The sequence below is a fragment of the Pseudonocardia xishanensis genome, from assembly GCF_039541715.1.
Lineage (GTDB): Bacteria > Actinomycetota > Actinomycetes > Mycobacteriales > Pseudonocardiaceae > Pseudonocardia > Pseudonocardia xishanensis.
Map to the genome: position 1 here is coordinate 1 of NZ_BAABGT010000102.1, position 55,101 is coordinate 55,101.

At 73.3% G+C, this 55,101-nt stretch carries 58 protein-coding genes and 1 tRNA gene (1 of these 59 only partly in view); 26 read left to right on the top strand and 33 right to left on the bottom strand.

Going from position 1 to position 55,101, the window contains the following annotated elements; genetic code table 11:
- Window positions 1–457: 457 nt before the first annotated feature.
- From ABD993_RS31180 to ABD993_RS31200, 5 genes are all read left to right on the top strand, one after another.
- Entirely contained in the window at window positions 458–844 is a 387-nt protein-coding gene (locus ABD993_RS31180) for an STAS domain-containing protein (protein WP_345426386.1), read from the top strand.
- 136 nt (window positions 845–980) lie between these two features.
- Window positions 981–1,193: a hypothetical protein gene (locus tag ABD993_RS31185; RefSeq protein WP_345426388.1), complete on the top strand. Its 213-nt coding sequence runs from the start codon at window positions 981–983 to the stop codon at window positions 1,191–1,193.
- Complete coding sequence (locus ABD993_RS31190; protein WP_345426389.1) at window positions 1,186–1,803, top strand: hypothetical protein; 618 nt, start codon at window positions 1,186–1,188, stop codon at window positions 1,801–1,803. The genes ABD993_RS31185 and ABD993_RS31190 overlap by 8 nt, the downstream gene beginning before the upstream one ends.
- A 64-nt stretch (window positions 1,804–1,867) precedes the next feature.
- Window positions 1,868–2,866 (top strand): ParA family protein, encoded by a 999-nt coding sequence (locus ABD993_RS31195; RefSeq protein WP_345426390.1) that lies wholly within the window; start codon window positions 1,868–1,870, stop codon window positions 2,864–2,866.
- On the top strand, window positions 2,863–3,516 hold the full coding sequence (locus ABD993_RS31200; RefSeq protein ID WP_345426391.1) for a PadR family transcriptional regulator: 654 nt from the start codon (window positions 2,863–2,865) through the stop codon (window positions 3,514–3,516). The genes ABD993_RS31195 and ABD993_RS31200 overlap by 4 nt, the downstream gene beginning before the upstream one ends.
- 65 nt (window positions 3,517–3,581) lie before the next feature.
- Here the strand turns inward: ABD993_RS31200 and ABD993_RS31205 are convergent, their stop codons facing one another.
- Window positions 3,582–3,893 carry a hypothetical protein gene (locus ABD993_RS31205; protein ID WP_345426392.1) on the bottom strand — a complete coding sequence of 104 codons (312 nt, stop codon included), beginning with the start codon at window positions 3,891–3,893 and terminating at the stop codon, window positions 3,582–3,584.
- A 111-nt stretch (window positions 3,894–4,004) separates the two neighbouring features.
- Window positions 4,005–4,940 (bottom strand): ATP-grasp fold amidoligase family protein, encoded by a 936-nt coding sequence (locus tag ABD993_RS31210; RefSeq protein WP_345426394.1) that lies wholly within the window; start codon window positions 4,938–4,940, stop codon window positions 4,005–4,007.
- 122 nt (window positions 4,941–5,062) lie between these two features.
- Between ABD993_RS31210 and ABD993_RS31215 the strand changes: the two genes are divergently transcribed.
- Window positions 5,063–5,308, top strand: a complete 246-nt coding sequence (locus tag ABD993_RS31215) for a hypothetical protein (RefSeq protein WP_345426396.1) — start codon at window positions 5,063–5,065, stop codon at window positions 5,306–5,308.
- An 81-nt stretch (window positions 5,309–5,389) separates the two neighbouring features.
- Here ABD993_RS31215 and ABD993_RS31220 read toward each other — a convergent pair whose 3' ends face one another.
- Window positions 5,390–5,758 (bottom strand): DUF1330 domain-containing protein, encoded by a 369-nt coding sequence (locus ABD993_RS31220; protein ID WP_345426398.1) that lies wholly within the window; start codon window positions 5,756–5,758, stop codon window positions 5,390–5,392.
- A gap of 166 nt (window positions 5,759–5,924) precedes the next feature.
- Between ABD993_RS31220 and ABD993_RS31225 the strand changes: the two genes are divergently transcribed.
- Window positions 5,925–7,262 (top strand): hypothetical protein, encoded by a 1,338-nt coding sequence (locus ABD993_RS31225; RefSeq protein ID WP_345426400.1) that lies wholly within the window; start codon window positions 5,925–5,927, stop codon window positions 7,260–7,262.
- Here ABD993_RS31225 and ABD993_RS31230 read toward each other — a convergent pair.
- Window positions 7,234–7,659, bottom strand: coding sequence for a hypothetical protein (locus tag ABD993_RS31230; RefSeq protein WP_345426402.1), 426 nt, complete (start codon window positions 7,657–7,659; stop codon window positions 7,234–7,236). The genes ABD993_RS31225 and ABD993_RS31230 overlap by 29 nt on opposite strands.
- Window positions 7,660–7,670: 11 nt before the next feature.
- Window positions 7,671–8,858 (bottom strand): molybdopterin-dependent oxidoreductase, encoded by a 1,188-nt coding sequence (locus ABD993_RS31235; protein WP_345426404.1) that lies wholly within the window; start codon window positions 8,856–8,858, stop codon window positions 7,671–7,673.
- Between the two features lie 131 nt (window positions 8,859–8,989).
- On the opposite strand from ABD993_RS31235, the gene ABD993_RS31240 reads away from it, so the two are divergent.
- Together ABD993_RS31240 and ABD993_RS31245 are read left to right on the top strand one after the other, a co-directional pair.
- A complete protein-coding gene (locus ABD993_RS31240) occupies window positions 8,990–9,670 on the top strand; it encodes a response regulator transcription factor (RefSeq protein ID WP_345426406.1) in 681 nt (226 codons plus the stop codon).
- A 3-nt stretch (window positions 9,671–9,673) separates the two neighbouring features.
- The gene (locus ABD993_RS31245) at window positions 9,674–10,717 is read left to right on the top strand and encodes a sensor histidine kinase (protein ID WP_345426407.1); all 1,044 of its coding nucleotides are present in this window, start codon (window positions 9,674–9,676) and stop codon (window positions 10,715–10,717) included.
- Window positions 10,718–10,792: 75 nt separating this feature from the next.
- Here the strand turns inward: ABD993_RS31245 and ABD993_RS31250 are convergent, their stop codons facing one another.
- From ABD993_RS31250 to ABD993_RS31265, 4 genes are all read right to left on the bottom strand, one after another.
- Window positions 10,793–11,449: a class I SAM-dependent methyltransferase gene (locus ABD993_RS31250; RefSeq protein ID WP_345426408.1), complete on the bottom strand. Its 657-nt coding sequence runs from the start codon at window positions 11,447–11,449 to the stop codon at window positions 10,793–10,795.
- On the bottom strand, window positions 11,446–12,123 hold the full coding sequence (locus ABD993_RS31255) for a TIGR04282 family arsenosugar biosynthesis glycosyltransferase (RefSeq protein ID WP_345426409.1): 678 nt from the start codon (window positions 12,121–12,123) through the stop codon (window positions 11,446–11,448). Before ABD993_RS31255 ends, ABD993_RS31250 begins: the two co-directional genes overlap by 4 nt.
- A complete protein-coding gene (locus ABD993_RS31260; RefSeq protein WP_345426410.1) occupies window positions 12,120–12,767 on the bottom strand; it encodes a glycosyltransferase family 2 protein in 648 nt (215 codons plus the stop codon). Before ABD993_RS31260 ends, ABD993_RS31255 begins: the two co-directional genes overlap by 4 nt.
- A 63-nt stretch (window positions 12,768–12,830) precedes the next feature.
- The gene (locus ABD993_RS31265) at window positions 12,831–13,880 is read right to left on the bottom strand and encodes an NAD-dependent epimerase/dehydratase family protein (RefSeq protein WP_345426411.1); all 1,050 of its coding nucleotides are present in this window, start codon (window positions 13,878–13,880) and stop codon (window positions 12,831–12,833) included.
- A 137-nt stretch (window positions 13,881–14,017) separates the two neighbouring features.
- Between ABD993_RS31265 and ABD993_RS31270 the strand changes: the two genes are divergently transcribed.
- Window positions 14,018–14,482 (top strand): MarR family winged helix-turn-helix transcriptional regulator, encoded by a 465-nt coding sequence (locus tag ABD993_RS31270; protein WP_345426412.1) that lies wholly within the window; start codon window positions 14,018–14,020, stop codon window positions 14,480–14,482.
- Entirely contained in the window at window positions 14,479–16,074 is a 1,596-nt protein-coding gene (locus ABD993_RS31275) for a chloride channel protein (RefSeq protein ID WP_345426413.1), read from the top strand. Before ABD993_RS31270 ends, ABD993_RS31275 begins: the two co-directional genes overlap by 4 nt.
- A gap of 174 nt (window positions 16,075–16,248) precedes the next feature.
- Here ABD993_RS31275 and ABD993_RS31280 read toward each other — a convergent pair.
- From ABD993_RS31280 to ABD993_RS31305, 6 genes are all read right to left on the bottom strand, one after another.
- Window positions 16,249–16,323 (bottom strand) — tRNA-Ile (locus ABD993_RS31280).
- Window positions 16,324–16,480: 157 nt separating this feature from the next.
- Complete coding sequence (locus tag ABD993_RS31285) at window positions 16,481–16,927, bottom strand: SRPBCC family protein (RefSeq protein ID WP_345426414.1); 447 nt, start codon at window positions 16,925–16,927, stop codon at window positions 16,481–16,483.
- 1 nt (window position 16,928) lies between these two features.
- Complete coding sequence (locus ABD993_RS31290) at window positions 16,929–17,762, bottom strand: phosphoenolpyruvate hydrolase family protein (RefSeq protein WP_345426415.1); 834 nt, start codon at window positions 17,760–17,762, stop codon at window positions 16,929–16,931.
- Window positions 17,759–18,898, bottom strand: coding sequence for a Tm-1-like ATP-binding domain-containing protein (locus ABD993_RS31295; protein WP_345426416.1), 1,140 nt, complete (start codon window positions 18,896–18,898; stop codon window positions 17,759–17,761). The genes ABD993_RS31290 and ABD993_RS31295 overlap by 4 nt, the downstream gene beginning before the upstream one ends.
- A gap of 21 nt (window positions 18,899–18,919) precedes the next feature.
- Window positions 18,920–19,174, bottom strand: coding sequence for a hypothetical protein (locus tag ABD993_RS31300; protein ID WP_345426417.1), 255 nt, complete (start codon window positions 19,172–19,174; stop codon window positions 18,920–18,922).
- A 110-nt stretch (window positions 19,175–19,284) separates the two neighbouring features.
- Entirely contained in the window at window positions 19,285–20,601 is a 1,317-nt protein-coding gene (locus ABD993_RS31305) for a DoxX family membrane protein (RefSeq protein WP_345426486.1), read from the bottom strand.
- Between the two features lie 6 nt (window positions 20,602–20,607).
- Here ABD993_RS31305 and ABD993_RS31310 point away from each other — a divergent pair, with 6 nt between their 5' ends.
- The 3 genes from ABD993_RS31310 to ABD993_RS31320 are packed head-to-tail and all read left to right on the top strand — an operon-like array spanning window position 20,608 to window position 23,729.
- Window positions 20,608–21,552, top strand: a complete 945-nt coding sequence (locus ABD993_RS31310) for an ROK family protein (protein WP_345426418.1) — start codon at window positions 20,608–20,610, stop codon at window positions 21,550–21,552.
- Window positions 21,553–21,561: 9 nt separating this feature from the next.
- Window positions 21,562–23,190 carry an alkaline phosphatase D family protein gene (locus ABD993_RS31315; protein ID WP_345426420.1) on the top strand — a complete coding sequence of 543 codons (1,629 nt, stop codon included), beginning with the start codon at window positions 21,562–21,564 and terminating at the stop codon, window positions 23,188–23,190.
- Window positions 23,187–23,729, top strand: a complete 543-nt coding sequence (locus ABD993_RS31320; RefSeq protein ID WP_345426422.1) for a GNAT family N-acetyltransferase — start codon at window positions 23,187–23,189, stop codon at window positions 23,727–23,729. Before ABD993_RS31315 ends, ABD993_RS31320 begins: the two co-directional genes overlap by 4 nt.
- On the opposite strand, the gene ABD993_RS31325 is transcribed toward ABD993_RS31320, so the two are convergent.
- Both ABD993_RS31325 and ABD993_RS31330 read right to left on the bottom strand, forming a co-directional pair.
- Window positions 23,706–24,374 (bottom strand): TetR/AcrR family transcriptional regulator, encoded by a 669-nt coding sequence (locus tag ABD993_RS31325; RefSeq protein WP_345426424.1) that lies wholly within the window; start codon window positions 24,372–24,374, stop codon window positions 23,706–23,708. The genes ABD993_RS31320 and ABD993_RS31325 overlap by 24 nt on opposite strands.
- A 40-nt stretch (window positions 24,375–24,414) precedes the next feature.
- Complete coding sequence (locus ABD993_RS31330) at window positions 24,415–25,170, bottom strand: maleylpyruvate isomerase family mycothiol-dependent enzyme (RefSeq protein WP_345426426.1); 756 nt, start codon at window positions 25,168–25,170, stop codon at window positions 24,415–24,417.
- Window positions 25,171–25,221: 51 nt separating this feature from the next.
- On the opposite strand from ABD993_RS31330, the gene ABD993_RS31335 reads away from it, so the two are divergent.
- Entirely contained in the window at window positions 25,222–25,506 is a 285-nt protein-coding gene (locus tag ABD993_RS31335; RefSeq protein WP_345426427.1) for a hypothetical protein, read from the top strand.
- Between the two features lie 249 nt (window positions 25,507–25,755).
- The gene (locus ABD993_RS31340) at window positions 25,756–26,697 is read left to right on the top strand and encodes a serine/threonine-protein kinase (RefSeq protein WP_345426428.1); all 942 of its coding nucleotides are present in this window, start codon (window positions 25,756–25,758) and stop codon (window positions 26,695–26,697) included.
- A 130-nt stretch (window positions 26,698–26,827) separates the two neighbouring features.
- Here ABD993_RS31340 and ABD993_RS31345 read toward each other — a convergent pair whose 3' ends face one another.
- Window positions 26,828–28,054 (bottom strand): MFS transporter, encoded by a 1,227-nt coding sequence (locus ABD993_RS31345; RefSeq protein ID WP_345426430.1) that lies wholly within the window; start codon window positions 28,052–28,054, stop codon window positions 26,828–26,830.
- A 91-nt stretch (window positions 28,055–28,145) separates the two neighbouring features.
- Here ABD993_RS31345 and ABD993_RS31350 point away from each other — a divergent pair, with 91 nt between their 5' ends.
- The 3 genes from ABD993_RS31350 to ABD993_RS31360 are packed head-to-tail and all read left to right on the top strand — an operon-like array spanning window position 28,146 to window position 31,163.
- Window positions 28,146–29,060 (top strand): LysR family transcriptional regulator, encoded by a 915-nt coding sequence (locus ABD993_RS31350; protein WP_345426431.1) that lies wholly within the window; start codon window positions 28,146–28,148, stop codon window positions 29,058–29,060.
- A gap of 13 nt (window positions 29,061–29,073) precedes the next feature.
- Complete coding sequence (locus ABD993_RS31355; protein WP_345426433.1) at window positions 29,074–29,844, top strand: helical backbone metal receptor; 771 nt, start codon at window positions 29,074–29,076, stop codon at window positions 29,842–29,844.
- A 23-nt stretch (window positions 29,845–29,867) separates the two neighbouring features.
- Complete coding sequence (locus tag ABD993_RS31360; protein WP_345426434.1) at window positions 29,868–31,163, top strand: patatin-like phospholipase family protein; 1,296 nt, start codon at window positions 29,868–29,870, stop codon at window positions 31,161–31,163.
- A gap of 65 nt (window positions 31,164–31,228) precedes the next feature.
- Here ABD993_RS31360 and ABD993_RS31365 read toward each other — a convergent pair whose 3' ends face one another.
- From ABD993_RS31365 to ABD993_RS31380, 4 genes are read right to left on the bottom strand one after another with little or no spacing between them, the layout of a single operon-like run.
- Complete coding sequence (locus tag ABD993_RS31365) at window positions 31,229–31,909, bottom strand: GOLPH3/VPS74 family protein (RefSeq protein ID WP_345426435.1); 681 nt, start codon at window positions 31,907–31,909, stop codon at window positions 31,229–31,231.
- Between the two features lie 10 nt (window positions 31,910–31,919).
- Window positions 31,920–33,479: a GMC family oxidoreductase gene (locus ABD993_RS31370; RefSeq protein ID WP_345426436.1), complete on the bottom strand. Its 1,560-nt coding sequence runs from the start codon at window positions 33,477–33,479 to the stop codon at window positions 31,920–31,922.
- The gene (locus ABD993_RS31375; RefSeq protein ID WP_345426437.1) at window positions 33,480–35,018 is read right to left on the bottom strand and encodes an APC family permease; all 1,539 of its coding nucleotides are present in this window, start codon (window positions 35,016–35,018) and stop codon (window positions 33,480–33,482) included.
- Between the two features lie 57 nt (window positions 35,019–35,075).
- Window positions 35,076–36,542: an aldehyde dehydrogenase family protein gene (locus tag ABD993_RS31380; protein ID WP_345426438.1), complete on the bottom strand. Its 1,467-nt coding sequence runs from the start codon at window positions 36,540–36,542 to the stop codon at window positions 35,076–35,078.
- Between the two features lie 71 nt (window positions 36,543–36,613).
- Between ABD993_RS31380 and ABD993_RS31385 the strand changes: the two genes are divergently transcribed.
- Window positions 36,614–37,393: an IclR family transcriptional regulator gene (locus ABD993_RS31385; protein ID WP_345426439.1), complete on the top strand. Its 780-nt coding sequence runs from the start codon at window positions 36,614–36,616 to the stop codon at window positions 37,391–37,393.
- Between the two features lie 59 nt (window positions 37,394–37,452).
- Entirely contained in the window at window positions 37,453–38,397 is a 945-nt protein-coding gene (locus tag ABD993_RS31390; protein WP_345426440.1) for a DUF808 domain-containing protein, read from the top strand.
- Between the two features lie 60 nt (window positions 38,398–38,457).
- Here ABD993_RS31390 and ABD993_RS31395 read toward each other — a convergent pair whose 3' ends face one another.
- The 4 genes from ABD993_RS31395 to ABD993_RS31410 form a co-directional block, all read right to left on the bottom strand.
- Window positions 38,458–39,588 (bottom strand): aromatic ring-hydroxylating oxygenase subunit alpha, encoded by a 1,131-nt coding sequence (locus ABD993_RS31395; RefSeq protein ID WP_345426441.1) that lies wholly within the window; start codon window positions 39,586–39,588, stop codon window positions 38,458–38,460.
- Between the two features lie 34 nt (window positions 39,589–39,622).
- Window positions 39,623–42,040: a GcvT family protein gene (locus tag ABD993_RS31400; protein ID WP_345426443.1), complete on the bottom strand. Its 2,418-nt coding sequence runs from the start codon at window positions 42,038–42,040 to the stop codon at window positions 39,623–39,625.
- Complete coding sequence (locus ABD993_RS31405; RefSeq protein WP_345426444.1) at window positions 42,037–42,396, bottom strand: bifunctional 3-phenylpropionate/cinnamic acid dioxygenase ferredoxin subunit; 360 nt, start codon at window positions 42,394–42,396, stop codon at window positions 42,037–42,039. The genes ABD993_RS31400 and ABD993_RS31405 overlap by 4 nt, the downstream gene beginning before the upstream one ends.
- Window positions 42,397–42,587: 191 nt before the next feature.
- Window positions 42,588–43,022: an SRPBCC family protein gene (locus ABD993_RS31410; protein ID WP_345426446.1), complete on the bottom strand. Its 435-nt coding sequence runs from the start codon at window positions 43,020–43,022 to the stop codon at window positions 42,588–42,590.
- Window positions 43,023–43,434: 412 nt separating this feature from the next.
- On the opposite strand from ABD993_RS31410, the gene ABD993_RS31415 reads away from it, so the two are divergent.
- Window positions 43,435–43,929: an NADPH-dependent FMN reductase gene (locus ABD993_RS31415; protein ID WP_345426447.1), complete on the top strand. Its 495-nt coding sequence runs from the start codon at window positions 43,435–43,437 to the stop codon at window positions 43,927–43,929.
- An 11-nt stretch (window positions 43,930–43,940) separates the two neighbouring features.
- Complete coding sequence (locus tag ABD993_RS31420) at window positions 43,941–44,276, top strand: hypothetical protein (protein WP_345426449.1); 336 nt, start codon at window positions 43,941–43,943, stop codon at window positions 44,274–44,276.
- Here ABD993_RS31420 and ABD993_RS31425 read toward each other — a convergent pair.
- From ABD993_RS31425 to ABD993_RS31445, 5 genes are all read right to left on the bottom strand, one after another.
- On the bottom strand, window positions 44,273–44,941 hold the full coding sequence (locus tag ABD993_RS31425) for a pentapeptide repeat-containing protein (protein ID WP_345426451.1): 669 nt from the start codon (window positions 44,939–44,941) through the stop codon (window positions 44,273–44,275). The genes ABD993_RS31420 and ABD993_RS31425 overlap by 4 nt on opposite strands.
- A 117-nt stretch (window positions 44,942–45,058) precedes the next feature.
- On the bottom strand, window positions 45,059–47,236 hold the full coding sequence (locus ABD993_RS31430; protein WP_345426453.1) for a glutamine synthetase III family protein: 2,178 nt from the start codon (window positions 47,234–47,236) through the stop codon (window positions 45,059–45,061).
- A gap of 164 nt (window positions 47,237–47,400) precedes the next feature.
- Entirely contained in the window at window positions 47,401–47,628 is a 228-nt protein-coding gene (locus tag ABD993_RS31435) for a hypothetical protein (protein WP_345426455.1), read from the bottom strand.
- A 116-nt stretch (window positions 47,629–47,744) separates the two neighbouring features.
- A complete protein-coding gene (locus ABD993_RS31440; RefSeq protein ID WP_345426457.1) occupies window positions 47,745–49,016 on the bottom strand; it encodes a D-arabinono-1,4-lactone oxidase in 1,272 nt (423 codons plus the stop codon).
- Window positions 49,013–50,623: a peptide chain release factor 3 gene (locus tag ABD993_RS31445; protein ID WP_345426459.1), complete on the bottom strand. Its 1,611-nt coding sequence runs from the start codon at window positions 50,621–50,623 to the stop codon at window positions 49,013–49,015. Before ABD993_RS31445 ends, ABD993_RS31440 begins: the two co-directional genes overlap by 4 nt.
- 261 nt (window positions 50,624–50,884) lie before the next feature.
- On the opposite strand from ABD993_RS31445, the gene ABD993_RS31450 reads away from it, so the two are divergent.
- The 3 genes from ABD993_RS31450 (at window position 50,885) to ABD993_RS31460 (ending at window position 54,694) form a co-directional block, all read left to right on the top strand.
- On the top strand, window positions 50,885–52,903 hold the full coding sequence (locus ABD993_RS31450) for a GAF domain-containing SpoIIE family protein phosphatase (protein WP_345426460.1): 2,019 nt from the start codon (window positions 50,885–50,887) through the stop codon (window positions 52,901–52,903).
- A 62-nt stretch (window positions 52,904–52,965) separates the two neighbouring features.
- A complete protein-coding gene (locus ABD993_RS31455; RefSeq protein ID WP_345426462.1) occupies window positions 52,966–53,106 on the top strand; it encodes a hypothetical protein in 141 nt (46 codons plus the stop codon).
- 454 nt (window positions 53,107–53,560) lie between these two features.
- The gene (locus ABD993_RS31460) at window positions 53,561–54,694 is read left to right on the top strand and encodes a tyrosine-type recombinase/integrase (protein ID WP_345426464.1); all 1,134 of its coding nucleotides are present in this window, start codon (window positions 53,561–53,563) and stop codon (window positions 54,692–54,694) included.
- Window positions 54,695–54,955: 261 nt separating this feature from the next.
- On the opposite strand, the gene ABD993_RS31465 is transcribed toward ABD993_RS31460, so the two are convergent.
- Both ABD993_RS31465 and ABD993_RS31470 read right to left on the bottom strand, forming a co-directional pair.
- Complete coding sequence (locus ABD993_RS31465) at window positions 54,956–55,087, bottom strand: Rv3235 family protein (protein ID WP_345426466.1); 132 nt, start codon at window positions 55,085–55,087, stop codon at window positions 54,956–54,958.
- Window positions 55,074–55,101 carry the 3' end of a hypothetical protein gene (locus tag ABD993_RS31470; protein WP_345426468.1) on the bottom strand. Its footprint extends 362 nt past the window's final position, so only the last 28 of its 390 coding nucleotides appear in the window; its start codon lies beyond the right edge, outside the window — the gene reads right to left on this strand; it ends in the stop codon at window positions 55,074–55,076. The genes ABD993_RS31465 and ABD993_RS31470 overlap by 14 nt, the downstream gene beginning before the upstream one ends.

Sequence of the window (55,101 nt, forward strand, 5' to 3'; positions counted from 1 at the left end):
CTGACCATGCACCGATCATGGAGCTACACGCCGCCGATGTTTGGGAGACACGCTCTAGTCGGTATCGGGGGGAGATGCGCCCGGGTGACGCAGTGGAGGACGCGACCGGACCTGTCGACTCCGCCGGTCGGGGGTGCCTGCGTTCCCTCGCACCCACCGACCGGCCACGACGACGGCCGCGCCCCGACCTCTCCGGCGGCGCGGGCTGTAACGCCGGGCGTGGAGCCGTCGATAGACACGCCGCTGCGCCCCAGTCGGTGGCGAGGGTGACCGGAGAGCCCCTCAGGGCCGTCGGTCCGGACCGCGCCACGAGTCGTCGCCACCTCGGTGAGCGACCCCGGCGGCCCGAGTCCGCTCCGCAGGCGGCGCACCGACGGTCGGCGCTCCACGTCCCGGCCGCACTCCAGCGCACACCCCACGACGCACCGGTCCGCGCCGCGGACGAAGGGAGCTGCCCATGACCCGCCCCGAGAGACAGGGGCCCGCCGACGCCGAGCCCGCCGCCGATTTCGACGCAGATTTCGACGCCCTCGTCGAGCGACACCCGCACGCGACCGTCGTGCGCGTCCGCGGCGAGATCGACTCGCTCACCGTGGACCGCCTGAATGCGGCCGTGCGAGCAGCGCCCGCCGCGAGCCCGCTGGTCCTCGACCTCACGCGGGTCCGTTTCCTGGGCTCGGTCGGCATCGCCGCGTTGATCGTCGCGCGGAACCGCGCGCAGGACGCCGGGACCGAGACCCGGCTGGTGGTCGGCGGGAACAGGACCGTGCTGCGCCCGTTGGAGGCGTCGGGGCTCCGCACGGAGTTCTCGCTGTTCCCCGACGTCGAACTGGCCCTGGGATGACACCGGGGACGAGCCGGACGGCGGTACCTGCCGAGCGAATGGTCCAACCTGGCTCCGGAGGGTTTGCGTGCCGGGTCCGTGAGGGCATCCGCGTCCGACCAGCCGACCCGGCTGGACGCGGGCGACGATGCCGAGCGTGACGAAGAGGGAGACCATGGACGGACGGCCGCTCGGACGCGGGATCGCGGTCGGAGCCCCGGTGGGCGGAGCGGGCAGGCCGCCGGCCTCGGCGCGCCACCCCGCACCCGCCTGGCTGCCCGGCGTCGCGGCGACCACCGCCGCGGTCCTGGGCGCCGTCGCCGCCGCCCGCACGACGGGACGGCCCGAGGAGGAACGCGATCATGAATGACCGCACCACACCCACCGATCTGGCCGACATCACCGGCTACATCATGCTGGGCACCAAGAAGCTGACCCTGCACATCACCGTCGAGGAGACCGGCGAGGCCCACGTCGACGCGGGCGTGGAGGAGAGCGAAGACGTCGCCCAGGCGGACGAGGACGGCCCCCGTGACGAGGACGCCGACGCCGTGGAGGCCGACACCGACGTCGACGACGAGTCGGAGGAGGACGCCGACGAGGGTGACGAAACCGACGACGACTTCGACGACGACGGCGAGGACGACGGCGACGACGACCTCGAGGACGCTGAGGACGACCTCGACGACGAGCCCGACGAGGAGGAGGAGGAGCCGGAGGAGCTCGACGACGAGGACGAACCGGAGGAGCTCGAGGACGACGACGAGGACGAGGACGAGGAGCCGGAGGACGAGCCCGCCGGCCGGGCCGCGCCCCCCGAGGAGGACCTCGGCGACCTCCTCGAGAAGCGCTCCGCTCCGGCACGGACGGCCAGGCGACGCACGTCGACCACGCGCCGGGCGCCCGCCGCCGACTCTCCCGCACCCCCCGCCCGCCGTGGCGACGGCGGCAAGCGGCGCGGTCGCCGGACCACGACCTGACCGGCTGCGTGGGGAGGGTGTCGGTGGCGGCACGGCGGGTACCGAGTGAAGGAGCCCCGGTCGGGTGAGCGGACCCGCCCACCGCCGAGGAGCGGAGGTCATCGTGGCGAAACGCGCGAAGCCCGGAGCACGGGAGACTGCGCTGGACCGCGTCGTCGCCGTCGTGAACGACAAGGGCGGTGTCGGGAAGACCTCGCTCGCGGCGAACCTCGGCGGCCAGTTCGCCGGGGCGGGCTACCGATGTCTCCTCATCGATCTCAACCGTCAGGCGAACCTGGCCGACGATCTCGGCTACCGCGGACAGGACATCGACGACGAGGGTGCCGGACTGCTCGCCTCCATCCTCACCGGTGCCCCTCTGCGCCCGGCCCAGGACGTACGGCCCCAGCTCGACGTCGTCTGCGGCGGGTCCCGGCTGGAGGACCTGACCCCGGTCATGGTGTCGCGCCTGCAGCACCACGGCCGCGGGGCGTTCCGGGCCCTCGGTGACGTGCTGGCCCCGGTGGCCGGGGACTACGAGGTCATCTTCATCGACTGCCCGCCCGAGTCCACGATCCTCACCGACCTGGCCCTGGCCTCGGCGCGATGGGTCCTGATGCCGACCAAGTCCGACCTGGGCGGGCTGCTGGGCATGACCCTGGTCGCCGAGCGCTTCGCTCTCGCCCGCGAGATCAACCCCGGGCTGCGGCTCCTCGGCGTCGTGCTGTTCGCCACCGGCACCGGCGCTCGCGCGATCCAGGGCGAGGCCCTGGCCGCCATCGACGACGCCTTCGGCGGCACGTCACCCCGCTTCGAGACGACCATCCGGCACGCGGAGCGGACGGCCCAGGACGCCCGGCGGCTGGGCAAGCTCGCCCACGAGCTGGAGGTCGAGGCGGCCGCACAGCCGGCCTGGTGGGAGGAGCTGCGATCCGGGAGCCGGACGAAGCGGATCTCGGCGACGGCGGCCAGCGTCGCGGGTGACTACCGCGCGCTCGGCGTCGAGGTGCTCTCCGCGCTCCAGGCCGCGGAGAACGCCGAGAAGCCCCGTCGTCGCGCACGTCGACCACGGACGACACCGTGAACCGCCGCATCGGCGACCTGTCCGCGACGTTCGGGACGGCGGCGGCGGACCTGTCGCCCGCGACCCATCGCCGACGGAACGGGGCGGTGCCCCCTCCCCCGCCCCCCGACGTACCACCGGCAGGAACCGACCTCATGGACAACGACTCGCCCCCGCCGAAGAGGCGCGCCACCGAACGCCGACGGCCCGATCCCCCGACGAGGACCGGCACGACGGACGGCGGCGAGCCGACCCGGGAGCGCCGCCCGGCACCGGATGTCCGCCGCCGTCGCGCAAGCGCCGCCCGCGATGCCGACACCGGGCGGGAACGTTCCCCCCACCGCTCCGCGCCGCTGCGGGTCGCCGATCCCCGCCACCTCGATCTCCTCGTGCTGGCGGCCGTCGCACGGCGGCCGGTGCGGGGCCACGACCTCGGCGACATGCTGCGCAGACAGAGCGACGGCGCGTTCGCTCCGACCGTCCAGAGCATCTATCGGCGCCTGCGCCGTCTGACCGCCAACCGCCTGACGGCCTTCGACACCGCGAACCGCCGATACTCGATCACGCCCACCGGCGAGCGGGTCCTGGCGTCCTGGACCCGGCAGTGGGCCGACTACGCGCACGGGATCGACGAGGTCCTGGGCCGCGGAGGCGACGGCGACCCGCGGTAGGCGCCGACTCGATCTCCGAGGGCGAGGAGGCGGCTCACCGCCGCCGTCTCCGCGTACCCCGCGCCTCAGCGGTCCTCGGGAGCCGGTTGCTCCGGGGCCACGTCGTCGTCGGCGACCGTGTCGCCCGCCGCCTGAGCCTCGGAGTCGACGTAGACGACTCCGTGGGAGTGGGCCACCGTACCCGCGTCACGGTGCGGGACGCCGCCGTCGATCGCGTCCTCCGACACGTAGGCGGCGTCCTTCTCGCGAGGCTTCCAGTGCGTGCCGTCGTCCGCCACCAGAGGCGCGGGGAGCTCGACACGCTGGGCATCGGTGGCGCCGGGTGTCGGGGAGTGCGGATCTCCGCCCCCCTTGGGGTCGAGCTCCGATTCGCGCACAGCGTGCCTCCTGGTCCCTCGACGTCCGGCCCCGTCGTCCGGCGTCGACGTGGTACCCCGACCGCCCCCGACCGAACCTCTCCGGCGGGGGTGCACCCGGGGCGTCGTGGATCACCGGTAGCGCCGCGGCACGGTCCACGGGCGGCCGAACTCCTCGTCGAAGGACGAGGGATCGAAGGGGCTGTCGCCCCCGGCGGGAAAGCTGGTCAGCTCACCGAAGACCACCCTCCCGTCGACGTCGTAGAGATCGACGCGCACGAAGTCGGTGTCGGCGCCGAGCCGCTCGGCCACCTCGATCATCTCGGTCAGGCACGCGGGCTTCGCCGGTGCGGGCTCCGCCCAGGCCGGTCCCCCGCGCAGCGGCAGGTGCTGCCAGTCGGGCCGGAAGAAGTCCCGGGTCCGCCGACCGAAGCGTCCGTCGTCGACCTGCACGAAGGCGCACCGGCCGTGGAAGACGAAGAACTTGTAGTCGCGCGGGAGCGCACCGTCCACGCCGACGAGCAGTTCCTCGACGAGGATCCGGCGCGGCATCCGCCCGTACACCCACTCGTGGTTGGGCCCCCGGCCGTAGAGCTGGGCCGTCCAGCCCCGCGCGATGCGCACGACCTCGTCCGGCGGGGCGAACTCCGGACGGACGTGCCGGTACACCCAGCTGCCCGGTTCCGTCGGCAGGCGGGCGTCGGCGGGTGCACGATCGGAGACGACGATCGCGGTCCCGCTGCCGTGCGTCGGCTTCACCACGTACGCCTCGGGCAGCACCACGTCGTACAGAGCCGCGGGATCGTCGACGATCGCGTACACGTGCGGCAGGTAGCGCTCCCCGACCACCGCGGCCACATGGCCCCGCACCGCCGCCTTGTCGGCCCAGGTCACGACGAGCTCGCGATGGTCGCGCAGCATCTTGAAGCGGACCTTCTCCCGGAACGTGCGCGGGTTGCGGGTGCGCCAGAGCCGGGCCGCCCGCACGAGCCGGCTCCGCTCCCGCCACCGAACGCCCGTCTCGCCGTCGGAGGGTCGACCGGAGGAGCGCCGCGGAACCGGGATCACGCGGTCACGCTACGGCCGGCGAACGGCGCCGCCACCTCCGGCCGCGGTGTCAGGGCGGACGACCAGGCGTAGTGGTCTCGCGGCGGGGGTAGCCCGGGGGACGCGATCGACGAGGAGGCGCGATGTCCGCCGAGACCGAGCACGACGCAGCCGCGAGCAGGCCCCACCCCCGCGAGATGATGATCCGGTTCCTGCTGGACAAGGTCCGAGCCGATCCCTACCCGAGTGGGCGGCAGCTCGACATGATCGAGGAGTCCCTCACCCCGGACCTCGTGCCCGAGTACGTGGAGGTGCTCATCGAGAAGTCACGGGAGAGCGAGTTCCCGAGCAACGACCTCCTCGCCCGCCTGCAGCGGATGGCGGGCTGAGCAGATCGCGTCAGGCTCACCGCCGCGGCACGCGCACGGCCCGGCGGTAGGCGGGATGGCCGGGCCGGGGGCGGGGTGCGGTCACTCCGCGGCGACCTCGCTGGTCGGCTGCAGGACGGCCTCGACCAGCGCCTCGGACCGAAGGTGTGTGCCCTTCTGGTACTCGGGGTCACGGACCATCTCGGAGAAGGCGCGCCTGCTCGGGTAGCGGACGAGCAGCACGGCGTCCCAGTCCTGACCCGACTCGGCCACCACGGGGGCGTGGCCGTAGCCGTAGTAGACGACCTCCGCGCCGTACGGGACCGAGGTGCGGCGGAAGTGGGCGATGTACTCGTCGTAGCGCGCCCGTCCCCCGCCGCCGAAGCGCAGCAGGTTGAGCATCGTGACCGGCTCGTCGACGTCCTGTGCGAGGAAGGCCTTCAAGTCCGCACCGGTGGGGTCGATCGCCATCGATGCAGTCTGCACCGCCGCCTCGACACTGTCAGCCCCACCGAGGGTCGCGGCCGGAGAACGCGACGACGCGGTCCAGCGCAGGCGCCGCGTCCGCGACTTCACGGCCCTCTTCGGCGAGCCGCCCACGCACTACGCCCTGCGCCACCCGCGATAGCGTGCCGCCATGACCGAGCTCCGCGACCCTCGGGACGAGCGGCGCGGCGTACGGGCCGACCTCTCCGTCGTCGCCGTCGTGGTGGCCCTGGTCGCGGCCGCGGTGGTCGTCGGCCGCAGCCTGCTCGCCGACGGTGTCGAGATCTTCCTGGGTTGGCCGCCCCTGCTGGCCGAGTGGCTGCCGCACGTCGGGCCGGGGACGCCGGCCGCGATCCTCGTGGCCGGTGCGACGGTGGTGTGGGGGCCCGGGCTCGCGGCTCGGCTGCCCTGGGCTCCCCTGCTGTGGACGGCGTGGGCCGCCGCGTCCGCCTGGACCGTGTCCCTCGCCCTCGTCGACGGCTGGCAGCGCGGCGTGGTCGAGCGGCTGACCAGCGGCGAGGAGTACCTGGCCGACGTCCCTCGGGTCGCCGAGCTCGGTGGGATCGGCCCGATGCTGCGGGTGTTCTCCGACCACATCCTCACCACCGCCGTCGACCCGACGCAGACGTGGTTCTGGACCACCCACGTCGGCGGGCATCCGGCGGGGGCGTTCCTGCTGTTCACGGTGCTGGACCGGATCGGGCTGGGCTCGGGTGGGGCGGCGGGCGTCGTCGTCATGCTGGTCGGGTCGTCCGCTGTGGTGGCCGTGGCGGTGACGCTGCGGGAGCTCGGCCACGAGGACCTGGCCCGCCGGGTCCTGCCGTTCTCGGTGGTGTTCCCGGGTGCCGTGTGGGTCGGGGTGTCGGCGGACGGCCTGTTCGCGGGGTGGCTGGCCTGGGGTGTCGCGCTGCTGGCCGTCGCGGCCGTGCGGCGGAACGCCTTCGTGGCGGTCGGCAGCGGCCTGCTGCTCGGGTACACCCTGTATCTGTCCTACGGCCTGGTCCTGGGCGGCCTGCTCCCGCTCGCCGTGCTGGTGGCCACCCGGCGGTGGCGGATCCTGATACCGACCGTCGTCGGGGTCCTCGTCGTGGTCGGCGCGTTCGCCGCGGCCGGCTTCTGGTGGTTCGACGGGTTCGCCGACCTCCGGGTGATCTACGCGGCCAGCGCTGCGGCCACCCGGCCGTACTCCTACTTCGTGTGGGCGGACCTCGCCGCACTCGCCTTCGCCTCGGGCCCGGCCGGGGTGGCGGCGCTGCGGCGCACGCCGACCCTCCCGCGCGCCGCGCTGCTGCTGGTCGGGGCCGCGGTGGCCGCGATCCTGTTGGCCGACCTGTCCGGGATGTCGAAGGCGGAGGTGGAGCGGATCTGGCTGCCGTTCGCCGTGTGGGCGACGGTCGCCTGTGGGGCGCTGCCGCATCCGAGGCGGTGGCTCGTCGCGCAGGCCGTGCTGGCGCTCGCGGTCAACCACCTGCTGCTGACCGTCTGGTGACCCGGACGACCCAGACCAGCGCGGAGACCCCGGCCATCGCCGCGCAGAGCCCCAGCCACCGCGCCAGGTACGGCTCCTGGTCGAGGCCGGTCGCGCCGCGGGCCACGGGCCCGCCCTGCCGGATGATCCCGGGCAGGTACACCAGGAAGGTCAGCGCGCTGCCCATCAGCGGCAGTCGGACGTGGTTGACCACCGGGACCCGGGTCGTCGGCAGCAGGGTCAGGGCCCGGTCGGCCGCGGCGTAGAGCGGGAACAGCACGAGGTCGTGGAGGAGCAGTGCCCCGGCGAACCAGGTCAGCATGCCGAGGATGGACGGGTGCAGCGTCGGGTCGCGCAGGATGACCGTCGACGCGTAGGCCCCGAGCGCCAGGCAGGCGACCACGCCGACGGCCCTCATGCCCCGGCCTCTCATGGCGCGAACCCGATCGCCGCGACCCACTTCGTGCAGTGCACCCCGGGCAACGCGGGGACGATGATCCTGGCCGGGAAGCCGTGGTCGCGGGACAGATCGGCCCCGTTGACCTGCAGCGCGAGCAGCGAGTCCGGGTGGAGGACCTGAGCACCCGTCAACACGGCGCGGGCGAACGGCCCCTCCTCCACCGACCGGACGTCCGCGCCGGTGGGCTGCGCGACGCCGGCGAGCGTGGCCAGGTCGCGCAGCCGCACGCCGGCCCAGGTCTGCTGGGTCGACCAGCCCTCCACACAGGAGATCGGCAGGTCGGCGGTGTGCTGAGGCAGCGCCGCGAGCTCGGCGCGGGTCAGCCGCACCCCGCCGAGGTCCAGGCGCCAGTCCGCGCCGATCGCCTGCTCCGAGACGCCGGACGCGGCGAACGTCCGGTTGACCGGGAAGTCCCCCGGCGCGGTCCTGCCGCGCGGGAGCAGCAGGGCGGTCGGCCGCAGCGCGTCGACGGTCTGTCCGACCGTGAGGCCCGCGAGCAGGACCACCCCGCCCCCGACCACGGCCAGCGCGCCGCGGCGGCTCATCGTCGGCGGGTCCGGCTCGGGCGCGACGAGCTCGTCCGGCGGCTCGGAGCCGGTCTCGGCGAGCGGGGTGCGCAGCTCCTCCCGGAACGACCGCGACCGCAGGCTGCGGACCATCGTCGGCAGCTTCAGCGCCACGTGGAGCACGAACCCGGCGATGAAGACCCACGCGCCGACGTAGTGCGCGGCGTAGAAGCTGAACCCGAACACGTAGTCGTACTGGATGTTCAGCAGCCCGGTGACGATCTCGAACAGGATCCCGCCGACCAGCATGATCAGGCTGAGGCGCTCCAACGCCTTCAGCGGGTGGCGCGGCAGGGCGGTGAACAACTTCGGGATCACCGACCACAGCTTCGCGAGCACCACCGGGACCAGCACGATCCCGAGCCCGACGTGCAGGCCCTGGGTGAGCCGGAACAGCCACGCGGGGCGGGTGGGCCAGTCGAAGGCGGGCAGCTGCAGGAACCCGACGTCCGCCGGGATGGGCTGCGCCCCGTAGGCGACCCGGTCCAGCAGACCGGTCACGATCACCACGGGCAGGGCGCACAGCAGCACCAGGCCGAACACCGAGGTCAGCCAGGGGCCGCGGATCGGGCTGCGCCATCGAATCCTCACGGTCGCCGACGATAGGCCGCCGCGGGGGCCGGAACGGGCGATCCGGCCGGGCTGTAAGGGTCCTGTGAGCCCGCCTTACCGGACGATGACGGATCCCGCCGGAGACCCGCCACAGCGCTAGCGTGGCGGGCGTGTGCGCACACGTCCTGGTGGTCGACGACGACGAGACCGTCCGCGACGTCGTCGGCCGCTACCTGGGCGCCGCCGGTCACGAGGTCGAGCTGGTCGGCGACGGTCCCGGCGCGCTGCGGGCGGCCCGCACCACCCCGCCGGACGTGCTCGTCCTGGACCTGATGCTCCCCGGCCTGAGCGGCCTGGAGGTCTGCCGGGCGCTGCGCGCGGAGGGCGACCTCCCGATCGTCATGCTCACGGCGCTCGGCGAGGAGGACGACCGGCTCCTCGGCCTCGAGCTGGGTGCGGACGACTACGTCACCAAGCCCTTCAGCCCGCGCGAGCTCGTGCTGCGCATCGGCTCGATCCTGCGGCGTGCCGGCACCCCCGCCAACTCCCCGGTGCTCGTCGACGGCGCCCTGCGGGTCGATCCGGCGGCCCGCGAGGCCACCCTGGGCGGCACGGCCTTGGCGCTCACCACCCGGGAGTTCGACCTGCTCGCGTTCCTGCTCGCCCACCCCGGGCAGGCGTTCACCCGGGAGGAGCTGCTCTCCCGGGTGTGGGGCTGGGAGTTCGGGGACCGCTCCACGGTCACGGTCCACGTCCGCAGGCTGCGGGAGAAGGTCGAGGCGGACCCGACGGCACCCCGCCGGATCGCGACCATCTGGGGCACCGGCTACCGCTACGACCGGAAGGCCTGACCCGTGCCCGCCGAGCTGCTGCAGGCGGCGCCCCTGGCGTTGCTGTTCGCGCTGCCGGTGGCGGTGGTCGGGGGCCTGCTGCTGCACCTCATGCGCCGCCGCTCGATGACCGCCGCGATGGTCACCCTCGCGCTCGTGCCCCTCGCCGCCGCACTCGGTGGCGTCGTCGGGGTGAGCGGGTTGATGTACACCCCGCAGCTGGTCGGGACGATCGCGGTGTGCGCGGTCGTCGGGCTCGCGACGGTCCCGGTGGCCTGGTGGTTGGGCAGCAGGTTCGCCCGCGACGCGCTCTGGCAGCGGGAGGCCGACGCGGCCGAGCTGGAGGCGGTGCGCCACGCCGAGGCCGCCCGCCGCGAGCTCGTCGCCTGGATGAGCCACGACCTGCGGAGCCCGCTGGCGGGCATCCGCGGGATGACCGACGCGCTGGCCGACGGCATCGTCACCGGCCCCGAGGCCGCCGAGTACCTCGCCCGCATCCGCCGCGAGTCCGACCGGATGGCCGAGATGGTCGAGGACCTCTTCCAGCTCTCCCGCGCCACCTCGGCCGGGCTGGACCTGACACTGGTCCCGTTGGCGCTGGGCGAGGTGGTGTCCGACGCCGTCGCCGCCGAGTGCACGACCGCGGCCGCCGCGGGCGTCGCGGTCGTCGCGGATCATCCGGAAGGCTGGCCGGTCGTGTCCGGCAGCGACTCCGAGCTGACCCGCGCCGTGCGCAACCTGCTGACCAACGCCGTCCGGCACACCCCCGCCGGCGGCCGGATCGAGCTCGCCGCAGGCCTGCGTGGCGGGCGGGCGTGGCTGCGGATCCAGGACGGCTGCGGGGGCATCCCCGAGGCGGACCTGGATCGGGTCTTCGCGGTGGGTTTTCGCGGTGAGCGGGCCCGCACCCCCGGTCCGGGGCCCGGTGCCGGCCTCGGCCTGGCGATCGCCCGAGCCTTCGTCGAGGCGCACGGCGGGGGGATCACGGTGCGCAACCACGGCCCGGGCTGTGTCTTCGAGATCGAGCTGCCGCACGTCGCCCCGGTCCGCCGCGTCGCCCCGGCCTGAGGACTCGGGCCCCGGAGCGGAGCACGATCGCCCGTCCGGCGAGTCCGACCCGGTCGACCGCCACCACCGCGCCGCTCATCCCCGCTGCAGCTCCACGAACGAGCGCCCGCCCGGTGGGGAGGCCGCGACGACGCGCAGCCCCGAGGCGGCGGCGGGACGGCGCAGGGCGGCGGCGCCCACGCACGCCCACGCGACCTCGACCGCCGCGGACCCCGGACGGCGGTGGGGGTGTCGCAGTCGCGGCGGGTCACCGTCGTCGCAGGTCCGGGCGGTCCCACGCCACCACTCGTCCGGATCGGGGCCGGTCTCCACGATCACACTCCCTCCGGGCCGCAGCAGCCCGGCCGCGCGGGTGAGCAGGCGGGCCGGGTCACCCCCGATCCCGATGTTGCCGTCGGCGAGCAGCACGTGCGCCCAGCTCCCCTCCCCCGGCAGCCGGGCGAAGACGTCCCGCCGGACCATCGGGGCGCCGCGGCCGCGGCACAGGACCCGCGCGGCCGCGGAGGTGTCCACCCCGAGGGCGACCACCCCGCGCGCGGTCAGTGCCGCGACCAGCCGTCCCGGTCCACACCCGAGGTCCACGGTCGGGCCGGTGCAGCGGTCGAGAACCCAGCCGTCGTCCGGGTCCGCACCGGCGCGCCACCGGACCGGGTCCCAGGTCAGGACCACACCGTCGTCGCGGACCAACCGGGTGCCCCGACCGGTCAGCACCGCGTCGAACGCGGCCGTCACCGCGCGACTCGCTGGAACCCGGGGACCCGGTCGACGGCCTCGGCGAACCGCGATCCCGGCACGGCCGCCGCGACGACGAGGGCGTCCTCGGCGGTGTCCACATCGGTCAGCTCGGGCAGGAGTACCACCCGCAGACCGGCCGCCCGCAGTGCCGCCAGGGTGTTCTCCCCCGTGTCCTCGCGCGACATCGGCACCCCGGCGACGGGGCCCGCGGCGGCGGGGTCGCGCAGCCCCAGTGCCCACCACCCGCCGTCCGGGGCGAGGCCGAGGACGGCGTCGGCGTGCTCCAGCGCGGCGACCCCCTCGGCCAGCAGCGCCGGTCGCACCTGCGGGGTGTCCATGCCGATCAGCAGGCCCGGGTCCCCGGGGAAGCGGGCCGCCGCGTCGGCGAGCGCGGCCACGATCCGGGGCCCGAGCCCCTCGCCTCGCTGCAGCGTTCGGTGGGTCCGCCCGAGTGCCGCCTCGACCTCGCACGCCCGGGCGGCGTCGATCAGTCGGCCGGTGAACGCCACCAGGGTGCGGGTGTCCGGCACCGCGGCGGCCGCGTCCAGGGTGTCGAGCAGCGAGGCCGCGGCCACGTCGGCGGACTCCTCCGGGGTGGCGGGCGGGCAGAGCCGGGTCTTGGCCCGGCCGGGCACCGGAGCCTTGGCCAGGACGATCACGGTTCCCGTCACCGCAGCAACCCCGCCATGTCCCGCACCGCCCGCGCCGTGCCGGTGACCGACCCGGACACCTTGGACCGCCCGCCGCCGCGCCGGGAGTACCGCACCGGGTGCTCCTCGATCCGCCAGCCCGCGGTGCCCGCCCGCAGCAGCAGCTCGAGGGGGTAGCCGAAGGCGCGGTCGGTGATCCCGAGCCCGAGCAGAGCCTCCCGGCGGGCGACCCGGATCGGCGCGATGTCGTGCACCGGAACCCCGCGGCGGCGCAGCTCGCCGGCGATCAGCGCGTTGCCCATCCGGGCGTGCCAGGGCCAGCTGCCCGGATCCGGCACCCGTCGGCCGACGGCGAGGTCCGCGCGGCCGGAGTCGACGGCGTCGGCCAGCTCGGGGAGCAGGTCCGCGTCGAGGGAGCCGTCGCCGTCGAGGAACGCGACGAGCTCCTCCCGGGCGTTCTCCAGTCCGGTGTGGACGGCCGCGCCGTAGCCGCGGCGGGGTTCGACCACCACGCGGGCGCCGTGGGCCTCGGCGACGGCGGCGGTGTCGTCGACGGATCCGTTGTCGACGACCAGCACGGGCCACCCGGTGGGCAACGCGGCCAGGACCCCGGGCAGCGCCTCGGCCTCGTCGAGGCACGGCAGGACGATCTCAGGACGGTGCACACCCTGATCTTCGGTGCCGCGGGCCCGGTCGGATCGGTCTCGGGTGCTTACCGATCGGTGACGTCAGGTGGTCGTGGGCGCACGCAGGGGGTCCGTGGCGAATGCCCGCACCCCGTCGGCGAAGGCCACCTGCGCTCGGAACCCGAGCCGTTCCCGGGCCAGCGCCGGGTCGGCCACGACGTGTCGCACGTCCCCCGCCCGGGCCCCGCCGACGATCTCCGGATCCGGCCCCGCCATCGCCCGGGCCAGCTCCACCGCCAGGTCGCCGACGGTGTGCGGCTCGCCCGAGCACACGTTCACAGCCTCGAACCCCTCGACCGGTGTGGTCAACGCGGCGAGGTTCGCCGCTGCGACGTCCGTGACGTGTACGAAGTCCCGCCGCTGCCGCCCGTCCTCCATCACCCGCGGGGCCCGTCCGCGCTCCAGCGCCGACCGGAAGATCGACGCCACGCCCGCGTACGGGGTGCCGAACGGCATCCGCGGGCCGTAGACGTTGTGGTAGCGCAGCGACCACACCGACCCCCCGGTCTGCCGCGCCCACGCACTCGCCAGATGCTCCTGGGCCAGCTTCGTCGCCGCATACGTGCTGCGGGGGTCGAGCGGGGCGTCCTCGCGCACCAGCCCAGGGACGAGCTCGCGGCCGCACCGCGGGCACCGCGGCTCGAAGATCCCCGCCTCGATGTCCGCGACCGCACGCGGCCCGGGCCGGACGACGCCGTGCTCCGCACAGACGTAACGGCCCTCGCCGTAGACGACCATCGACCCCGCCAGCACCAGCCGATCCACCCCGGCCCGGTACATCTCCGCCACCAGCACAGCGGTGCCGAGGTCGTTCTGCGCGGCGTACTCCGGCGCGTCGAACGGATCCACACCGTGGCCGACCATCGCCGCCTGGTGACACACCGCGTCGACCCCGGCGAGCAGCGGCGCCAGCACCTCGGGATCACCGACCGACCCCCGGACGAACTCGCCCGAGACCCACTCCGGGACCTCCGCACCGTGGGCCTGGGGCAGCAACGCGTCGAGCACCACCGGCTCATGCCCCTGTGCCACAAGGAGATCGACGATATGAGACCCGATGAACCCGGCTCCCCCGGTGACCAGTACTCGCATCGCCGGAGCCTACTGACCGCACGCGCCCGCGACCTGGACTCCCCACCACGCCGACCAGCGCCCGTCGAGATCGGTGAAACCGCCGCCACCGGAACCACCGGCTCGCCGCAGGAATTGCACAGTGCAATGATGTCCCTGTGCAACGAGATCCCGAGGACGAGGTCGTCGACGCGGTGATGTCGGCGAGCCGCGCTCTGCTGGCGGTCGTCGCCCGATCCCTGGCGGCGGTCGACGAGGACGTCACCCTTCCCCAGTACCGGGCCCTGGTCGTGCTCGCCCAGCACGGGCCGCGCCGCCCGGTGGACCTGGCCGAGGCACTGGCGGTGACCCCGTCCACGGCGACCCGGATGTGCGACCGGCTCGTCGCGCGCGAACTGGCGGTGCGCGAGCGCGTCGCCGAGGACCGGCGCGAGGTGCGGGTCCTGCTCAGCGACCGCGGGCGCGACCTGGTCGACGAGGTGACCCGACGGCGCCGGACCGAGCTCGCCGGGCTGCTCGGCGCCCTGTCGGCGGCGCAGCGGAGCTCGGTCGTGCAGGCGCTGCGCACCTTCGCGGACGCCGCGGGCGAGGTCCCGGAGCCGGACTGGGCGGTGGTCGTGTGAGGGCCCTCGTCGGGCGGGCGCACCTCTGGCTGACCCGCCGCCGGTCCGGTCTCGTCGGTCTGGCGCTGATCATCGGGGCGGGCGCCGGGCTCGGTGCGGTCGTGTTCCGGTACCTGATCCTCGGCATCACCGACCTGGTCACCGGTCGGACCGACTACAGCGATGCCGGCCGCGTCGCGAGCCTGCACCTGCCCGCGCTCGGCCCGTGGTTCCTGCTGCTCGCCCCGGTGGTGGGCAGGCTGCTCTACGGGCCGCTGGTGTACCGGTTCGCCCCCGAGGCCCGCGGCCACGGGGTCCCCGAGGTGATGGTCGCGGTCGCCCGCAACGGCGGACGGATCCCGGCCCGGGTCGCCGCCGTCAAGTCGCTGGCCTCGGCGCTGTGCATCGGCACCGGAGGCTCGGTCGGCCGCGAGGGGCCGATCGTCCAGATCGGCTCGGCACTCGGCTCCTCGATCGGCCAGTGGCTTCGCGTCCCGGACCACCGGCTCAAGCTGATGGTGGCCTGCGGTGCGGCCGGTGGGATCTCGGCGACCTTCAACGCACCGGTCGCCGGGGTGTTCTTCGCCCTCGAGATCATCCTGCGCGCGTTCTCCGCGGAGGCGTTCGGCGTCGTGGTGATCTCCTCGGTCACCGCGAACGTGATCGCCCACGCGATCGTCGGCGACGACCACATCATCGCGCTGCCCGCCTACTCGCTGGGGTCCGCGGCCGAGCTCCCGCTCTACGCCCTGCTCGGGCTGCTCGCCGCGGTGGCAGGCTGGGGCTTCGCCCGAGTGCTCTACCTCGTCGAGGACCTCTGCGACCACCTCTGGCGCGGGCCGGAGTGGCTGCGCCCCGCCGCAGGCGGGCTGCTGCTCGGCGGGGTGCTCCTCGCGCTGCCGCAGATGTACGGGGTCGGCTACCCGGTGCTGGAGAAGGGCATCTCCGGCGGCTACGCGATCGGGTTCCTGCTGGTGTTGCTCGTCGGGAAGATGCTGGCCACCAGCCTGACGATCGGCATCGGCGGCTCGGGCGGGGTGTTCGCCCCGTCGTTGTTCGTCGGCGGCATGCTCGGCACGGCGTTCGGGATCGTCGCCCAGGCGATGTTCCCCGGCCTCGGCCTGTCGCCGGGAGCGTTCGGGTTGGTCGGGATGGCGGCGGTGTTCGCCGCGGCGAGCCACGCACCGATCGCCGCGGTGCTGATCGTGTTCGAGCTGACCGGCCAGTACTCGATCATCCTGCCGCTCATGGCCGCCGTCGCCCTGGCGACGGGGCTCAGCCACCTGATCTCGCGCGACACCATCTACACCCTGAAGCTGCTGCGCCGCGGCGTCGACATCGACGCGGACTCCCGCGCCGACGGGCTCCTGCGCGCTCTCACCGTCGGCCAGGCCATGAGACCCGTCCCCGACTCGGTCACGGCCGAGACCCTGGCGGGGGACGCCGTCCGGCTTCCGACCGTCCTGGCCGGCGACTCGCTGCACGACGCGCTGCGGGCTCTGGGTCGCCACGAGACCACCGGCCTGCCCGTCCTCGCCCGGCCGGGCGGGGAGCTCGTGGGCTGGATCGACCACCGCGACGTCCTCGGCGCGTACGGACGGGCCGCGGTGTGAGGGGTCCCGCACCACCCCGACCGCGATCTGTCGCTGGACAGGACCCACGACCTCGTCGACCTCGCCCGAGCGGGCGACCCGGACGACGACGTGTGCCGCCGGCAGAGCGCGGCGGTGTCGTGTCACGCGTGGCTGCATGGTTCCTCGCAACCCACGTGGTCGCAGTGCGGAGGGTGGGGCAGGTGGGGCTCGAACCCACGACCTGACGGATTATGAGTCCGCTGCTCTGACCAGCTGAGCTACTGCCCCCTCCGAGACGCGCGGACGGGGGTCGCCCGTCAGCGCCGCTCGGGTCGGCTGCGACGGCGGCGATCCGAGATCGCCGCCGCCGTGCCCGACGCGGCGATCGTATCGGCCGCTCCCGGGACCACCCGACGGAGGAGCGGAGAGGTGCCCCTCGACATCCTCACCCCGTCGAGCTGACGGCCTTGCGCAGGCCCGCGATCCCGCCGGCGTACACGCCGTCGGCGAAGGTGGCGTTCAGCTCCTCCTCGCGGTCGCCGTCCGTGTCGTAGTCGCACCACCACTCCACGAAGGACTCGTCGGTGTCGGTCACCGGCGCGACCCGGACCGTCGAGACGTACCGGCGGACGTCGAACGGGTTCGCGCCGGTGAAGGTGTAGGTGAGGGTGTGGTCGGCGTCGTCGAGGTGGATGAGCTTCTCGTCGAAGGGGTCGCCGCCGTCGGCGAGGGTCAGCCGACGGACCGCACCGACCTGGCCGTCCACCCCCTCGGTGATCTCGCTGTGCCCGATGGCGGGCAGGAACGTGGGCAGGCCGTTCCAGGCCCGGACCAGTGCCCAGACCTTCTCGACGGGCGCGTTGACGACTCCACTGGCGTACGGACGCGGCATGTCACTCCTTGTGCAGGGCGTTCTTGAAAGCCCTGGTCTGCTCGACCAGGGCGGTCTCGGTGGGCAGGCGCTCCATCGAGGAGGCGCCGTAGAAGCCGTGGCACGCCGCCGTGCGGGCGAGGACGTACGCGGCGTCCTCCGGCATCGCGATGGGGCCGCCGTGGCAGAGCACGAGCACGTCGTCCCGTTCCGCCAGCGCGGCCGCGGCCCAGGAGTCGATCAGCGCGACGCAGTCGTCCAGCGTCTTCGCCGTCTCCGCCCCGATCGAGCCGCCGGTCGTGAGGCCCATGTGGCACACGACGATGTCCGCGCCGGCTCGGGTCATCGCGCGGGCGTCCTCGGCCGAGAACACGTACGGCGTGGTCAGCAGGTCGTGGGCGCGCGCGGCGGCGACGAGGTCGACCTCCAGCCCGTAGCCCATCCCGGTCTCCTCGAGGTTGGCGCGGAAGACCCCGTCGATCAGCCCGACGGTCGGGAAGTTCTGGATCCCGGAGAACCCCAGGTCCGCGAGCTCGCGCAGGAACCGGTCGGTGAGCATGAAGGGGTCCGTGCCGTTGACGCCGGCGAGCACCGGGGTGTGCCGGACGACGGGCAGCACCTCGGCCGCCATCTCCACGACGATGTCGTTGGCGTTGCCGTAGGCGAGCAGCCCGGCCAGCGACCCGCGCCCAGCCATCCGGTACCGGCCGGAGTTGTAGAGCACGATGAGGTCGATCCCGCCGGCCTCCTCGCACTTCGCGGACAGCCCGGTGCCCGCTCCCCCGCCGACGATCGGCTCGCCGCGCGCGGCCATGTCGGCGAAGCGCTCCCTCAGCTCGGACCGGGCGAACCTCATGCGGTGACCTCCCGCCACGCGGCCACGACCGCATCGGCGAACTCGGGATCGTTGATCGCCGCCGGGACCCGCCGGACGACGCCGGTCGGCTCCAGCGCGGCCAGCAGCGCCTCGTCCGCCGCCGGATCGTGGAACGGGGCGCCCGCGACGTCCAGCAGCGAGACGCCGCCGGTCGGGAACAGCAGGACGGCGGGGCCGGTGAACGTGGCGATCTTGCGGGCCAGGAACTCGCCGACCGCGGTGTTCTCCTCCGGCGTGGTCCGCATCAGCGTGACCTGCGGGTTGTGCGGGTAGAGCAGGCGACCGGCGAACCGTGAGGGCACGTCGGCACCGAAGTTGACCATGTCCACCGCGCCCACCGAACCGACCCAGGGCACCCCCGTGCGTGCGATCGCATCCAGCCGGTCCACCCCCGCCGCCATCACGCCGCCGACGAGCAGGTCCGCGATCTCGGTGGTGGTGAGGTCCAGGACCGAGGACACGAGCCCGTCGTCGACGAGCTTCTCCATGGCCCTGCCGCCGGTCCCGGTGGCGTGGAAGACCAGCGGGTCCACCTCGCCGCGGATCCGCTCGACGACCGCGGTGACCAGCGGCGTCGTCACGCCGAACATGGTCAGGCCCACGGCGGGTTTGTCCTCCTCGACCGGGACCGGGTGGGTGAGGGCACCGACGAGCATGTGCGCGGCGTTGCCCAGCACCCGTCGGGAGATCCGGTTGAGCCCGGCGACGTCGGTGACCGAGTAGAGCATCGCGATGTCCGACGCGCCGACGTACGGCGCCGTGTCCCCGGACGCGACGGTCGAGACCATCACCTTCGGCACGCCGACGGGCAGCGCTCGCATCGCCGGGGTGACCAGCGCGGTCCCGCCGGAGCCGCCGAGCCCGAGCACCCCGCCGACGTCCTGCGTCGGCAGCCAGCGCTCCAACGCCCGCGCCATGGTCGCGACGGCCTCGCCGCGGTCCGCGGAGAGCCCGCCCGCGAGGTCCGCCGGGGTCACGTCGGCCGACGAGGGCCCGCCGGAGGTGGAGACGTCCACCGAGACCACGTCCACGCCCGCGGCGCGCACCAGCTCCGCGACGTGGCGCAGCTCCGCGCCCTTGGTGTCGTGCGTGCCGATCACGAACGCAGGACCCATGCGCGCAGTCCTACCGCAGGATCACTCCTCGCGCAGCCGGTACTCCCCTCCATGACCTGCCACTTCGTAGAGGTCGTAGAGGTGGACGATCTTGGGGCCGCCGTGCAGGTGGACGTGCCGGATCACCGCGGGGGCCGCGGACTCCGCCGGGCGGGTACGCACGCGACCATCCAACGGACCGCCCACGAACCAGTAGGTGTCCTTGTCGCGCGCCTCGGCGGGGGGCGCCTGCGTGGCGACCCAGTCCGCCCAGTCCTCCTCGGTGGCTCCGGCCATCGGGCCACCGTACGGACCGCACCGGGGCGCCCGCAGCGTCGGGCATCTCACCCCGACACACGACTCGGCCCGCCGCCCGGGCACGGGGACGGCGGGCCGAGTGGGGAGGATCAGGGCGCGACGGCCTTGGCGGCGCGCTTGCGGGCGTCCCGGACGATTCCGTCGACGGCCTTGGAACCGGCGTCCGCGGCGACCGAGGCACGCTCGGCGACGTCGCCACCGAGCTTGACGGCCTGCTCCGAGGCCTGCGCGGCGAGCGCGGACAGCTGGTCGACGTAGCCGGGGGCCTGCTTGCGGGCCTTCTTCGCGGCCTTGCGGGCGGACTTCTCCCACTCGGCGCGCTTCTTCTCCGCGGCCTTCTCGAGGGCGGCGCGGGTCCTCACCGCGTTCGCGGCCCACTCGTCGCCCTTCTTGTCGGCAAGCTTCTCCCAGGCCTTGCCGCGCCGGTCCAGCTCCTTCTGCCAGGCCGCGCTGCGCTTGTCGACCTCCTTCTGGAGGGCCGCACCCCGCTGCTCGGCCTTCTGCGCGGCCTTCTGCGCGGCCTTCTGTGCACGCTTCGACAGGTCCTGGCCGACGACCGCGGCCTGGCCCGACGCGGCGGCACCCAGGGTGGCGGCGACCGCGCCCAGCTCGCTCGCGCGGTCCGAGGCGACGGCGCCCCAGGTCGACGCCCTGTCCGAGGCCGCGGCGCCGAGCTCGGCGGCGCGGGCCTTCACGACGGGCGCCTTGTCCGCGATCGTCTCGCTGATCGACTCGGTGAGCGCGGAGGCCTTGCCCGCCAGGTCGGAGCCCGTCGACGAGCTCGTCCCGCCCAGCCCGGAGACCAGGCCGGAGACGGACTCGCCTGCGTGGGACACGGTGTCGGACAGCGCGTCCGCGCGGGCCGCGATCGCGGCCGACGCGGCCTCGGCGGCCTTGCGGGTCCGCCAGGCGGCCGACGGCTTGCCGTGGGTGTCCGCGGCGGCGATCATCAGCCCGCCGAGCAGGCTGACGTTCTTCAGGAAGTGGATCTGCTGGGCCGCCTTGGTGTCGGGGTCCGACTCCTCCCAGAAGCGGTGTCCGGCCAGTGTGGTCGGGATGAGGGTGGCGGCGAGCAGGGCCGACGAGGTCCGCGGGAGCTTCCCGAGCGCGAGCAGGGTGCCCGCCCCGATCTTGACCGCGGCCTCGGCCTTGACCAGGGTCTCGTTGTCCGGGCGCTTGTCCAGCGGGGACAGCTCCACGGCCTTGTCGATGGCGGGGGCGGCGTAGTCGAGGACCGGCTTCGCGGCATCGGTGTGCGCCTGGGGTTGACGCAGTGTGTTGACGCCACCGGAGATGAACACAGCGGCCAGCATGGGTCGGGCCACACGACGCAACAGAGGCATGAGGCGGCTTTCCCCACGCCGGGAAACGGCAAACCTCCACCTGGCGCGGAGGTCTGGAATCATGCCGTCGTGGCGAGACACGCGATCGGGCTGGACATCGGTGGGACCAAGGTGGCGGGCGCCGTCGTGGCCGAGGACGGGACCGTGGTCGCGGAGCTGACCGAGCCGACCCCCCAGACGTCGGACGCCGCCACGATGACGGCCCTGCTGCTGCGGATGACCGAGGCGCTGCGGGAGAAGAGCTCCGAGGTGACGGCGGTCGGCGTCGGGGCTGCCGGGACGGTGGAGTGGCCGAGCGGGCGGATCCTCTGGGCGCCGAACAACGAGTACCGCGACTGGAACATCCGCGCCGAGCTGGAGGACGCGACGGGCCTGCCCGCCGTCGTCGACAACGACGCGAACGTGGCCGGGCTGGCCGAGGCGCTGCTCGGCGACACCCTCTACCGCGAGATGATCCTGATCACCGTGGGCACCGGCGTGGGCAGCGGGATCGTGCTCGGCGGGCAGATCTACCGGGGCCCGCACGGGTTCGGGGCCGAGCTGGGGCACATCGTCGTCGACCCGAACGGGCCGCCCTGTGGCTGCGGCAAGCGGGGCTGCCTCGAGGCCCTCGCGTCGGGCACGGCGCTGACCCGCACCGGGCGCGAGGCCGCGGCGGCGGACCCGGACGGGCTCATCGCCAGTCTGGCCCGTGAGCGTGGGGTGCCGGTGACCGGCCAGCTCGTCACGGAGGCGGCGCAGCAGGGCGACCCGGTGGCCGTCGAGCTGTTCCAGACCCTCGCCCGCTGGCTCGGAATCGGCATCGCGACGATGACGACGATCTTCGAGCTGGACGCCGTGGTGATCGGCGGCGGCGTGGTGGACACCGGTGACCTGTTGCTCACCCCCGCCCGCGAGGCCGCGACAGAGTTCGCCTACGCCCCGCAGGTCCGGCCGCTGCCGCCGGTGCTGCCCAGCTCGTTCGGCAGCGACGCCGGGAAGATCGGGGCCGCGCTGCTCGCCCTCGCGCACTAGCGTGACGACGTGACACTGCTCCTCGGCCCCGTCCTGCGCCACGTCGGCGAGACCACCGCGACGGTCTGGGTCCAGACCGCCGCCGCCGCGACCGTCGAGGTGCTGGGCTGCTCCGCCCGCACGTTCGAAGTCTGCGGGCACCACTACGCGGTGGTGCCGGTGACGGGCCTGGAGCCGGACAGCCGGATCCCCTACGAGGTGCGGGTGGACGGCGAGCTCGGCTGGCCGCTGCCGCACAGCCCGTTCCCGGCCAGCGTGATCCCCACCCGCGGCCCGCGGAGCGCGGGGACGGGGCGGATCCTGTTCGGCTCCTGCCGGTACGTGAAGGTCGCGGACCGCAGGACGGCGGCGCAGTACGGCATCGACGCGCTGGACGCCTACGCCGCCCGGATGGCGGGCACCCCGCCGGAGGAGTGGCCCACCGCCCTCCTGCTGCTCGGCGACCAGGTCTACGCGGACGAGCTGACGCCGCAGACCCGCCGTCGGATCGCGGGGCGGGTGGACCGGCCGACCGAGTGGCCGGACGACGAGATCGTGGGCTACGACGAGTACGTCGGTCTCTACCGGGACTCGTGGATCGACCCGGAGATCCGCTGGATCCTCTCCACCGTCCCCACCGCGATGATCTTCGACGACCACGACGTCCGGGACGACTGGAACACCTCGGCCGCGTGGCGTCGGGAGATGGCCGCGACCAGCTGGTGGCAGGACCGCATCCGGTCGGCGCTGGGCTCGTACTGGGTGTACCAGCACCTGGGCAACCTCTCGCCGGAGGAGCTGGCGGCGGACCCGGACTGGCAGAAGATGCAGGGCGCGGAGGCAGACGTCTGGCCGCAGCTCGTCGAGCTCGCCGACCGGGCGGACGCCGAGGTCGACGGTGAGAAGGGCGTCCGGTTCAGCTTCCGCTGGGACATGGGCCGCACCCGGCTGGTGATGATCGACTCCCGGAACGGCCGCATCCTCGACGACGGCGCGCACCTCATGCTCGGCGAGACCGAGTTCTCCTGGGTGGAGGAGCAGGCCACGGCCCCCGGGGAGGTCGACCACCTGCTGCTGGGCACCTCCGTGCCCTGGCTGCTGGCACCCGCGCTGGGTGACCTGGAGACCGTCAACGAGGCCGCGGCGACGAAGCCGGGCCTGCTCGGCCGGTGGGGCGAGACGATCCGCCAGGCCGCCGACATGGAGCACTGGCCCGCCTTCCGGACGTCCTTCGACCGGCTCACCACGCTCGTCCGCCGGGCCGCCGAGTCGGGCCCCGCGACCGTCAGCGTATTGTCCGGTGACGTGCACCACAGTTACGCGGCGCGGGCCACCCTGCCCGACAGTCCCGCGGGCGCCGCGCAGGTCCACCAGCTGGTGTGCTCGCCGGTCCACAACCAGGTGCCCCCGGCGATCCGGGTGGCGTTCCGGCTCGCCTGGTCGCGTCCGGCGGCGCGGTGGGCCCGCGCCTGGGCCGCGCACAACGGCGCCCCGCCCGCCGAGGCGAGCTGGACCAAGCTCGGCGGTCCGCTGTTCGGCAACCACATCGCGACCCTGCTCGTCCACGGCAGGCGCGCGGACGTCGTGTTCGAGAAGCCCCGCTCGGCCTCGTCCCTGACCGAGCAGGCGCGCTACCCCCTCACCGTGGAGGACACATGAGCTCGTTGGGCCACGCGCTGCGCGAGGAGACGACGGACGACTCCGGCGCCCTGGCGGGCCAGACCGTCGTGCTGCGGCCGACCGAACCGCGGCACGCCGAGGAGTTCCTGGCGGTCCTGACCGAGCCCGAGGTCGCGCGCTGGTGGCCGGACTACGACCTCGACCGGGTCCGCCGGGAGCTGCTCGGGCCGCAGGTCTTCGCGATCGAGGCGTTCCGCGAGACCGTCGGCCTGATCATGTTCGACGAGGACGAGGACCCGCAGTACCGGCACGCAGGCGTGGACGTGGCCCTCGCCCCGCGGGTGCACGGCCAGGGCCTGGGCGCTGACGCCGTGCGCACGCTGGCCCGCCACCTGTTCCACGACCGCGGCCACCACCGCATCGTCATCGACCCCGCCGCCGACAACGTCAAGGCGATCCGCAGCTACGAGCGCGTCGGGTTCCGACGCGTGGGGGTGCTGCGGGAGTACGAGCGCGGCACCGACGGCACCTGGCACGACGGGCTGCTGATGGACCTACTGGTCGGCGAGCTGCGCTAGCCCGTTCACGAGGAGCTCGAGGCCGAAGCGGAACCGCTCCTCGTCCGAGCCCTCGGCGATCAGCGGCAGGACGGCGACCACGGTGGGGAACCGCTCGGCGGGCAGCCGGGCGACCAGCTCCGCCAGCTCGCCCGCGTGGTGGCGGCCGGGCTCGCGGCCCAACTCACGCCTGCGCCCCTCGGTGGCCCCCTCGACCGCGCTCGCCGCGACGTAGAGGCCCACGACGTCGACCGCCCAGGCGATCGACCGGTCCGGCACCCCGCCCATCCGCAGCAGCCGCATGGTCACCTCGGTGACGGCCGCGGCGTGCGGCCCGGCAGGCGCGGCGCCCAGCGAGGCACGCGCGATGTCCCGGTAGCGCAGCAGCGTGGAGCGGGTGTCCACCCAGAGCCGGGTGACCTGCTCCCGCCAGCGCGCGGGATCCGGCTCCGGCAGCGGGATCTCGGCGGCCACCTCGTCGAACAGCAGGCCGACGAGCTGCTCCTTGTGCGCGACGTGCGCGTACAGGGTGGCCGGGCCGGTGCCGAGCTCGGTGGCGAGCCTGCGCATCGACAGGCCCTCGACGCCGTCCTTGCGCAGCACGTCCATCGCCGTCTCCACGATCACCTCGCGGGAGAGCGGCCGACGGAGCGGTTCCCTGGACACGTTCTCCATGCTAATGCGCGGGTCCGACGATTTCGCGCCGTCAGAACGGTGTCGCGTCCAGGAATGCCGAGACGGCCTTCTCCTCCCCGAACACCGCCAGCCGCGGATCGGCCAGCGGGACCCGGCGCAGCAGGGCGAGGTAGAGCAGCGCGGCGGGCCCGCGGACGGCCGCGGTGCCCTTCGCGTGGCCCGGCTCCCAGGCGATCCCGGTGTCCGTGGGGCGGATCGTCCACTCCCCGTCGACGTCCGTGGCGTGCAGGTGGAGTGTGACGTCCGCGGGCAGCATCTCGGCGGGCCGCGCGGCGAGCAGGTCCAGCCATTCGGACAGCCCGTCGGCGCCGAGCTCCGGGGCCAGGTCGACCTCCCGGCCGAGGGCCAGCTGCGCGTCGGCGAGGTGGGCGGTCTCCTCGTGCAGTCGGCGGCGGATCCACCAGGCGGCGGGCTTCGGGCCGGTGAAGGTCCAGACCGGGACCTCCGGCCCGGTCGCGTCGACGGCGTCGGGCACGGCCCGGGCGCTCGCCCGCAGCCAGGCCACGATGCCGTCGAGGTCCGCGGGCGGTTTGCCCCCCGGGACCTCGCGCGGGTCGAGGACCTCGGTCGCCCGGGTGGCGACCATCGTCGCGGCCCAGCGGTGTCCGCGGCCGACGTGGCGCAGCAGCTTCGTGAGGTCCCATCCGGGGCAGGTGGGGACGGGGGTGGCGTGGTCGGCGGTGGCGACGAGCTCGGCCAGCCGGGCGTTCTCGGCGACGAGGGCGTCTCGGACAGCGTCGTCGGAAAGGCCGTCGGAGAGGGTCATGGGACGCACTCTGCCGGCATGAACCGGCCGCGGACGGGGTAAACGCCGAGCATGGCGGCGGAACATCGGGAATGGACACATCACGGTCCGGGACGGGCGCTGCTCTGGTGGCCGTTCCTGTCCTTCGGGACCATGGCCGTCTTCCCGGACGCGGGGATCGCCCCGATCGTCGCCACCGGCGCCGCCCTCGCGGTGCTCGGGCTGGTCGCCGCGCTCGCCGCGCGGGTGCTCCGCCGCCGGATCCTGCTGCACCGGGCCGCGACCCGGCCCGCGGCGCTCCCCGCCACGGCCGCCGCGACCGTGATCGACGTCGAGCCGACCACCCGCGCCGCCTGATACCCCGAACGGGTGCCCTGCCGCACCTCCGGCCGCGGTCGCCCTTTGTCGCCTGTGACGGACGGTCCGCAGACGGACCCCTCCCCCGCGGCGAACGGCCCGGACCGGACGTCGCAGCCATCCGCCGGTTCGGCGCGGCCGAGACACCGTCCGGAGTGCCCGGGCGCGTCACACAGGGGAGGATCGGGGACATGGGGGATGTAGGGGGCGTTCGGCGCGGGGGGATCCGATGACGGGCGGGTGGTCGCCGTGAGTGCCGCGCCGCTCGAGGCGTCGGCGCCCGAGGCGGGCAGACACGCCGCGCCCGCCACCGCGCCGGACGGACCCGCGCCGCTGGGCGCGGGCGCGGAGATCGCGCCGGGCTACACCGTCGTGCAGCACCTGCGCCGGGGCGAGGACTACGACACCTACGACGCGTGGAGCCACGTCCACCACTGCCACACCGTCGCGAAGGTGCTCCGGCCGGACCTGGTCGGCGACCCGCGGACCCGCCGGGCCCTGCTGCGCGAGGCCAAGCTGCTGCGGTCGCTGCGCCACCCGTACATCGTGCGGCTGCTGGACCTGGTCTCCGAGCGCGGACCGGCGCCGGTACTCGTCCTGGAGTCGCTGCCCGGCGGCACGCTGTCGGACGCGATCGAGAGCTACGGCCGCTTCCCCGAGACCGCGCTGGCCCACCTCGGCCAGCAGCTCGGCTCGGCCCTGCGCTACCTGCACGAACGCGGCCGGGTGCACTGCGACGTCAAGCCCAGCAACATCGTGGTGAGCGCGGGGGTCACCCGGGTGATCGACCTGGCGCTCGCCCGGGCCCCCGGGCCCGCACCCGCCGAGGTCGGCAGCGCCCGGTACATGGCGCCCGAGCAGATCCTGGGCGGCACGGTCACCCCCGCCACGGACGTCTGGGCGGTCGGCGTGGTCCTGCACGAGGCCGCGGCCGGCGTCCGCCCGTTCCCGGACGGCGTCGAGGACCGCGAGGCCACGGGCTCGCACAGCATCTCCCGCACCGACTCCACGCACCCCGGCGCCGACCTCGCCCGGATCTACCCGCAGCTGCTCAAGGCCGCCCCGCGGCTGCGGTCCCGCCGCAGGCTGCCCGTCCGCGTGGCCAGCGTGCTCGACGGGTGTCTGCTCACCGATCCCACCGCCCGCCCCACCCTCGCCGAGGTGCACGCGGCCCTGGACACGCTGCTGTAGCCCTGCCGGATCGGCGGCCCGACTCGACCCGCCACCCACCCCTCCCCCCACCTCGGCCGGGTCGCGGCGCGCGACGGCGACCGGGGGGGGCACTGCGCGAGACGTCCCCGCCGACCGGCGTCACCCGGTCCTAGTGGGTCGCCGGGGTCGGGATGCGGCGCAGCCGCAGGGCCAGGGCGAGGGCGCCGAGCAGCAGGGCGGAGGTGTAGCCGACCACGCCCAGCCACCCGGCGTGGTCGAAGGCCACCCCGCCCAGGCTCCCGCCGATGCTGCTACCCGCGTAGTAGCCGAACAGGTAGAGCGAGGACGCGATCGCCGGCGAGCCGCCCACCAGCATCGACGACCGCCGCCCCACCCAGCTGCTGGCCAGCGAGTGCCCCGCGAAGAACCCGACGGTCACCAGGATCAGCCCGGCGAGGACCGTCGGGAGCCGGTCCGGCGCCGTCAGCCAGGCCCCCGCGACGGCGATCGCGATGCCGACCCACATGACCCGACGGCGACCGAACCGGTCCCCCAGCCGACCGGCGGCCGTCGAGGCGTAGGACCCGAACAGGTACCCGAGGAAGATCAGCGCGACGAGCGCGGCGGGCAGCGAGAAGGGCGCCGCGAGCAGCCGGAAGCCGAGGAAGTTGTAGACGCTCACGAACGCGCCCATCAGCAGGAACGCGATGCCGAACAGGCGGAGCAGCCCCGGGTCGCGCAGGTGCCGCAGGATCGGACGCCCGATCTCGCGCAGCCGCACCGGCGGCGCCGCGGGGGCGAGGGAGGGCGGCAGCAGCAGCCGGAAGGCGACCGTGCACGCCAGCGACACCAGGCCGATCACCAGCAGGGCGACCCGCCATCCGGCCAGGTCGGCGACCGCGGTCGCGATCATCCGCCCGGACAGCCCGCCGATGGTGTTGCCCGCGATCAGCAGCCCCACCGCGCCGCCGAGGTGCCGCGCCGCGACCTCGCGAGTCACATGGGACATCGCCAACGCGGGCAGCGCGGCGAGCGCGACCCCCTGCAGCGCCCGGATCCCCACGAGCACCGCGAAGGTCGGGGCCAGCGGCGCGAGCAGGCCGAGCAGGGCGGAGGCGGCGAGCGCCGCCGTCATCACCCGGGCCCGGCCCCACGACTCGGCGACCGCGGACAGCGGCACGATCGCCAGCGCCAGCGTCAGCGTCGTGGCCGACAGCGCGAGGCTCGAGGTGCCGGAGGAGACCCCGAACTCGGCGGCGAGCGTGGGCAGCAGCCCCTGCACCGCGTAGACCAGCACGAACGTCGCGAGACCGGTGCACCACATGGCGAGGCCCAGCCGTCGGTACCCGGGGGTGCCGCGTTCATGGCTGATCGGGGTCTCCGCGGTCGTTGTCATCGCCAAGCACCGTACGAGCCACGGCGTCATGCGTCCAATGCATCTGTGGCAGTGCAATGATGCAGAAATGGATGCAGAAATGGATGTGGAGATGGATGAGGACACCGTGCTGGCCGCACTGGCACCCCGGCTCCGCTGGTTCGTGGCGGTGGGGCGCGCGGAGCACGTCACGCACGCGGCGGACGACCTCGGTGTGCCCCAGTCCACCCTGTCCCGCGGCATCGCCCGCCTCGAGGCCGAGATCGGGACGCCGCTGTTCGCGCGCTCCGGGCGGTCCGTCCGACTCACCCGCGAGGGCCGGGCGCTGCTCCGGCACGCCGAACGCGCCCTGGCCGAGCTGGCCACCGGTGCCCACGAGCTGGCGGGGGACGTCGACGGCGTGCGGGGCCGGGTCACGCTCGCCTTCCTGCCCACGCTGGGGACCGAGGTCGTCCCGCGGCTGGTCCGCGAGTTCCGCGCGGTGCGGCCCGGGATCCGGTTCGACCTGCTGCAGGCGCCCCATCACACACTGCTGCAGTGGGTCCGCGAGGGCGACGCCGATCTCGCTCTCACCTCGCCGCTGCCGGACGAGGCGGCGTTCGCCGCGGACCCGCTGGGCGAGGAGGAGCTGCGGCTCGCGGTCCCGGCCGACCATCCGCTGGCCGCGGCGCCCGCCGTCGCGCTGGGCGACGCGGCGGGTGAGCGGTTCGTCGGCTACCTCCCCGGCAACGGGCTGCGCGCCTCGATCGACCGCTGGTGCCGCGAGGCAGGCTTCACCCCGCGACTGGCCTTCGAGTCGGCCGACTCCGCCACGGTCCGCGGGTTCGTCGGGGCGGGCCTGGGGGTGGCGCTGGTGCCGGTGTCGCACCACGGGCCGCCGCCCGGCGTCGTCGAGCTGCCGGTGACGTCCCCGCGCACGGTCCGGGTGATCGGCCTGGTCCGCTCCCGGGAGCGGCGGACCGGTGCGCCCGCCCGGGCGCTGCGGGAGTTCGTGCTCGGCCGCTCGGCACCGTTGTTCGCGACGTGAGAGCGTGGTGGACATGGTGAGCGGCTCAGTGGTCGACGACGAGGGCACCCGGATCGCGCTGCCGGAGCGGGTCGGGCGGGTCGTCTCGCTCGTCCCCTCGCTGACGGAGGCGGTCGCGGCCACGGACCGCACGCTGCTCGTCGGCGCGACGGACTGGTGCACCCATCCCGCGGACCTGGACGTCCCGCGGATCCGGGGGACGAAGAACCCGGACGTCGAGGCGATCGTCGGGCTGGAGCCCGACCTGGTGCTGGCCAACCAGGAGGAGAACAGGCCCGCCGACCTCGCGCGGCTGCGCGAGGCCGGGCTCGCGGTGTACGTCACCGACATCCGGACCGTCGACGGCGGGCTGGACTCGTTGGGGCGCATGCTCGCCGCCTGCGGGCTCACCTCGGTCCCGTGGCTGGACGAGGCGCGCTCGCTGTGGTCCTTCCCCGAGCCCGCGCAGCGGCGGCGGGCGGTCGTGCCGATCTGGCGCAAGCCGTGGATGGCCTGCGGCTCGGACACCTTCACCGGGGCCGTGCTCGCCCGGCTGGGGATCGACAACGTGCTCGCCGACTCCCCCGAGCGCTACCCGCGGTTCGACCCGGCGGAGCTGCCCGCGCACGATCTCGTCGTGCTGCCCGACGAGCCGTACCTGTTCACCGCCGAGGACGGGCCGGAGGCGTTCGCCGCGCCGTCGGTGCTGGTCAGCGGCCGGTTGCTGACCTGGTACGGGCCGTCGCTGGTGGAGGCGGCCACGGTGTTGCCGCGTGCCTTCGGTCTCTCCGCAACGCGCCGTTGACCTCGGCGGGGTAGACACGTCCCGTGACCGAATCCCGGCGTCCGCGCCGCGTCGCCATCGCCTGCCAGGGCGGCGGCAGCCACACCGCGTTCACCGCCGGGGTCCTCGGCGGGCTGCTCGAGTCCGAGGAGCTGTCCCGCTACGAGATCGTCGGGCTGTCCGGCACGTCCGGCGGCGCGATCTGCGCGCTGCTCGGGTGGCAGGCGCTGCGCGCCGGGGAGCGCGCGCGAGCGGGTGCGGCGCTCGAGCGGTTCTGGATGGACAACGCCGCCAGCGGGCCGCTCGACAAGCTGGCCAACGCCTGGCTCGTCTCCGCGGGCGTGCTGCAGAACCTCGACGTGCTGCCCGGGGTCAGTCCGTACGCGATCCCGGCCGCCTTCGGCGGGGCGGACGCCTTCCGCGCGCTGCTGTCCCGGCACGTCGACTTCGACTCGATCACCGCCGACCTGGACCGCGAGCACCCGCTGCTCGTCCTCGGCGCGGTCGACGTGCTGTCCGGCCGCTTCCGCGCCTTCGACAGCCACCGCGACCGCATCACCCCGGACAGCGTGCTGGCCTCGGCCGCGATCCCCAACCTCTTCCGCGCCGTCCGCACGGACGGGGGCACCTACTGGGACGGGCTGTTCTCCCAGAACCCGCCGGTCCGCGACCTGCTCGACGTCGAGCCGGACGAGATCTGGGTCATCCAGATCAACCCGACGGCGATGGACCGCGAGCCGCGCTCGCTGGTCCAGATCGCCGACCGCCGCAACGAGCTGGCGGGCAACCTCTCGCTCTACCAGGAGCTGGGGTTCATCGAGGAGGTCGACCGGCTGCTGGACGAGGGCAGGCTCCAGCCGGGCGGCCCGTTCCGGCACGTCGTGGTCCGGGTCCTGGAGCTGCCGCGCCGGGTCCTCCCCCGGCGCCTGGGCCCCGCGTCCAAGCTGAACCGCGACCCGCGGTTCCTGCGCAGGCTGATCAAGGAGGGCCGGGCGCAGGTGGACCGGTTCGTCGGCGCGCTGGCCTTCGAGCGGGCGTTCGCCGCCCGGGACGCCGAGGGCCTCCTGGCACTGGCCGCGCCCGGGGCGGCGTTGATCTCCGAGCCCCCGTTCCCGCCGTTCGACGGCGGCGAGCGCGATCCCGAGAAGCTGCACGGCTTCGTCACCGAGCTGCTCGGTCGAGACATCCGCATCGACTCCTCCCGCAAGCAGATCGCCCAGGACCGCGTCACCTGGACCATGCGCCTGACCAGCGGCGGTCGGGCCGAGGAGTGCGTGGCGGAGGCGGACTTCCAGGGCAGGCGGATCACGAGGATCCGCCTGGCCCGCCGCCGCTCCTGACCCCCGCTGTCCGACACGCGGGCCGACCGTGGGGCTTCGTGTGTCGGGAGTGGGGGACATCCGGGTCAGGAGCCGGCGCCCGCACTGCCGGACGCGGCGACGGCGGCGATGGTGGCCATGATCGCCGCCTCGGCCGCCTTGACGCTCGCGGCCACGGCGTCGTTGAGGGGCTCCTCCTCGGTGAAGGCCTTGGCGCGCCTGCGGGCCGCCTTGCGCTCCGGCCCCTCGACGAAGCGGTTGAGCAGCTGCGAGACCGCGAGCAGGGAGGCCAGGAGCTTCGTGTCCTCGGTCGGGGCGAGGTCTCGGCCGGTCAGCGCGTCGACGACCACCCGCTCGAGCGGGCGCACCACCTCGTCCCCGGTCTCGGTGCGCGGGAACTTCTTCTGTGTGAAGCCGAGGAACCGGGACCGGCCGTCCGAGACCAGACCCTTCTCGGCGAGCGCGACGCCGATCCGCTCCTGCAGCGCCAGCTTCCGCGGCAGGACCTCGACCCAGCGCCGCGCCTTGCGCGCCTTCGGGTCGGACTCGATGAGCGCCAGGGCCTCGCGGTGCGGCGGGTCGGCGGGGCCGGGGGCGTCCTCCCGGCTCACCCGCCCGTCGACGACCCGGATGCAGCCGCGCCGCGCCAGCCCGATGAGGACCGCCCCGCCCAGCGCCGCGTCGATCCCGTACGTCGCCCGGTCCCGGCCCGTGGTCGGGTTGCGGGACAACAGGAACACCTTCTCCTCGAGCGTCAGCTCCGCCACCCGCGGAAGCCTACGCAGAGCGGAGCAGGTCCGCGCACTTCTCCCCCACCATCATCGTGGTGATGTTCGGGTTGATCGCGGGCAGGAACGGCAGCACGCTCGCGTCCGCCACCCGCAGCCCGTCGACCCCCCGGACCCGCAGCTGCGGGTCCAGCGGGGCCAGCGGATCCGTCGGCGGACCCATCTTCACCGTGCAGGCCGGGTGGTAGACGGTGTTGTGGGTCCTGACGATGTAGTCGGCCAGCTCGTCGTCCGTCACCGCGTCGGGGCCCGGGGTCAGCTCCCGGGTGATCCACTCCTTCAGCGCGGGCTGCTCGGCGATCCGCCGCGCCAGCCGGATGCCCTCGGTCATCACGCGCATGTCGTGCCCGTCCGGGTCGGTGAAGTACCGCGGATCCACCCGCGCCCGGTCCCGGAAGTCCCTGCTGCGCAGCCGGACCGTGCCCCGCGACCGCCCGCGGGTGACGTTCGGGGTGAGGCAGAAGCCGTTGTCCGTGGTCGGGTAGCCCCAGCGGACCGTGTTGAGGTCGAAGGGCACGGAGCCGTAGTGCATCATCAGGTCCGGCCGGTCCAGGCCCGGCTCGGTGCGGTGGAACAGCCCGATCTCCCACCACTGCGTGGAGCGGGTGACCATCGGCCGCGCCGCGTCCCACATGACCAGGCCCTCGACGTGGTCGTCCAGGTTGGAGCCGACGCCGGGAGCGTCGACGAGGACGTCGATCCCGAAGTCCCGCAGGTGGTCCGCGGGCCCGATGCCGGAGAGCATGAGCAGCTTGGGGGTGTCGATCGAGCCCGCGGAGAGGATCACCTCGCGGCCCGCCGAGACGACGCGTCTGCCGGGTCCGATGCCCTCCTGGTACTCCACGCCGGTGGCCCGGGTCCCGGCGAAGAGCACGCGGGACGCCCAGCAGTCCGTCAACACCGTGAGGTTGGGCCGCGAGCCCATGACCGGGTGCAGGTAGCTGACCGACGCCGATGCGCGCGTCCCGTCGGGCAGGGAGTTGATCTGGAAGAACCCCGCGCCCTCGGTGATCGTGACGCCCTCGTTGAACCGCACCGTCGGCAGCCCGACGCCCGCGCACGCCTCCAGCAGCGCGACGCCGCACGGGTCGTCCGGCGGGATCTGCATGAGGTTCACCGGTCCGGTGCGGCCGTGGCCGTGGTGGGCGGGTCCACGCCATTGCCCGTCGTTCGTCTCCAGGCGCTGGATGAGCGGCCAGCAGGAGTCGGCGGACCAGCCGTCGCACCCCAGGGACGCCCACTCGTCCAGGTCCTCGCGCGGGGTCCAGAAGGCGATGCACGAGTTGTGCGACGAGCACCCGCCGAGCACCTTCGCGCGGGCGTGCCGCAGGAACGAGTTGCCGTGCTCCTGCGGCTCGACGAGGTAGTCCCAGTCGTAGCCGGAGTCCAGCAGGAACATCCAGTCCTCGAGGCGCAGGATCGCGGGATCGCCCACGTCGGACGGCCCGGCCTCGAGCAGACACACGGTCACCGAGGGGTCCTCGGAGAGCCGCGCGGCGAGCGCGCAGCCCGCCGACCCGCCCCCGACCACGACGTAGTCGAACTGCATCTACGGAGCCTCCTGCTCGATCCGCGTCGCCACGTGCTCGGGCAGCGTCCCGAGCGTGTGCCGTCCCTTGAGCCGGAACCACGCCAGCCCGACCAGGGCGACCGCGCCGATGAAGAGGAAGGCGATCCAGCTCAGCACGCCCTCGCCGTACACCTCGGTGCGCGGCCACGCCAGGTTGATCGCCATCGCCGCACCCCACAACACCGCGACCACGTTGACGGGCAGGCCGAGCCCGCGCATCGAGAAGTACCGCCGGTCGGTCCTGGGGCCGGGGTACTCACCGCGCAGACGCTTCACCAGCATCGGCACCGTGACCAGCAGGTACGCCAGGTAGATCATGATCACGGCGACGCTGGTGACGGCGGTGAAGATCGCCGGGGTGCCGATGTTGACGGCCAGGATCAGGACCGCGACCACCCCGATCAGGATGGCGGGGATGACGGGCGTCTTGCGCTTGGGGTCGATCCTGGCCAGGCGGGCGCCCGCGGGCAGCGCGTTGTCGCGGGCCATGGCGAACATCAGCCGGATGCCCGCGGTGTGCACGGCGAGCGCACACACGGTGATCGCGACGACGATGCAGACCAGGAACACCTTGCCCAGGGGCCCGCCGAGCGCCTGCAGCACGATCAGCTGCAGCCCGCCGGAGGTCTTGCCGAGCTCCGGGTCGTCGAGGTTCGGCGCGGCCATGATGCTGAACAGCAGGATCAGCCCGCCGATCACGAACGAGGCGATGACGGCCCGCAGGATCGCCGTCGGCGCCGTCCTGCGGGGGTCGACGGTCTCCTCGCCGAGCGAGCTTGCGGTGTCGAAGCCGTACATCACGTAGGCCGAGGCGATGGCTGCGACGAGGAACACCCCGAAGTACCCGCCCGGCTGCCCGGCCCCGATGTCCTTGGTGTCGAAGAAGACCGACGGCGGGTTCACGATGTTGAACGCGAGGATGACCACCAGCAGGACCGCCGCGATGAGCTCGATGAACACCCCCGCCGAGTTGATCCGGGCCATCAGCTTCACGCCGAACGCGTTGACCATCGTGGTGAACAGGATCAGGATCGCGCCCCAGATCACCGCGCTGTACCCGAAGTCCGTGTCCCCCGTGCCGTCCCCGACGAGCTGGAAGCCGGACCAGAGCTGCGGCAGCGTGACCTGGTAGGCGAGCACCACCGCGGCCAGGGTGACCACGGACGCGGTGAACATCATCCACCCGGCCAGCCAGGAGACCGTCGGGCCCGCGAGGCGCTTGGACCAGTTGTAGACCGAGCCCGCCACCGGGTAGCGCCCCGCGAGCTCGGCGAAGCAGAGCGCCACCGTGAGCTGCCCGACGAACACCATCGGCCAGGACCACCAGTACACCGGCCCGCCGAGGCCGAAGCCGAAGTAGAACAGCTGGAAGGTGCCGGTGAGGATCGAGATGTAGCTGACGCCCGCCGCGAAGCTGGCGAACCTGCCGATCGATCTCTCCAGCGACTGGGTGTACCCGAACTCGGTGAGCCCGTGGTCGGACTCCCGGCCGCCCTGGTCGTCGTCGGTCGTGCTCATCGCCGGGTACCTCCGCGTGCTGGAAGGGGCCGTGCTGGAACCGTGCTGGACGAGCGGTCAGCCCTTGAACCACCGCTGGGGCTCTGGTGCCGTGTTCTGCCAGACGTGCTTGGTCTCCTGGTACTCGTGCAGTCCCGCGTAGCCCAGCTCGCGCCCGTTGCCCGAGCGCTTCATCCCGCCCCACTCCGCGCCGGGCACGTACGGGTGGTAGTCGTTGATCCACACGGTGCCGTGGCGCAGCGCGGCCGCGACCCGCTGCGCGCGCCCCATGTCCCGGGTGAACACCGCACCCGCCAGGCCGTACTCGGTGTCGTTGCCCAGCTCGATCGCCTCGGCCTCGGTGGTGAACCGCTCCACGGTGAGGATCGGGCCGAACGTCTCCTCCCGGATCACCCGGGACTCCCGGGTCACGCCGGTGATCACCGTGGGTAGGTAGAAGAAGCCCTTCTGCAGAGCGGGGTCCGACGGTCGCGCACCGCCGCAGACGATCGTCGCACCCTCCTCCCGGGCACTCGCCACGAAGCCCTCGATCTTGGCGCGGTGGGCCTCGGAGACCATCGGGCCGACCTCGACGCCCTCCTCCAGTCCGTTCCCCAACCGGATCCTGGCGGCTCGTGCGGCGACCTCGGCCACCAGCGCGTCGGCGAGGGAGTCCTCGACGATCAGCCGCGCGCCCGCCGAGCAGACCTGCCCGGAGTGCAGGAAGACGGCGAGCATCGCGTAGTCCACGGCGAGCTCGAAGTCCGTGTCCGCGAAGATGATGTTGGGGTTCTTGCCGCCCAGCTCCACCGCGGTGCGCTTCACCGTCTCCGCCGAGGCCCGGATGATCGCCTTCCCCGTGGCGAGCCCGCCGGTGAAGCTCACCATGTCGACGTCCGGGTGCTCGGTCAGCGGGGCGCCGACCGTCGGCCCGTCCCCCAACACGATGTTCACCACGCCCGGCGGGACCCCGGCCTCCGCGCACAGCCTCACGAGCACGATCGACGTCAGCGGGGTGACCTCGCTCGGCTTGATCACCATGGTGTTGCCCGCGGCGAGGGCGGGCGCGACCTTCCAGGACAGCTGCAGCAGCGGGTAGTTCCAGGGCGTGACGAGCGCACAGACCCCGACGGGCTCGTGCACCACCCGGCTGACGACGGCCGGTTGCCCGGTCTCGACCAGGCGGCCTGCGTCCTTGTCCGCGAGGTCCGCGTAGAACCGGAACACCGCGACGACGTCGTCCACGTCGATCCGGCTCTCGACCAGCGTCTTGCCGGTGTCGAGGGTCTCGGTGTGCGCGATCTCCTCCTTGTCCCGCACGAGGAGGTCCGCGATCCGGCGGAGCAGCGCACCGCGTTCCGGCGCCTCGACCGACCGCCAGGGCCCGCCGTCGAAGGCGCGGCGCGCGGCGGCCACCGCCCGGTCCACGTCCGCGGCGCCCGCCTGGTCCACGGTGCGCACCACGGAGGCGTCGTACGGGTTCACGACCTGCGCGGATCCTCCGGAGCCGGAGGTCCACTCGCCGTCGATGAAGAGGTCGGGCACGCGGAGGAGAGTCCTCCCGATCATGCTTCGGGGTCAAGCGCCGACATCGGATGGCTGCGTATAGTTTCGCCATGAGCAACACGGAGCGCAGCCGTGACGGGGGCGTGCAGTCCGTGGATCGCGCCATCACCGTGTTGGAGATCCTGGCGCGCCGCGGCGAGGCGGGCGTCAGCGAGGTCGCGGCGGAGCTGGACGTGCACAAGTCCACCGCCTTCCGGCTGCTCGGTGCGTTGGAGGAGCGCGGGCTCGTGGAGCAGGCCGCGGACCGCGGGAAGTACACCCTCGGCTTCGGGCTGATCCCACTGGCCGGGGCGGTCTCCGGGCGGCTGGACGTCACGCGGATGGGTCGCGAGGCGTGCGAGCGGCTGGCCCTGGAGTTCGGCGAGACCGTGAACATCGCGGTGCTGCAGGCGCCGTGGGCGGTGAACGTGCACCAGGCCCGCGGGCCGTCGACGGTGTTGTCCTACAACTGGATCGGCCGGATCACCCCGCTGCACTGCACGTCGAGCGGCAAGGCGCTGATCGCCTGGCTGGAGGCCGCCGACCTCGGCCCGATCCTCAAGGACCTGGAGCTGGAGCGCTTCACCGGGCGGACGCTGGACAGCCGGAACGCACTGGAGACGGAGCTGGAGCAGGTGCGCGACCGCGGGTACGCCACCGTCGTCGAGGAGTACGAGACCGGCCTCAACGCCGTCGCCGCGCCGATCCGCGACCAGACCGGCGGCGTGGTCGCGGCCCTCTCCCTCGCCGGGCCGAGCTACCGCCTCCCCCCGGAGCGCCTCGAGACCCTGGCCCCCACCGTCGTGGACGCGTCCGCGGAGATCAGCCGCCGGCTGGGGTGGTGGGAATGAGGAGCATCGGGACATCCACCCCGTAAGCTCCGTTTCGTGACGATTCCGGAGCCGCCGCGGTGAGCGGCCTGTTCGCGCTGCTGGACGACGTCGCGGCGCTCGTGCGGATCACCGCCGCGTCGCTGGACGACATCGCGGGCGCGGCCGGGCGGGCGGGCGCCAAGGCGGCCGGGGTGGTCGTGGACGACGCGGCCGTCACCCCGCGCTACGTCCAGGGCCTCGAACCCGAGCGCGAGCTGAGCATCATCCGCCGGATCGCGGTCGGGTCGCTGCGCAACAAGCTGCTGTTCATCGTGCCCGTGGCCCTGCTCCTGAGCTGGCTCGCGCCGTGGCTGCTCACGCCGATCCTCATGGTCGGCGGGCTGTACCTCTGCTTCGAGGGCGCGGAGAAGATCTGGGAGAAGCTCTCGGGGCACGAGCCCGCGCCGGAGGAGCAGAACGCCGAGGCCGCCGCGGACCCCGCCGGGCACGAGCGGAAGGTCGTCTCCGGCGCCGTGCGGACCGACTTCATCCTCTCCGCCGAGATCATGGTCATCGCGCTCAACGAGGTCGCCTCGGAGGCGTTCCTCGCCCGCGCGATCATCCTCGTGCTGGTCGCCATCGGGATCACCGCGCTCGTCTACGGCGTCGTCGCCCTGATCGTGAAGATGGACGACCTCGGACTGGTCCTGGCCCGGCGCGAGTCCGGCGCGGTGAGCGCGCTGGGCCGCGGGCTGGTGCGGGCCATGCCGATCGTGCTGGCCGTGCTGTCGGCCGTCGGCGTCGTCGCGATGCTGTGGGTCGGCGGGCACATCCTGCTGGTCGGGGTCGACGAGCTGGGATTCCACCCGCCGTACGGGTTCGTCCACCACGTCGAGCTGCTGGTGCAGGACGCCACGGGCCCGTTGGGCGGGTTCCTCGGCTGGCTCATCAACACCGCCCTCTCCGCCGTGGTCGGCGCGGTGGTCGGCGCGCTCGTCGTGGCCGTCGCCCACCTCCTCCCGAAGCGCCGCGCCCACGCCTGATCCCGGCTGAGGTCAGCACCAGCGCTGTTCGATCATGGCCCGACAGCGCTGGTGCTGATCTCACGCGAGACGGGACTGGACCCAGTGGTGGAACTCGGCGATGTGGTGCTCGCTCGGGACCAGGTTGCCGCCGTTCGCGTAGACGCGGCTGCTCATCGCCGGTTGGGTGCGCTCGCACGCCGCGAAGTCCTGGCTGTTGACGCGGTGGAAGAGCTCCACGCTGCGGTCGACGTCCGCGCCGGACTCCACCACCTCGGGCAGGAAGAGCCAGTCGCACTCCACGAGCGTGCGGTCGGGGGCCAGCGGCGTCATGCGGTGCACGATCACGTGGTCCGGTACCAGGTTCACGAAGACGCCCGGGCGGATCGTGATGGCGAAGTACCTGCGGTCCTGGTCGGCCGACACCCCGGGGATGCGGGCGTGGCCCGCCGAGCCGTCGACGGTGAAGCCCTCGACCCCGGACCCGAACTCCGCCCCGTGGCCGACGTAGTACTGCGCCGCATACCCGTCCGCGAACTCCGGGAGCACCTCGGTGAGCTCCGGATGGATCGTGGCGCAGTGGTAGCACTCCATGAAGTTCTCGACGATCAGCTTCCAGTTCGCCTGCACCTCGTAGCCGATCCGCCGCGCGAGCCGCAGGTTCTCGACGCCGTAGTGGTCGATCGACTCGACGTCCCCGAGCCGCGTCACCACGGCCCCGACGACCTCGTCTTCGAACGAGGGCGGCTCGGGCGCCACGCACACCCAGACGTAGCCGATCCACTCCCGCACCGCGACGGCGGCCAGCCCGTTGGCGAACCGGTCGACGTCCGGCATCTCGGTGAGGTTGGGGGCGGCGATCAGCTTGCCGGTCAGGTCGTAGGTCCAGGCGTGGTACGGGCACTGCAGCTTGTTGCGCACCTGCCCCGCGGGCTCGACGCACAGCTGCGCGCCGCGGTGTCTGCACACGTTGAAGAAGGCGCGGACCGCCTTGTCCCGCCCCTTCACGACGACGACGGACTCCCGCCCGACCTGCACGGTCCGGTAGGCGCCGGGGGCGTCGAGGTCCGCGGCGAGCGCCACGCACACCCACCCCGCCTCGACGATCCGCTCCTGCTCGGCCGCGAAGATCGCGGGATCGGTGTACCAGTGACCGGGCAGCGTCGGCACCAGACTGCCGGTCTGGGGCGCTGCGGGGTCGAGCATGGTCATGGGACGACTCCGGGGGCTCGGGAGATCGGGGTGGTCACGGGCGCAGGCGTTTGCCCTCGGGATCGAACACGGGCTCGGCGACGACGACGGCGGGCAGCCGCCGCCCTCGTCGCTCACCGGAGTACTGGATCTCGACCACCGTCCCCGGCGACGCGAGGTCCACGGGCAGCCAGGCGTAGGCCAGGAACGCGTCGACGCTCGGGCCGTACGCCGCGCTGGTCACGTACCCGACGCAGTCCTCGCCCGCGAACACCGGCTCGGACCCCAGGACGACGTGCCGCGGGTCGAGCTGCAACGGGACGAGCCTGCGCCGCGGTTCGGCGGTGGCCGCGGTGGCACCGGGGTACTCCCCCGGCTTGACCGCGAACGCCAGCCCGGCCTCGAGAGGCAGATCCTCGCTGGTCATGTCGACGCCCGAGGCCCGGTAGCCCTTCTCGATCCGCAGACTGGTGAAGGCGTGCCGCCCGGCGGCGACCAGGCCGTGCTCCCCGCCTGCGGCCCACAGCGTGTCCCACAGCGCGAGGCCCTGGTCCGCGGAGGTGTAGAGCTCCCAGCCCAGCTCGCCGACGTAGGACACCCGCAGGGCGAGCACGGGGATCGCGCCGACGTGGATCGTCCTCGCGCGGAAGTAGCCGAAGGAGAGGTCGTCGTCGCAGACCGAGGACAGCACGTCGAGCGCCCGGGGGCCCCACAGCCCGAGTCCGCAGGTCCCGGCCGTGACGTCCCGGACCGAGACGCCTGCCGGGGCGAGCCGACGCAACCGGTCGACGTCCACCTCGCCGTTCGCGCCGACCTGGAACAGCTCCGGGCCGAGCCGGGTCACGGTGAGGTCGCTCAACACCCCGCCGGCCTCGGTGAGCATCAGGGTGTACACCACCCGGCCCACCGCGACGTCGACCTTGTTGCTGGTCAGGCCGTCGAGGAAGGCGCAGGCGCCGGGGCCGGCGACCTCGACGCGGGTCAGCGGCGTCATGTCGTAGAGCGCGACGGACTCGCGGGTCGCGAGGGCCTCGGTGATCGCGATCGGCGACCAGTGCCGACCGGCCCAGGGCTCCCGCTCCGGGTGCGGCGCCGGCGCGTTCGCGGCGAACCACAGCGGACGCTCCCAGCCGCCGACCTCGGTGAACACCGCACCGAGCTCCCGGTGGCGCAGGTGGAACGGCGAGGTCCGCATCGGGCGCGGCGCCGCGGGCGGGTCCAGCGGGTGCAGGATGTCGTAGACCTCGACGAAGTTCCGACTGGCGCGCTGCTCCACGTAGGACGGACTGCGCTGCGCCTCGGTGAAGCGGTTGAGGTCGCAGGCGTGGACGTCCAGCGAGGGGTGGCCGTCCACCATCCACTCGGCCAGGGCGCGCGCGACACCGCAGGAGTGCGTGACCCACACGGCCTCGGCGACCCAGTAGCCGCTCAGCGTCGGATGCTCGCCGAGCAGCGGCATGCCGTCGGCGGTGAAGGAGAAGACGCCGTTGAAGCCGTGCTCGATCTCGACGCCCCCGAGCGCCGGGAGCAGCGCGCGGGCGTCCGCGTAGGCGGGCTCCCAGTCCGCGGGCGTGAAGTCGAACGACGACGGCATGTCGGTGTGCGTGGGCAGGTTCGCCGGGTCCACGGGGATCGGCCGGTGCGCGTAGGACCCGATCCCCAGCCGCTCGCCGTGCTCGCGGAAGTACAGGTCCCGGTCCTGGTGGCGCAGGATCGGCGCCTGCGCCTCACGCGGGCCGAGGTCGGTGAGCCCGGGGACGGGCGCGGTGCGCGCGTACTGGTGCGCCATCGGCAGCAGCGGGGTGGGCAGGCCGACCAGCGCGCCGGTCAGCGGGCCCCAGAACCCGGTGCACTGCACGACGTGGTCCGCGGGGAAGGTGTCCGTTCCCCGCCCGCCGGCGGCGGCCGCCTCCGTGCGGACGCCGGTCACCCGGCCGCCCTCCTGGATCACCTCGACGACCCGCTGCTCCCCCAGGAACCGGGCCCCGCGGGAGATCGCCCGCCGGGCCTGGGCCTCGACCGCGCGCGGGGCCTTGGCCAGGCCGTCGGTGGGGATGTGGAGGCCGGCCAGCACGTTCTCGGCGGGCACCAGCGGGTGCAGGCGGGCGCACTCCTCCGGCCCCACGACCGTCGCGTCCACCCCGATGGAGGCGAGGTAGCCCTGGCGGCGCCACAGCTCGGCGACCCGCTCGGGCAGGGTCGCGACCTCCAGCCCGCCGACCCGGTTGAAGCACCACTGCCCGTCGACGTCCAGGGAGGACAGCTTCTCGACGGTGTAGTGCGCGAACCGGGCCATGGTCCGCGACGGGTTGGCCTGGAACACCAGACCCGGGGCGTGCGACGACGACCCGCCCGGCAGGGCCAGCGCCCCCCGGTCCAGCACGGTGACGTCCGTCCAGCCGCGCTCGGTCAGCTCGTCCGCCACCGCGGCCCCGACCACGCCGGACCCGATGACCACGACCCGAGGCGTCATGAGGCGGCGGCGCGGCGGGCGGCGGCGGGCAGGTGCGGGATCGCCTCGGAGAGCTGCAGGTAGACCTGTCCCTCCGAGGCCACCACGGTGTGGGTGCGCACCGGGTGGGTCGCGATCATCCCGTCCGCCTCGCCGGTGCGCAGATCGAAGATCGCCGCGTGCAACGGGCACTCGACGGCGCAGTCCTCCACGAACCCCTCGGCCAGCGAGGCGTCCGCGTGGGTGCAGGTGTCGTCGACGGCGAACAGCTCGCCGTCCTCGGTGTGGAACAGGGCCACCGGCGGGCTGCCGGGAAGGTCGGTGAGCCGCAGGGACCCGCCCGGAGGGAGGTCGGAGAGCTGGCAGGCGTAGATCATGTGCCGCGTCCTCGTGATGCCGGTGTGACAGGCGTGGTCCGCGTGCTGATCAATGCGCTCTGCGAAACGTTCAGCACGACGCGCAACACGGTGAGGCCACGAGGGGGCCGCTGTCAAGGGGGTCCGGGCATGCGGAAACCCAGTCGTCGGGATCGGAAAACTGCTGGTAACGCCGCCCTGGGCCGGATGGGTCAGGAGAGCCCGTCGAGCACGGCGGGGAGGGTCCTCTCGACCTCGTCGCCGAGGCGCTCGAACTCCGCCTTCAGGAAGGGGGCGGCGAGCTTCGCGACCCCGTGGAAGTCGAGGTTCGCGGCGTAGGTGATCTCGGTGCCGCCGCCGACGGCAGTGAACTGCAGATCGTCCGTCGAGGTGACGGTCCTGTTCTCACCCCGGAAGACCAGTCGGTCCGCCGTGCGGGTGACGAGGGTGTAGGTCAGCTCGGTCTCGTTGCCGCGGAACACCGAGACGTTGCGCCAGGTCGAACCCTCACCGAGCGGGCCCGAGTCCAGCCGCTCGCAGGACTTCGTACCGGGGTCCCACTGCTCGGCGTGGGAGAAGTCGGCGAGGTAGGACACGACGGACTCGAGCGGGGTGCGCGTGCGGACCACGCGCTGGACGGCGACCATGCCCGTCCGTACCCCGACCCGGGTCCGGCCAATCAGCGGGTGCGGCCGCGGTTCCAGCCGCCGAGGATGCCCAGCGCCTGGATGAGGCCCGAGCTGAACTTGCCGAGGGCGCGTCCGAAGTTCTTCACGTGCGTGTCTCCTGGGCGTACGAGGGAGCGGGACGGCCCCACCGTCTCAAACGGGTGACGTGCGCGCACGGACGGGGGGTGGGTGCCGCGCCGAGCGGCGGGCGTCGCTGGTCGGCCCTCGACTCCCGGGCGTGTCGAGGCCCGGGGAGGCGCAGGTCGGCCGGACGGACCCCACCGAAGGTGCTGCGACGAGCGCGTGGCGTGCGTCGGCGGACGGCGCTCGCGGGCCTCGGGGATGGAATGCTGGTCGCCGGACCCCGCACCCCCGAGGCAGGAGCAGCGAAGTGACCGTCACCGTCGTCGTCGGCAACCCGAAGGCCGCAGGCCGCACCACCGAGGCAGGCGTGGCGCTGGCCGAGAAGCTGACCGGGGCGGCCCCGGACCACGTGATCGAGCTGTCCGAGCTGGGCCCCGGGCTGCTCGGCTGGGGGGACGAGGCCGTCGCCGCGGCGAAGAAGACCGTGCAGGCCTCGTCCCTGGTCGTCTTCGCCAGCCCCACCTACAAGGCGACCTACACCGGTCTGCTCAAGCTGTTCCTGGACCAGTTCGAGGGCGGGACCGGGCTGCAGGGCGTCGTGGCCGTGCCGCTGATGCTCGGCGGCGGGCCCACGCACGCCCTGGCCCCGGACCTCACGCTCAAGCCCGTGCTGTCCGAGATCGGCGGGACCTGCGCGCTGCCCGGCCTCTACCTGATCGACTCGGCGTGGGACGGGCCCGAGCTGGCCGCCTACGCCGAGCGCTGGAAGCCGGTGGCGGGCGCGCTCACGGCGCTGCGCTGAGGATGACGGAGATGACCGATCCCGCGCTCGACGCCCTCCGCGAGCTCGGGACGCAGCTCGACCGCACCATGGCCGAGCTGGCCCGCGCGCGCGAGCGGGTGGCGCAGCTGGACCGGCTGCGCACCGCCGGGTCGAGCTGGCACGAGATCGTGCAGCGCGAGGAGCGGCCGCTGGTCGTCGAGGCCGTCTCCCGGGCGCTGGACGACCTGGGCACCGTCGGCGGGCGCTTCCGCCGGGAGGAGGCCCGGGCCCTGCACGACGAGGACGTCTCCATCACCCGGATCGGGAAGCTGTTCGGGGTCAGCCGCCAGCGCGTCTCCGCGATCCTGTCGGGGTCCCCACGCTAGTCGGTGATCTCCACGCCCAGGGCGGCCAGCAGCATCGCGCCGACCGGGACGAGCTGGTCCGGGCCGATCCGGGTGCCGCGCAGGGCGAGGGGGCCGCGGATCGACTCCAGGGTGGAGCCGTGCAGGTCGGTGCCTGCGAGCCGGGCGTCCTCGAGGACGGCGTCGGTGAGGTCGCAGCGCAGGAAGGCGCAGTCCCGCGCGGTGAAGCGGTAGAGGTCCGCGCCGCGCAGCACGGTGTCCTCGACGTGCAGGAACGTGCCCTTGGCCATGCGCAGCCGGACGAGGTCGGCGCGGCAGCCCTGGAGCCGGACGTCGTTGAGGCCCGCCCCGTTGAGCTCGGTGCCGGTGAAGCGGCAGTCGGTGAAGGTGACGCGGGTGAACACCGTGTCGTCCAGCACGGCGCCGGACAGGTCGCACTGGATGAACTCGGTGTCCCGGCAGTGCAGGCCGGACAGGGTCCGCCCGGCGAGGTTCACCCCGCGCAGCCGGCACTCGTGCCACCGCAGGTCCGCGACGTGCTCGGGGAACTCGGTCTCCGGTCCGGCCTCGACGCCGTCCCACAGGTCGCCGTCCTCGGGGGGCGGCGCGGGATCGAAGGACGTGGGCAGATCGGGGCGGTCCGGCTCGGTCTTGGTCGACTTGGTCCTGCTCGTCCGGCGCGCCACCCGACCGACGCTACCGGCGCCCCGACTCGGCGGGCGGAGGTGGGGGACTCGCGGGCGACGATCCCGCGAGTCCCCCACCTCCGGCGTCCGGGTCGGACGAGTTGGACGGGTGGGACGTCAGAGGATGAAGAGCATCTCCTGGTAGGTCGGGAGCGGCCACAGGTCGTCCGCGACGACCGACTCCAGCGCGTCCGCGGCCTCGCGGACCGCGGCCATCGCCGGGAGCAGCTTCTCCCCCGCGTGCGTGGCCTCGGCGACGGTGCTCTCGGCGCTGTGGTCGGCGAGCTCGGCCTTGAGCGTGGCCAGCGCGCCCTTCAGGGCCCCGACCAGCTCGGTGACCTCGATCAGCGCGGCGGTGTCCGCCTCGACGCCCGCGGCCTTGAGGGTCGCGACGTTCTGCGCCAGCTCGGTCTGGTGCCGGACGGCGGCCGGGAGGATCTGGGTGCTGCCCATCTCCGCCGTGAGCTTGGCCTCGACGCCGATCGTGAGCGCGTACTGCTCGAGCGCGATCTCGTAGCGCGAGTGCATCTCGCGCTCGTTGAACACGCCGTACTTCGCGAACAGCTCCATCGCGGAGTCGGAGATCAGCTCCGGCACCGCGTCCAGCGTGGTGCGCAGGTTCGGCAGGCCCCGCTCGGCGGCCTCGATCTGCCACTTCTCCGAGTAGCCGTCCCCGTTGAAGACGACCGCGCCGTGCTCGGTGATGAGGTCCTTGAGCAGCGACTGGACGGCGGTGTCGAAGTCCGTCCCGGCCGCGACCGCGGTCTCCAGCACGGTGGCGCAGTGGTCCAGCGCCTCCGCCATGATCGTGTTGATCGTGGTGATCGGGGCCGCGACGGTCTGCTGCGAGCCCGGCGCGCGGAACTCGAAGCGGTTGCCGGTGAAGGCGAACGGGCTGGTGCGGTTGCGGTCGCCGGGGTCCGTCGGCAGCACGGGCAGGGTGTCGACGCCGATCTGCATGGCGCCCTTGCCCTTCGACCCGTTCAGCGAGCCCTCGGCGATCTGCTCGAACACGTCCGCAAGCTGGTCGCCGAGGAAGATCGAGATGATGGCGGGCGGGGCCTCGTTGGCGCCGAGGCGGTGGTCGTTGGTCGCCGAGGCGACCGACACCCGCAGCAGGCCCGCGTACTTGTGCACGGCGCGGATGACCGCCGCGCAGAACACCAGGAACTGCGCGTTCTCGTGCGGGGTGTCCCCCGGGACGAGCAGCGAGCCCAGCTCGGAGTTGCCGAGCGACCAGTTGACGTGCTTGCCCGAGCCGTTGACGCCCTCGAACGGCTTCTCGTGGAAGAGGATCTCGAGGCCGTGCTTCTTGGCGATCGTCTTGAACGTGGTCATCAGCAGCTGCTGGTGGTCGCTCGCGACGTTGCCGCGCTCGAACATCGGCGCGATCTCGAACTGGCCGGGCGCGACCTCGTTGTGCCGGGTCTTGGCCGGGATGCCGAGCCGGAACAGCTCCCGCTCGGTGTCCATCATGAAGCCCAGCACGCGCTCGGGGATGGCGCCGAAGTAGTGGTCGTCGAACTCCTGGCCCTTGGCGGGCTTCGCGCCGAAGAGCGTCCGGCCCGAGTTCAGCAGGTCCGGGCGGGCGACGAAGAAGTGCCGGTCGATCAGGAAGTACTCCTGCTCCGGCCCGCAGAACGACACCACGTGCTCGGAGGTCTGGGTCCCGAAGAGCGTCAGGATGCGCTCGGCCTGCCTACCCATCGCCTGCTGCGAGCGCAGCACGGGGGTCTTGTGGTCCAGCGCCTCACCGGTCATCGAGACGAAGACGGTGGGGATGCAGAGCGTGTTGCCGTTCGGGTTCTCCAGCACGTACGCCGGGCTGGTGATGTCCCAGCCGGTGTAGCCGCGGGCCTCGAACGTGTTGCGCAGGCCGCCGTTGGGGAAGCTGGACGCGTCCGGCTCGCCCTGGATCAGCGTCTTGCCCGCGAACTCCGCCAGCGCCGCGCCCTCGGAGGTCGGCTCGAGGAAGCTGTCGTGCTTCTCGGCGGTGAGGTGGGTCAGCGGGTAGAACACGTGGGCGTAGTGCGTGGCGCCCTTCTCCAGGGCCCAGTCCTTCATCGCCGACGCCACCGCGTCCGCCACCACGGGATCGAGCTTGGCGCCCCGCTCGATCGTCGCCATCACGGACTTGAAGACCGACTTGGGCAGCCGCTTCTGCATGACCGACTTGCTGAAGACGTTCTCGCCGAAGATCTCCCCCGGCGCTTCCCCCGGCACGAAGCTGACGGCGGGCGGTGCGTAGGCCTCGACGGCCGAGATCGCCTGCAGGCGCGCGGCATTTCCACTCATGGAGGGGTCCTCTGCTTCCGGCTCGTGTGCACGCGCCAGCGTGCGTGAGCCCGACCCCCGAACGGATTGCCGAGTCGTGACGATCGTGTTGCCGAAACGGACCGAGTGTGACGACGGTGGTCCGTTCGAGTGAGACCGTCATCAAAGCTGATGACGTGGCCTCCTCAGTGGAGCGAGGACACCCGTCGCGCGCGGACGACCGGGCGCGGCGCACGGCGGCGGCGCCGGTCGTGCAGGACGAGCGCAGGGCGCACGGCCAGGGCGAGCGCGGCGAGCGGCAGGAAGGCCGCCGCCGGGGCCCCGGCGCCGACCGCGACCAGCGAGGCGACGGACAACAGGACCATGAGCACCGCGCCCGCGGCGACGAGCCGCACGTTCGGACCAGGTGACATCGGCACTCCTGCGGACCGCCGGGACGGCACCAGGCAGCTGCGGGAGAGCTGCCGAACCCGCCTGTTAGCCATGTCTAATGGTGACCTACGGCGGGGCTAACAGCCAAGCGACGTCTCTATCTGAGACGACCGTCTCCCTCCAGCAACCGGTCCCGGTGGGCGGAACGGAAGCGGCCCTCCGGGTCGATCCGGTCCCGCACCGCCGCGAACTCGGCCAGTGACGGGTGCACCCGCCGCAGCTCGGGACCGGTGCGGGTGTGCAGCTTGCCCCAGTGCGGTCGCCCCTCCAACCCGGCCATCACCTGCTCGACGGCGGCGAAGTACGCCGCGTGCGGCTGTCCCGCGTGCACGTGGACGGCCAGGTAGGCGCTGTCTCGCCCGTACGCCATCGACAGCGGCACGTCGTCCGCCGCGGTCAGCCGCACCTCCACCGGCACGGTCACGGCGCGGGCGTGCCGCTCCGCCGCCGCGCGCAGCCCGGCGAACGCCTCGCCCAGCGCCTCGCGCGGCACCGCGTACTCCATCTCCAGGAACCGCACCCGCCGCGGCGAGCAGAAGACGCGGTCGCTGCGGTCCACGTACTCCCCCGCGGGCATCTGCGCCGCCAACAGCCGGTTGAGCCGCGGGACCAGCGCCGGGACCCGGTCGGCGAGCGCACACACGGCGGCGAACCCGACGTTGCCGAGCAGCTCGTCCGCCACCCAGGGCAGCCGCCGGACCGGCCCCGTCGCCTCGGTGCGGTTGTTGCGCTTGAGCACCGCGACCTCGGTGTGCGGGAACCAGTAGAACTCGGCGTGGTCGTCCGGCAGGGCGGCGAGCTCCAGCGCCGCGCCCAGCGGGACGACGGACTCGTGGGCGTGCAGCCGGAACGCGGGCACCGTCTCCAGGGTCACCGCCGTGACGACGCCGAGCGCCCCGAGCCCGATCCGGCCCAGCCGCAGCAGGTCGCCGTCCGCCTGGACCACCGCGCCGTCGGCGAGCACGATCTCGAAGCCCCTGACCTGCGCCGCGATGCCCCGGTAGGTCGCGCCGGTCCCGTGGGTGCCCGTGGCGAGGGCCCCGGAGACCGTCTGGGCGTCGATGTCGCCGAGGTTGGGCAGGGCGCGGCCGTGCTCGGCGAGCAGGGCGTTGAGCCGACGCAGGGTCATCCCCGCCGGGACCGTGACGCAGTCGCCGTCGACGACGATCCCCGGCCCGCTCGGCGGTCGGACCGCGACGCCCTCGGGCACCCCGATCCCGTTGAACGAGTGCCCCGAGCCCAGCGCGGCGACCCGCAGTCCCTCCGCGGCGGCGGAGGCGACCGCCTCGGCGACCTCGGCCGCGGAGCCCGCCAGGACGGTCCGGACCGGCGACGTGCGCTGGTTGCCCGCCCAGTTCCGCCAGGTCACTCCGTGACGGTACCGGCCAGCAGCGGCTCGAAGGGGACGTCCGGGAACTTGCGGATCACGACGTCCATCCGCCACTTGTTGCTGAACACCGCCAGCTTCACCCCGTCGGACCGGGTCAGCACCTCGCACTCGGACTGGCTCGACAGTGCCGCCTCGCCGGCCTCGTCGGTCACCCGCGCGATCTGGTACGGCAGGTGCTCCAGCCGGATCGGGGCGTTGAACTCCGACTCCATCCGCGCCGCGACGACGTCGAACTGCAGCGGCCCGACGGCCGCGAGCACCGGTGCCTGGTCGCCGCGGCGGTCCGAGCGCAGCACCTGGATGACGCCCTCGCCGTCCAGCTGCTCGATCCCCCGGCGGAACTGCTTCGTCTTGCCCGCGTCCGCGCAGCGGGCGACCGAGAAGTGCTCGGGCGCGAAGCTGGGGATCGGCGGGTAGGTCACCGGCTGGGCGGCGTAGAGGCTGTCCCCCGGGCGCAGGGCGTTGGCGTTGACCAGGCCGACGATGTCCCCGGGGAACGCCTCCTCGACGGTGGTGCGCTGGTTGCCGAACACCGACTGCGCGTACTTGGTCGCGAAGGGCTTCCCGGTGGCGGCGTGGGTGAGCACCATGCCGCGCTCGAACCGGCCGGAGTTGATGCGCAGGAACGCCATCCGGTCCCGGTGGGCCCTGTCCATGCCCGCCTGCACCTTGAAGATCAGGCCGGAGAGCGGCGCGTCCAGCTCGCGCGGGCGGCCCTCGGCGTCCTCCCGCTCGCCGGGCGGCGGGGCCAGCTCGACGAGTGCGTCCAGCAGCCGCGCGACGCCGATGTTCGACAGCGCCGCCCCGAAGAGCACCGGGGTGGCGGTGCCCGCGAGGAAGTCCTTCTCGTCGAACTTCGCGCCGATCTCGTCCAGCAGGGCGATCTCGTCCTGCGCGGTGGCCCAGAACTGGGGCTCGTCCGCGGCCGCGACCTCGGGCGCCACGACCTCGGCGGTCGCCCGGGTGGCCCCACCGGCGGCGCGGGTGAACTTCGTGTACTCGCCGGTGGCGACCTCGATCAGGCCCTTCAGCTCACCGGCGATCCCGAGCGGCCAGGTCAGCGGCATCGGCCGCAGCCCGATCGTCTGCTCGACCTCGTCCAGCAGCTCGAGGGCCTCGCGGCCGGGGCGGTCCCACTTGTTGACGAAGGTGAGGACGGGGATCTTGCGCGAGCGGCAGACGTCGAACAGCTTGAGGGTCTGCGGCTCGAGGCCCTTGGCGGCGTCGAGCAGCATGACCGCGGCGTCCACCGCCGCGAGCACGCGGTAGGTGTCCTCGGAGAAGTCGCCGTGGCCGGGGGTGTCCAGGAGGTTGATCACGGCGTCGCCGTACTCGAACTGCAGCACCGCCGACGACACGGAGATGCCGCGGGCGCGCTCCATCTCCATCCAGTCGCTCGTGACGCCGCGCCTGCCGGACTTCCCGTGCACGGCGCCCGCGGAGTCGATCGCGTCCGCGTGCAGCGCGAGGGCCTCGGTGAGCGTGGACTTGCCCGCGTCCGGGTGGCTGATCACCGCGAAGGAGCGCCGCCGCCTCGCCTCGGCGAGGACCCGGCCCGCCGCCCCGTCGGACTCGCCGACCGCCACTGCACTCCCCTTTCGACCCGAGGCTCCAGGGTAACCGGGCAGCGCACCGGGACGACGCCCGGCGGGGGGCGGTGCGGACGTCGTCCCGAGACGGACCGGCGGGGCGCGGCCCGACAGCGTCGGGCCGACCCCCACCCGTTCGGCCGAACGCGGACGTCGTGTCGCGGGCTTATCCTTTCCGACGTCGCCCGCGATGCCGGCGGCCCCTGCAGACGCCTCCTCCCACCGGCGCACAGGGTCGGCGGAGGCCACGAGCCGAGGTTGCGCGAACCCCACCCACTCGATCCGGACCACCGCGTCCGGGTCTTCGAGGGGCCGGGCGGTGCCTGGGGAGCGCACCGCCCGGTCCCGTCCACCGTGGATCACCTGGTCGGTCGGGACGAGTACCGTGCTCGGGCACGAGATGCCGCCGCGGACCCGGTCCCGCAGGATGGCAGCGAGAGGGTCGGGGGCGAGCTCGTCTCCACGGCCGTCTCGTCGGGGAAGGCCACGGCCGATCCGCCACGAGAGACCGAGGAGCACACGATCGACGTCGAGGACCCGCGGCGCCTGCGCGCCCTGCAGCGGTCCGGCCTGACCGCCGAGCCGGACGCCCGCCTCGACGAGTACGCGGTGTGGGTCCGCGAGCTGCTCGGCGTCCCGGTCGCGCTCGTCTCCCTCGTCCAGACGGACCTTCAGGTGTTCCCGGGCATGACCGGGCTACCCGAGCCGTGGGCGACCAAACGGTCCACGCCGCTGAGCCACTCGTTCTGCAAGCACGTGGTGCAGACGGCCGCACCCCTCGTCGTCGCCGACTCCCGGGAGCATCCCCTGGTCCGGGACAACCTCGCGATCGCGGAGCTGGGGGCCATCGCCTACGCAGGCATGCCCCTGACGGACGGCGAGGGCCACGTCCTCGGCTCGCTCTGTGCGATCGACACCGTCCCCCGGGAGTGGACCGACGCCGAGCTGGCCCACCTGCGCCGGATCGCCGCGGCCTGCTCGGGTGAGCTGCGGCTGCGGCTGGCCTCGTACGACGCCGACCGCGAGGGCGTCCGGCGGGACCGCGTCGAGGCGGCGCAGCAGCGCTCCTTCGACCGCACCCGGACCCTGCTGCTGGCCTCGCAGGCCTTCACCCACACCGACACCGTCGAGAGCGTCCTGACCGGGATCCGCGATCTCGTGCGCAGCGCGCTGCGGCCCGCGTACGTCGGCGCGGTCGTGCTCGACGAGCAGGGCGGCACGATCCGGCTGCAGGACGACCCGGTCGTGCTGGCCCCCGGGTACTCCCCCGCGCTGGACCGGGAGCTGCCCTCGGCACGGGCGATCCGCGAGGCGTCGATCGTGCACTATGCGGACCGCACCGCCGTCGCGGCCCTGCACCCGCCCGCCACCGTGTCGATCATGCGCCACCTCGGGCTGCACTCGGTGGTGGCGGTGCCGCTGCCCGGGCCCGCCGGTCCGGTGGGGTCGATCGTGCTCGGCTGGGAGGTCCCCAACGTCGTCGGGCCCGAGGACCTGCTGACCCTCGCCACCGTCGGTGGGTACGCGGGGCAGGCGCTGGCCCGTGCCCAGCTGCTCCACCACCGCGTCGCGGTGGCGCACGAGATGCAGAACGCCATGCTCACCACGCTGCCCGTGGTCGAGGGGCTGAGCATGGCGGCCCGGTACGCGCCCGCGGACTCGCGGGAGAACGTCGGCGGCGACTGGTACGACGCCATCGCGGTCCCGGGGGCGCTCGTCGTCACCGCCGGGGACATCATCGGCCACGCCCTGGACGCCGCGACCGTGATGGGCCAGGTCCGGTCCATGCTGCGCCAGACCGCCTGGGACCGGCCGGAGGGCCCGCCGTCGGCGATCCTGGGGGCGTTCGAGTCCGCCAACCTCGGCCTGGCGATCGGCGCCGCGGGCACCGCCGTGCTCGCGCGGCTGGTCGAGACCGCGGGCACCTGGCACGTGACCTGGACGAACGCCGGGCACCCGCCGCCGCTGCTGCTCCTGTCCGACGGCACCGTCGAGCTGCTCGCCGGACACGACCCGCTCTTCGGCTTCGCCAACCTGGCCGGCATCGCCCGCACGGACTCCGAGCGCGACATCCCCTCCGGCGCCACGCTGTTCCTCTACACCGACGGACTCGTCGAGCACCGCGGCAGCGACATCGACGAGGGCACCGAGGCACTGGTGGAGCTGCTCCCCCGGCTGCGGGAGCTGCCCGTCCAGGAGCTGGTCGACCGCACCCTCGCCACCCTCGCCCCGGACGCCCCGGACGACGTCGTCGCCTTCGCCATCCGGTTCCCGTGACCGGACGGCGGGTCGGACGGCTGGACCCTGCCCCGGCGGGGTGGCCTTCGTCGGCTGCGCCGGTGACCGAGGCCCCGATACCTGCGCGACACCCGCCACGGTACGACGCGATCGCACCGGCCTACGCCGCGGTGACCGCCCGGCTCGGACGCGCCCCCGTCCCGACGACGGCCACCCAGCGGATCCCCCAGGCCGCCGCCTGATCGCGAGGCGGCGCCCGCGGGGCGTCTGGCACGGGCCGGTCCGACAGTCGAGGCCCAGGCGGGTCCGCCCTAACGTGGGGGCCATCGGGCACGACCGGCCGGGTCCCCGGTCCTCGAGAGCCGAGTCACCGGACCCTGGGCGACGAGCCGGGGCCGCTCCGGATCCCATAACCTCCGAAGCCGAAGGATCGGACAGCACTGCGCCCGGCACACGAGCGGCGGACCGACATCACGATCCGGGCGAAGGAGTCGTACCTGCGGAGCAGATAAGACCGCCGACCTGGAGAGAAGCTCCTCCGACTGGACTCGAACCAGTAACCCTGCGAGTTACTATAGGCACCACTCAACGCTTGCCACAGCTTTTCGATACTCGCTCTGAGCTGCAACAAGTCCTCTCTCGCTCATCGGAGACTCATCACCGGTTGTCGGTATTTCCTGGGAGTAAGATGGGAGTATGGGCCGACCAGCCATGCCTCTTGGCACCTACGGCAACATCCGGACGTACACCCGCAACGGCCAGTGCTACGCGCGAACGCTCTACCGAGACTGGGACGGCGTCACGCGTGATGTCCAGAAGCATGGCGCCACGGAGAGTGCTGCGAAGCGCGCCTTGACCGAGGCGCTCCGCGACCGTGTCAGGATCGACGGGAACGCCGTGATCACCCCCGACAGCCGAGTCGACGTCCTCGCCGAGGCCTGGTGGGCCGAGGTCAACAACGAAGACAAGTCCCCCGGCACTCTGCGCTCGTACCGAGACCGACTGGACAGACAGGTCCTTCCTTCGCTCGGGAAGCTCCGCGTCCGCGAGCTCACCACCGGAGCCGTCGACCGGCATCTCAAAGCCGTGCGAGAGCGCCACGGCGCGGCCGTCGCGAAGCTCGTTCGCACCGTCCTGTCAGGAATGTGTGGCGTAGCCCTGCGTCACGACGCTTTAGACCGGAATCCCGTCCGCGACGCTCCCCGAATCACAGGCGGCAAGCCGAAGAAGGATCCGACAGCACTCACCGCGCCACAGGCTCGACAGCTGCGCAATCTCCTGACCTACGACGACACCGCAAGGCGGCGCGACGTCCCTGACCTGGTCTCCGCCATGTTCGCCACCGGCCTCCGGATTGGCGAGGTCTGCGCGCTTCGATGGGACGACGTCGATCTCGACACCGGGACCGTCCGCACCGGCGGAATGGTCGTTCGCGAAAGAGGCAAGGGGCTTCGGATTAGACGAGAGGCTTCGTCGAAGGTGAAGGTGCGCGGACTGCGACTTCCCACATGGGCGGTGACGATGCTGCGACGACGTCAGGAGGCCAATCCTGCGGGCGAGCTCGTGTTCCCGGCCGCCTCCGGCGGTCTCCGCGACCCTTCGAACACACAAGCAGATCTCAAGGACGCCCTGGGCGCCGCCGGGTACGAGTGGGTGACCAGTCACGTCTTCCGAAAGACGGTCGCGTCCCTCATGGACGAAGCAGGACTATCGAGCCGAGCCGCCGCGGACCAGCTCGGGCACGCGAAGCCCTCGATGACCAGCGATCGGTATTTCGGACGCAACCTCGTAGACACCGGCGCCGCGGACGTCCTTGAGGATCTTGAGTAGAGGTGCTTGGACGTGCCGGGCCAAGTAAGCAGCACCCGACCTCGCGATTACTCGGGTGTAAAGCGCGTTCAACGCACCAACTAGGGCTTCTACCTGCGACTTTGTCGGCACCGGACCAGGCTGAAGCGGCTCTGGATGCCCCGATCAAACCTAGTTGATGCCACGTTTGATGCCACGGCCAGCGATCTTGACCCGGCACACGCAGCGTAGCGAGCGCAAGCGGCGCGCTGGGCGGATGGCTCCGTCCAGCGCCCCGAGGTGTCACAGCACCCGGATCGTCTGACACCGCCAGCGGTAGTCCGTGTCCAGGTCGAACGACGCCGCCATCGCCCGTCGCCGAGTCTCGAGGCGGATCGAGGCCGCCACCTCGACGACACCCTCATGGGGTTGCACGGCGCGCAGGCTCA

What these genes read in the sequence shown, in the direction of transcription:
- ABD993_RS31375 (WP_345426437.1), bottom strand. Translation starts at nt 35,018, where the DNA reads ATGAGCACGACCGACGACGACCAGGGCGGCCGGGAGTCCGACCACGGG.
- ABD993_RS31180 (WP_345426386.1), top strand. Translation starts at nt 458, where the DNA reads ATGACCCGCCCCGAGAGACAGGGGCCCGCCGACGCCGAGCCCGCCGCC.
- ABD993_RS31320 (WP_345426422.1), top strand. Translation starts at nt 23,187, where the DNA reads ATGAGCTCGTTGGGCCACGCGCTGCGCGAGGAGACGACGGACGACTCC.
- ABD993_RS31285 (WP_345426414.1), bottom strand. Translation starts at nt 16,927, where the DNA reads ATGCCGCGTCCGTACGCCAGTGGAGTCGTCAACGCGCCCGTCGAGAAG.
- ABD993_RS31230 (WP_345426402.1), bottom strand. Translation starts at nt 7,659, where the DNA reads ATGAGGGCCGTCGGCGTGGTCGCCTGCCTGGCGCTCGGGGCCTACGCG.
- ABD993_RS31385 (WP_345426439.1), top strand. Translation starts at nt 36,614, where the DNA reads ATGAGCAACACGGAGCGCAGCCGTGACGGGGGCGTGCAGTCCGTGGAT.
- ABD993_RS31215 (WP_345426396.1), top strand. Translation starts at nt 5,063, where the DNA reads ATGTCCGCCGAGACCGAGCACGACGCAGCCGCGAGCAGGCCCCACCCC.
- ABD993_RS31395 (WP_345426441.1), bottom strand. Translation starts at nt 39,588, where the DNA reads ATGACCATGCTCGACCCCGCAGCGCCCCAGACCGGCAGTCTGGTGCCG.
- ABD993_RS31410 (WP_345426446.1), bottom strand. Translation starts at nt 43,022, where the DNA reads ATGGTCGCCGTCCAGCGCGTGGTCCGCACGCGCACCCCGCTCGAGTCC.
- ABD993_RS31290 (WP_345426415.1), bottom strand. Translation starts at nt 17,762, where the DNA reads ATGAGGTTCGCCCGGTCCGAGCTGAGGGAGCGCTTCGCCGACATGGCC.
- ABD993_RS31330 (WP_345426426.1), bottom strand. Translation starts at nt 25,170, where the DNA reads ATGACCCTCTCCGACGGCCTTTCCGACGACGCTGTCCGAGACGCCCTC.
- ABD993_RS31345 (WP_345426430.1), bottom strand. Translation starts at nt 28,054, where the DNA reads ATGACAACGACCGCGGAGACCCCGATCAGCCATGAACGCGGCACCCCC.
- ABD993_RS31295 (WP_345426416.1), bottom strand. Translation starts at nt 18,898, where the DNA reads ATGGGTCCTGCGTTCGTGATCGGCACGCACGACACCAAGGGCGCGGAG.
- ABD993_RS31220 (WP_345426398.1), bottom strand. Translation starts at nt 5,758, where the DNA reads ATGGCGATCGACCCCACCGGTGCGGACTTGAAGGCCTTCCTCGCACAG.
- ABD993_RS31430 (WP_345426453.1), bottom strand. Translation starts at nt 47,236, where the DNA reads ATGAGTGGAAATGCCGCGCGCCTGCAGGCGATCTCGGCCGTCGAGGCC.
- ABD993_RS31370 (WP_345426436.1), bottom strand. Translation starts at nt 33,479, where the DNA reads ATGCAGTTCGACTACGTCGTGGTCGGGGGCGGGTCGGCGGGCTGCGCG.
- ABD993_RS31225 (WP_345426400.1), top strand. Translation starts at nt 5,925, where the DNA reads ATGACCGAGCTCCGCGACCCTCGGGACGAGCGGCGCGGCGTACGGGCC.
- ABD993_RS31350 (WP_345426431.1), top strand. Translation starts at nt 28,146, where the DNA reads ATGGATGAGGACACCGTGCTGGCCGCACTGGCACCCCGGCTCCGCTGG.
- ABD993_RS31435 (WP_345426455.1), bottom strand. Translation starts at nt 47,628, where the DNA reads ATGTCACCTGGTCCGAACGTGCGGCTCGTCGCCGCGGGCGCGGTGCTC.
- ABD993_RS31400 (WP_345426443.1), bottom strand. Translation starts at nt 42,040, where the DNA reads ATGACGCCTCGGGTCGTGGTCATCGGGTCCGGCGTGGTCGGGGCCGCG.
- ABD993_RS31335 (WP_345426427.1), top strand. Translation starts at nt 25,222, where the DNA reads ATGGCGGCGGAACATCGGGAATGGACACATCACGGTCCGGGACGGGCG.
- ABD993_RS31300 (WP_345426417.1), bottom strand. Translation starts at nt 19,174, where the DNA reads ATGGCCGGAGCCACCGAGGAGGACTGGGCGGACTGGGTCGCCACGCAG.
- ABD993_RS31355 (WP_345426433.1), top strand. Translation starts at nt 29,074, where the DNA reads ATGGTGAGCGGCTCAGTGGTCGACGACGAGGGCACCCGGATCGCGCTG.
- ABD993_RS31190 (WP_345426389.1), top strand. Translation starts at nt 1,186, where the DNA reads ATGAATGACCGCACCACACCCACCGATCTGGCCGACATCACCGGCTAC.
- ABD993_RS31305 (WP_345426486.1), bottom strand. Translation starts at nt 20,601, where the DNA reads ATGATTCCAGACCTCCGCGCCAGGTGGAGGTTTGCCGTTTCCCGGCGT.
- ABD993_RS31460 (WP_345426464.1), top strand. Translation starts at nt 53,561, where the DNA reads ATGGGCCGACCAGCCATGCCTCTTGGCACCTACGGCAACATCCGGACG.
- ABD993_RS31420 (WP_345426449.1), top strand. Translation starts at nt 43,941, where the DNA reads ATGACCGATCCCGCGCTCGACGCCCTCCGCGAGCTCGGGACGCAGCTC.
- ABD993_RS31265 (WP_345426411.1), bottom strand. Translation starts at nt 13,880, where the DNA reads ATGCGAGTACTGGTCACCGGGGGAGCCGGGTTCATCGGGTCTCATATC.
- ABD993_RS31405 (WP_345426444.1), bottom strand. Translation starts at nt 42,396, where the DNA reads ATGATCTACGCCTGCCAGCTCTCCGACCTCCCTCCGGGCGGGTCCCTG.